This is a genomic window from Hydrogenophaga sp. RAC07, from assembly GCF_001713375.1.
Taxonomy (GTDB): Bacteria; Pseudomonadota; Gammaproteobacteria; order Burkholderiales; family Burkholderiaceae_C; genus Hydrogenophaga.
Genome location: NZ_CP016449.1, coordinates 2,757,023 through 2,810,729, shown reverse-complemented (window position 1 = coordinate 2,810,729; position 53,707 = coordinate 2,757,023). Strand labels below are relative to the sequence as shown.

At 67.2% G+C, this 53,707-nt stretch carries 59 protein-coding genes, 3 tRNA genes and 2 riboswitches (2 of these 64 cut by a window edge); of the genes, 31 read left to right on the top strand and 31 right to left on the bottom strand.

The features are described 5' to 3' along the window. Both BSY239_RS13095 and BSY239_RS13090 read right to left on the bottom strand, forming a co-directional pair. Positions 1-122, bottom strand: the 5' portion of a protein-coding gene (locus BSY239_RS13095) for a tripartite tricarboxylate transporter substrate binding protein (RefSeq protein ID WP_069047242.1). The gene continues 847 nt to the left of window position 1, outside the view; only the first 122 of its 969 coding nucleotides appear in the window; its start codon is at positions 120-122; the stop codon falls past the left edge of the window. A 79-nt stretch (positions 123-201) separates the two neighbouring features. Continuing rightward, a complete protein-coding gene (locus BSY239_RS13090) occupies positions 202-600 on the bottom strand; it encodes a hypothetical protein (RefSeq protein ID WP_156775477.1) in 399 nt (132 codons plus the stop codon). Between the two features lie 290 nt (positions 601-890). Between BSY239_RS13090 and BSY239_RS13085 the strand changes: the two genes are divergently transcribed. Then, entirely contained in the window at positions 891-1,364 is a 474-nt protein-coding gene (locus tag BSY239_RS13085; protein WP_069048981.1) for a helix-turn-helix domain-containing protein, read from the top strand. A 10-nt stretch (positions 1,365-1,374) separates the two neighbouring features. Here the strand turns inward: BSY239_RS13085 and thiC are convergent, their stop codons facing one another. The 3 genes from thiC to BSY239_RS13070 form a co-directional block, all read right to left on the bottom strand. After that, positions 1,375-3,282, bottom strand: a complete 1,908-nt coding sequence (gene thiC, locus BSY239_RS13080; protein ID WP_069047241.1) for a phosphomethylpyrimidine synthase ThiC — start codon at positions 3,280-3,282, stop codon at positions 1,375-1,377. A 121-nt stretch (positions 3,283-3,403) separates the two neighbouring features. Further along, positions 3,404-3,518: riboswitch (TPP riboswitch) on the bottom strand. 47 nt (positions 3,519-3,565) lie between these two features. After that, positions 3,566-5,593, bottom strand: a complete 2,028-nt coding sequence (locus BSY239_RS13075) for a spermidine synthase (protein WP_069047240.1) — start codon at positions 5,591-5,593, stop codon at positions 3,566-3,568. A 69-nt stretch (positions 5,594-5,662) separates the two neighbouring features. Further along, a complete protein-coding gene (locus BSY239_RS13070; protein WP_069048980.1) occupies positions 5,663-6,463 on the bottom strand; it encodes an alpha/beta fold hydrolase in 801 nt (266 codons plus the stop codon). Between the two features lie 209 nt (positions 6,464-6,672). Here BSY239_RS13070 and BSY239_RS13065 point away from each other — a divergent pair, with 209 nt between their 5' ends. After that, positions 6,673-6,999 (top strand): hypothetical protein, encoded by a 327-nt coding sequence (locus tag BSY239_RS13065; protein ID WP_069048979.1) that lies wholly within the window; start codon positions 6,673-6,675, stop codon positions 6,997-6,999. Between the two features lie 6 nt (positions 7,000-7,005). Here the strand turns inward: BSY239_RS13065 and BSY239_RS13060 are convergent, their stop codons facing one another. The 14 genes from BSY239_RS13060 to BSY239_RS12995 all read right to left on the bottom strand — a co-directional run bounded on the left by BSY239_RS13060 (position 7,006) and on the right by BSY239_RS12995 (position 18,651). Continuing rightward, positions 7,006-7,791, bottom strand: a complete 786-nt coding sequence (locus tag BSY239_RS13060) for an amino acid ABC transporter ATP-binding protein (RefSeq protein WP_069047239.1) — start codon at positions 7,789-7,791, stop codon at positions 7,006-7,008. Positions 7,792-7,810: 19 nt separating this feature from the next. Next, on the bottom strand, positions 7,811-8,467 hold the full coding sequence (locus tag BSY239_RS13055) for an amino acid ABC transporter permease (RefSeq protein WP_069047238.1): 657 nt from the start codon (positions 8,465-8,467) through the stop codon (positions 7,811-7,813). Beyond that, complete coding sequence (locus tag BSY239_RS13050; protein ID WP_069047237.1) at positions 8,464-9,111, bottom strand: amino acid ABC transporter permease; 648 nt, start codon at positions 9,109-9,111, stop codon at positions 8,464-8,466. The genes BSY239_RS13055 and BSY239_RS13050 overlap by 4 nt, the downstream gene beginning before the upstream one ends. A gap of 13 nt (positions 9,112-9,124) precedes the next feature. Next, entirely contained in the window at positions 9,125-9,961 is an 837-nt protein-coding gene (locus tag BSY239_RS13045) for a transporter substrate-binding domain-containing protein (protein WP_069047236.1), read from the bottom strand. A 172-nt stretch (positions 9,962-10,133) separates the two neighbouring features. Next, entirely contained in the window at positions 10,134-10,880 is a 747-nt protein-coding gene (locus BSY239_RS13040) for a hypothetical protein (protein ID WP_069047235.1), read from the bottom strand. After that, entirely contained in the window at positions 10,877-11,683 is an 807-nt protein-coding gene (locus BSY239_RS13035) for an N-acyl homoserine lactonase family protein (RefSeq protein ID WP_069047234.1), read from the bottom strand. The genes BSY239_RS13040 and BSY239_RS13035 overlap by 4 nt, the downstream gene beginning before the upstream one ends. A 4-nt stretch (positions 11,684-11,687) precedes the next feature. Next, on the bottom strand, positions 11,688-12,389 hold the full coding sequence (locus tag BSY239_RS13030) for a cysteine hydrolase family protein (RefSeq protein ID WP_069047233.1): 702 nt from the start codon (positions 12,387-12,389) through the stop codon (positions 11,688-11,690). Between the two features lie 2 nt (positions 12,390-12,391). Further along, positions 12,392-13,183 carry a creatininase gene (locus BSY239_RS13025; RefSeq protein ID WP_069047232.1) on the bottom strand — a complete coding sequence of 264 codons (792 nt, stop codon included), beginning with the start codon at positions 13,181-13,183 and terminating at the stop codon, positions 12,392-12,394. Then, on the bottom strand, positions 13,184-14,083 hold the full coding sequence (locus tag BSY239_RS13020; protein WP_069047231.1) for a DMT family transporter: 900 nt from the start codon (positions 14,081-14,083) through the stop codon (positions 13,184-13,186). A 10-nt stretch (positions 14,084-14,093) separates the two neighbouring features. After that, positions 14,094-14,855, bottom strand: coding sequence for an SDR family NAD(P)-dependent oxidoreductase (locus tag BSY239_RS13015; RefSeq protein WP_069047230.1), 762 nt, complete (start codon positions 14,853-14,855; stop codon positions 14,094-14,096). 61 nt (positions 14,856-14,916) lie between these two features. Continuing rightward, positions 14,917-15,693: an SDR family NAD(P)-dependent oxidoreductase gene (locus BSY239_RS13010; protein WP_069047229.1), complete on the bottom strand. Its 777-nt coding sequence runs from the start codon at positions 15,691-15,693 to the stop codon at positions 14,917-14,919. A gap of 1 nt (position 15,694) precedes the next feature. Then, on the bottom strand, positions 15,695-16,705 hold the full coding sequence (locus tag BSY239_RS13005) for a fatty acid desaturase family protein (RefSeq protein ID WP_069047228.1): 1,011 nt from the start codon (positions 16,703-16,705) through the stop codon (positions 15,695-15,697). Between the two features lie 77 nt (positions 16,706-16,782). Beyond that, entirely contained in the window at positions 16,783-17,799 is a 1,017-nt protein-coding gene (locus BSY239_RS13000; protein ID WP_156775475.1) for an ABC transporter substrate-binding protein, read from the bottom strand. A 52-nt stretch (positions 17,800-17,851) separates the two neighbouring features. Next, positions 17,852-17,952: riboswitch (guanidine-I (ykkC/yxkD leader) on the bottom strand. A gap of 138 nt (positions 17,953-18,090) precedes the next feature. Continuing rightward, on the bottom strand, positions 18,091-18,651 hold the full coding sequence (locus tag BSY239_RS12995; RefSeq protein WP_069047227.1) for a MarR family winged helix-turn-helix transcriptional regulator: 561 nt from the start codon (positions 18,649-18,651) through the stop codon (positions 18,091-18,093). An 88-nt stretch (positions 18,652-18,739) separates the two neighbouring features. On the opposite strand from BSY239_RS12995, the gene BSY239_RS12990 reads away from it, so the two are divergent. The 3 genes from BSY239_RS12990 (at position 18,740) to BSY239_RS12980 (ending at position 23,235) form a co-directional block, all read left to right on the top strand. Next, the gene (locus BSY239_RS12990; RefSeq protein WP_069047226.1) at positions 18,740-19,678 is read left to right on the top strand and encodes a tripartite tricarboxylate transporter substrate binding protein; all 939 of its coding nucleotides are present in this window, start codon (positions 18,740-18,742) and stop codon (positions 19,676-19,678) included. A gap of 47 nt (positions 19,679-19,725) precedes the next feature. Continuing rightward, entirely contained in the window at positions 19,726-20,970 is a 1,245-nt protein-coding gene (locus BSY239_RS12985; RefSeq protein ID WP_069047225.1) for a flavin-dependent oxidoreductase, read from the top strand. A gap of 147 nt (positions 20,971-21,117) precedes the next feature. Then, positions 21,118-23,235, top strand: coding sequence for a transporter substrate-binding domain-containing protein (locus tag BSY239_RS12980; RefSeq protein ID WP_172823109.1), 2,118 nt, complete (start codon positions 21,118-21,120; stop codon positions 23,233-23,235). A gap of 18 nt (positions 23,236-23,253) precedes the next feature. Here BSY239_RS12980 and BSY239_RS12975 read toward each other — a convergent pair whose 3' ends face one another. Then, entirely contained in the window at positions 23,254-24,240 is a 987-nt protein-coding gene (locus tag BSY239_RS12975; RefSeq protein ID WP_069048977.1) for an AraC family transcriptional regulator, read from the bottom strand. Positions 24,241-24,385: 145 nt separating this feature from the next. On the opposite strand from BSY239_RS12975, the gene BSY239_RS12970 reads away from it, so the two are divergent. The 4 genes from BSY239_RS12970 (at position 24,386) to BSY239_RS12955 (ending at position 28,781) form a co-directional block, all read left to right on the top strand. Continuing rightward, on the top strand, positions 24,386-25,735 hold the full coding sequence (locus BSY239_RS12970; protein ID WP_069047223.1) for a tetratricopeptide repeat protein: 1,350 nt from the start codon (positions 24,386-24,388) through the stop codon (positions 25,733-25,735). 141 nt (positions 25,736-25,876) lie between these two features. Continuing rightward, the gene (locus BSY239_RS12965; protein ID WP_069047222.1) at positions 25,877-26,605 is read left to right on the top strand and encodes an endonuclease/exonuclease/phosphatase family protein; all 729 of its coding nucleotides are present in this window, start codon (positions 25,877-25,879) and stop codon (positions 26,603-26,605) included. Beyond that, complete coding sequence (gene clsB / locus BSY239_RS12960) at positions 26,602-27,810, top strand: cardiolipin synthase ClsB (protein ID WP_083239964.1); 1,209 nt, start codon at positions 26,602-26,604, stop codon at positions 27,808-27,810. The genes BSY239_RS12965 and clsB overlap by 4 nt, the downstream gene beginning before the upstream one ends. Next, positions 27,807-28,781 carry a lysylphosphatidylglycerol synthase domain-containing protein gene (locus BSY239_RS12955; protein ID WP_069047220.1) on the top strand — a complete coding sequence of 325 codons (975 nt, stop codon included), beginning with the start codon at positions 27,807-27,809 and terminating at the stop codon, positions 28,779-28,781. The genes clsB and BSY239_RS12955 overlap by 4 nt, the downstream gene beginning before the upstream one ends. Here the strand turns inward: BSY239_RS12955 and BSY239_RS12950 are convergent. Genes BSY239_RS12950 through BSY239_RS12940 form a run of 3 tightly spaced genes read right to left on the bottom strand, consistent with a single transcriptional unit; the run spans position 28,754 to position 31,252 of the window. Continuing rightward, positions 28,754-29,518, bottom strand: a complete 765-nt coding sequence (locus BSY239_RS12950; RefSeq protein WP_069047219.1) for an SDR family oxidoreductase — start codon at positions 29,516-29,518, stop codon at positions 28,754-28,756. The two genes, BSY239_RS12955 and BSY239_RS12950, sit on opposite strands and share 28 nt — an antisense overlap. A 31-nt stretch (positions 29,519-29,549) precedes the next feature. Next, positions 29,550-30,449 (bottom strand): NAD(P)-dependent oxidoreductase, encoded by a 900-nt coding sequence (locus tag BSY239_RS12945; RefSeq protein ID WP_083239963.1) that lies wholly within the window; start codon positions 30,447-30,449, stop codon positions 29,550-29,552. A 53-nt stretch (positions 30,450-30,502) separates the two neighbouring features. Next, the gene (locus BSY239_RS12940; protein WP_069047218.1) at positions 30,503-31,252 is read right to left on the bottom strand and encodes a GntR family transcriptional regulator; all 750 of its coding nucleotides are present in this window, start codon (positions 31,250-31,252) and stop codon (positions 30,503-30,505) included. Positions 31,253-31,347: 95 nt separating this feature from the next. Here BSY239_RS12940 and BSY239_RS12935 point away from each other — a divergent pair, with 95 nt between their 5' ends. Next, positions 31,348-32,232 carry an alpha/beta hydrolase gene (locus tag BSY239_RS12935; protein WP_236944065.1) on the top strand — a complete coding sequence of 295 codons (885 nt, stop codon included), beginning with the start codon at positions 31,348-31,350 and terminating at the stop codon, positions 32,230-32,232. Positions 32,233-32,266: 34 nt separating this feature from the next. Here the strand turns inward: BSY239_RS12935 and argG are convergent, their stop codons facing one another. The 3 genes from argG to BSY239_RS12920 form a co-directional block, all read right to left on the bottom strand. Next, positions 32,267-33,598, bottom strand: a complete 1,332-nt coding sequence (gene argG / locus BSY239_RS12930; RefSeq protein ID WP_069047216.1) for an argininosuccinate synthase — start codon at positions 33,596-33,598, stop codon at positions 32,267-32,269. 17 nt (positions 33,599-33,615) lie between these two features. After that, on the bottom strand, positions 33,616-33,933 hold the full coding sequence (gene ppnP / locus BSY239_RS12925) for a pyrimidine/purine nucleoside phosphorylase (protein ID WP_069047215.1): 318 nt from the start codon (positions 33,931-33,933) through the stop codon (positions 33,616-33,618). Positions 33,934-33,997: 64 nt separating this feature from the next. Continuing rightward, entirely contained in the window at positions 33,998-34,342 is a 345-nt protein-coding gene (locus BSY239_RS12920) for an ArsC family reductase (RefSeq protein WP_069047214.1), read from the bottom strand. A 58-nt stretch (positions 34,343-34,400) separates the two neighbouring features. Between BSY239_RS12920 and folC the strand changes: the two genes are divergently transcribed. The 9 genes from folC (at position 34,401) to BSY239_RS12875 (ending at position 41,679) form a co-directional block, all read left to right on the top strand. Then, the gene (folC, locus tag BSY239_RS12915) at positions 34,401-35,750 is read left to right on the top strand and encodes a bifunctional tetrahydrofolate synthase/dihydrofolate synthase (protein WP_069047213.1); all 1,350 of its coding nucleotides are present in this window, start codon (positions 34,401-34,403) and stop codon (positions 35,748-35,750) included. Between the two features lie 79 nt (positions 35,751-35,829). Beyond that, positions 35,830-36,537: an SPOR domain-containing protein gene (locus tag BSY239_RS12910; RefSeq protein ID WP_069047212.1), complete on the top strand. Its 708-nt coding sequence runs from the start codon at positions 35,830-35,832 to the stop codon at positions 36,535-36,537. A gap of 22 nt (positions 36,538-36,559) precedes the next feature. Further along, on the top strand, positions 36,560-37,045 hold the full coding sequence (locus BSY239_RS12905) for a CvpA family protein (protein ID WP_069047211.1): 486 nt from the start codon (positions 36,560-36,562) through the stop codon (positions 37,043-37,045). 31 nt (positions 37,046-37,076) lie between these two features. After that, entirely contained in the window at positions 37,077-38,582 is a 1,506-nt protein-coding gene (gene purF / locus BSY239_RS12900) for an amidophosphoribosyltransferase (RefSeq protein WP_069047210.1), read from the top strand. Positions 38,583-38,594: 12 nt separating this feature from the next. Then, positions 38,595-39,800, top strand: coding sequence for an O-succinylhomoserine sulfhydrylase (locus BSY239_RS12895; RefSeq protein ID WP_069047209.1), 1,206 nt, complete (start codon positions 38,595-38,597; stop codon positions 39,798-39,800). A gap of 1 nt (position 39,801) precedes the next feature. Beyond that, the gene (gltX, locus tag BSY239_RS12890; RefSeq protein WP_069047208.1) at positions 39,802-41,190 is read left to right on the top strand and encodes a glutamate--tRNA ligase; all 1,389 of its coding nucleotides are present in this window, start codon (positions 39,802-39,804) and stop codon (positions 41,188-41,190) included. Between the two features lie 76 nt (positions 41,191-41,266). Continuing rightward, a tRNA-Ala gene (locus BSY239_RS12885) sits at positions 41,267-41,342 on the top strand. A gap of 114 nt (positions 41,343-41,456) precedes the next feature. Beyond that, positions 41,457-41,532 (top strand) — tRNA-Glu (locus BSY239_RS12880). A 70-nt stretch (positions 41,533-41,602) separates the two neighbouring features. Then, a tRNA-Asp gene (locus BSY239_RS12875) sits at positions 41,603-41,679 on the top strand. Positions 41,680-42,027: 348 nt separating this feature from the next. Here BSY239_RS12875 and BSY239_RS12870 read toward each other — a convergent pair. Then, entirely contained in the window at positions 42,028-42,495 is a 468-nt protein-coding gene (locus BSY239_RS12870; protein ID WP_156775474.1) for a host attachment protein, read from the bottom strand. A gap of 122 nt (positions 42,496-42,617) precedes the next feature. Here BSY239_RS12870 and BSY239_RS12865 point away from each other — a divergent pair, with 122 nt between their 5' ends. The 5 genes from BSY239_RS12865 to BSY239_RS12845 all read left to right on the top strand — a co-directional run bounded on the left by BSY239_RS12865 (position 42,618) and on the right by BSY239_RS12845 (position 45,571). Further along, complete coding sequence (locus tag BSY239_RS12865; protein ID WP_069048975.1) at positions 42,618-42,866, top strand: lipoyl domain-containing protein; 249 nt, start codon at positions 42,618-42,620, stop codon at positions 42,864-42,866. Between the two features lie 104 nt (positions 42,867-42,970). Further along, positions 42,971-43,435, top strand: coding sequence for a hypothetical protein (locus tag BSY239_RS12860; protein ID WP_156775473.1), 465 nt, complete (start codon positions 42,971-42,973; stop codon positions 43,433-43,435). 16 nt (positions 43,436-43,451) lie between these two features. Further along, positions 43,452-43,877 (top strand): universal stress protein, encoded by a 426-nt coding sequence (locus tag BSY239_RS12855; RefSeq protein WP_069047205.1) that lies wholly within the window; start codon positions 43,452-43,454, stop codon positions 43,875-43,877. Positions 43,878-43,903: 26 nt separating this feature from the next. After that, positions 43,904-44,428, top strand: coding sequence for a flavodoxin family protein (locus BSY239_RS12850; protein ID WP_069047204.1), 525 nt, complete (start codon positions 43,904-43,906; stop codon positions 44,426-44,428). A 6-nt stretch (positions 44,429-44,434) separates the two neighbouring features. After that, complete coding sequence (locus BSY239_RS12845; RefSeq protein WP_069047203.1) at positions 44,435-45,571, top strand: polymer-forming cytoskeletal protein; 1,137 nt, start codon at positions 44,435-44,437, stop codon at positions 45,569-45,571. A gap of 64 nt (positions 45,572-45,635) precedes the next feature. On the opposite strand, the gene BSY239_RS12840 is transcribed toward BSY239_RS12845, so the two are convergent. Genes BSY239_RS12840 through BSY239_RS12830 form a run of 3 tightly spaced genes read right to left on the bottom strand, consistent with a single transcriptional unit; the run spans position 45,636 to position 47,113 of the window. Further along, entirely contained in the window at positions 45,636-46,094 is a 459-nt protein-coding gene (locus tag BSY239_RS12840) for a pyridoxamine 5'-phosphate oxidase family protein (protein ID WP_069047202.1), read from the bottom strand. Positions 46,095-46,116: 22 nt separating this feature from the next. Next, a complete protein-coding gene (locus tag BSY239_RS12835; protein ID WP_069047201.1) occupies positions 46,117-46,458 on the bottom strand; it encodes a nitroreductase family protein in 342 nt (113 codons plus the stop codon). Position 46,459: 1 nt separating this feature from the next. Then, entirely contained in the window at positions 46,460-47,113 is a 654-nt protein-coding gene (locus BSY239_RS12830; protein WP_069048974.1) for a BON domain-containing protein, read from the bottom strand. A gap of 221 nt (positions 47,114-47,334) precedes the next feature. On the opposite strand from BSY239_RS12830, the gene groL reads away from it, so the two are divergent. The 7 genes from groL to BSY239_RS12795 all read left to right on the top strand — a co-directional run bounded on the left by groL (position 47,335) and on the right by BSY239_RS12795 (position 53,030). Next, the gene (gene groL, locus BSY239_RS12825; RefSeq protein WP_069047200.1) at positions 47,335-48,969 is read left to right on the top strand and encodes a chaperonin GroEL; all 1,635 of its coding nucleotides are present in this window, start codon (positions 47,335-47,337) and stop codon (positions 48,967-48,969) included. A 288-nt stretch (positions 48,970-49,257) separates the two neighbouring features. Next, entirely contained in the window at positions 49,258-49,911 is a 654-nt protein-coding gene (locus BSY239_RS12820) for a BON domain-containing protein (protein WP_069047199.1), read from the top strand. A 47-nt stretch (positions 49,912-49,958) separates the two neighbouring features. Then, positions 49,959-50,420: a CBS domain-containing protein gene (locus tag BSY239_RS12815; protein ID WP_083239959.1), complete on the top strand. Its 462-nt coding sequence runs from the start codon at positions 49,959-49,961 to the stop codon at positions 50,418-50,420. 148 nt (positions 50,421-50,568) lie between these two features. Continuing rightward, a complete protein-coding gene (locus BSY239_RS12810) occupies positions 50,569-50,997 on the top strand; it encodes an Hsp20/alpha crystallin family protein (protein ID WP_069047198.1) in 429 nt (142 codons plus the stop codon). Positions 50,998-51,001: 4 nt separating this feature from the next. Next, entirely contained in the window at positions 51,002-51,481 is a 480-nt protein-coding gene (locus tag BSY239_RS12805) for an Hsp20/alpha crystallin family protein (protein WP_069047197.1), read from the top strand. 23 nt (positions 51,482-51,504) lie between these two features. Further along, a complete protein-coding gene (locus BSY239_RS12800) occupies positions 51,505-51,927 on the top strand; it encodes a c-type cytochrome (protein ID WP_069047196.1) in 423 nt (140 codons plus the stop codon). A 26-nt stretch (positions 51,928-51,953) separates the two neighbouring features. After that, on the top strand, positions 51,954-53,030 hold the full coding sequence (locus BSY239_RS12795) for a hypothetical protein (protein WP_083239958.1): 1,077 nt from the start codon (positions 51,954-51,956) through the stop codon (positions 53,028-53,030). Here BSY239_RS12795 and BSY239_RS12790 read toward each other — a convergent pair. Then, on the bottom strand, positions 52,984-53,707 hold the 3' portion of the coding sequence (locus tag BSY239_RS12790; protein ID WP_069047195.1) for a ribose-phosphate diphosphokinase. The gene runs 251 nt beyond the window's last position; only the last 724 of its 975 coding nucleotides appear in the window; its start codon lies beyond the right edge, outside the window; the stop codon is at positions 52,984-52,986. The two genes, BSY239_RS12795 and BSY239_RS12790, sit on opposite strands and share 47 nt — an antisense overlap.

The following is a 53,707-nucleotide window of genomic DNA, read 5'->3' as shown; positions in this document are numbered from 1 at the left end:
GGCGGAAACACAGCGATCACGCGCACCGGTTTGGCCGCCGGCCACTCCTGCGCGAACGCCACCGAGGCCGAGGTCGCCACCACCGTGGACACGAGGGCGCCCACCACGAGTTTTTTCAACATGTCTTGTCTCCGTCGGGTTGTTGTGACCCGATGGTAAGCATGCACACCCAAGCGTCGAGAGATCGATAACCCTAGTGATTCAGACCTGCACGATCAGCCCGGCCCGCAGCTCGCGGATGCGTTGGTCGATGTAATAACCGCCGTACTCGGTGTAGCGCAGAAACGGGAAGCCGCAGGCTTTGCAGGCCCACACCTCGCAGCGGTTGCAGGGATGGTGGGCGAGCGAAATCGGCGCATCGGGCGACCACGCATCCACGCCGACCGGGCGGTGTTCTTCCAGTGTGGGCTCGTCGTCGCCCGGCAGCCAGAGCGCACCCAGCGGCTGCAGCGCGGCGCCGTCTTGCGAGGCGGGGAAGGACTCCCAGCCCGGGCTGGCGTAGGGCCGGCAGGTGGGGCAGGGGGCGGGGGCGGTGTGCGCCCGGGCGATGGCGGTCACCGCATCAGGGCTCAGGCGTTCAAGGTCGGGTGGGGTGGGCATGCGGCGATGCTACTGGAGCGGAGTGGGTGTCGGCCAGTGTGCTGGCGCTGAAAGACATCACGAACAGGGTGCATGCAATACAAAGTTTCATGGGTGGTTTCTCTGGCAACAACATGTCGTGCGCTCGTTCACTTGTGCGAGCTGGTTGGCGCCACGGCAGGCCACCCATGGCAGTGGCTCTGCGGGTTCTGTGTGGGTAGGCGCGGAGCGCATGACCGGCCGCGGTCTTTTGCCAACAGCCTGCCATTCAAACTTTTTGCCTCCAGTGTTCGATGGCGTACCATGTTGCCATGACCACCTTTGCCGATTCCCTCAAGAAAGAGATCGCCCGCGTGGCGCGCAAGGAACTGCGCGACGAACTCGGGGCTTTGCGCAAGACCTCCTTGCAGCAGCGCTCCGAGATCGCGGCCCTGAAGAAGCAGCTCAAGGCCCTGCAGACCCAGACCAACCAGCTGGGCAGGACGCGGGCCGAGCCGGCGCGCAGCGCGCCACCGGCCAGCGCGGCAGGTGCCGGGGCGCCCCGGGGCAAGCCCGGGCGCAAAGTGGTGTTCACCGCAGAACGCTTGAAAACGCAGCGGGCCCGGCTGGGCCTCACGCAGGAACAGGCGGCCCGGCTGTTGGGTGTGTCGTCGCTCTCGATCTGGAAGTGGGAGTCCGGTGGCGCCGTGCCACGCGCCTCGCGCGTGCCCAAGATCCTGGAGCGCCTGGCCTTGGGCAAACGCGAAGCACTGGCACTGGTGACACCTGAAGCGCCGCCAACCTAGCCAGCGGGCGTCAGGCCTTGCGGGCCAAGGTCTCCACCGGGACATAGAACGACCCGCCCGCGGCTTTGAACTCGGCCGACTTGGCGGCCATGCCACGCGCCAGCGCGTCGGCCTCGCTCAAACCCTGTTTCTCTGCGAAATCGCGCACGTCCTGCGTGATCTTCATCGAGCAGAACTTCGGCCCGCACATGCTGCAGAAGTGCGCCTCCTTGCTGCTGTCCTTGGGCAAGGTCTCGTCGTGGAAGTCGCGCGCGGTGTCGGGGTCCAGGCCCAGGTTGAACTGGTCGTGCCAGCGGAACTCGAAACGCGCCTTGCTCATGGCGTCGTCGCGCGCGCGGGCACCCGGATGGCCCTTGGCGATATCGGCTGCGTGGGCGGCGATCTTGTAGGCGATCAGGCCCTGCTTCACGTCGTCGCGGTCGGGCAGGCCCAGGTGTTCCTTGGGCGTCACGTAGCACAGCATGGCCGTGCCCATCCAGCCGATCATGGCCGCGCCGATCGCCGAGGCGATGTGGTCGTAGCCCGGTGCGATGTCGATGGTCAGCGGCCCCAGCGTGTAGAACGGCGCCTCGTGGCAGTGCTTCAACTGCTCGTCCATGTTGGCTTGGATCAGGTGCATGGGCACATGGCCCGGCCCTTCGATCATCGTTTGCACGTCGTGTTGCCACGCGGTCTGCGTGAGCTCACCCAGCGTCTTGAGTTCGGCAAACTGCGCCTCGTCGTTGGCGTCCGCCGCGCTGCCAGGGCGCAGGCCGTCGCCGAGCGAGAAGCTCACGTCGTAGGCCTTCATGATCTCGCAGATCTCGTCGAAGTGCTCATACAGAAAACTCTCGCGGTGGTGTGTGATGCACCACTTGGCCATGATCGAGCCGCCGCGCGAAACGATGCCCGTGCGCCGGTTCGCGGTGAGGTGGATGAAGGGCAGGCGCACACCGGCGTGGATGGTGAAGTAGTCCACCCCCTGCTCGGCCTGCTCGATCAGCGTGTCGCGGTAGATCGCCCAGGTGAGGTCTTCGGCCACGCCGCCCACCTTCTCCAGCGCCTGGTAGATCGGCACCGTGCCGATGGGCACCGGCGAGTTGCGCACGATCCAGTCGCGCGTGGTGTGGATGTTGCGGCCGGTGGAGAGGTCCATCACGTTGTCCGCGCCCCAGCGGATCGCCCAGACCAGCTTGTCCACCTCTTCCTCGATGCTGGAGGTCACCGCCGAATTGCCGATGTTGGCGTTGACCTTGACGAGGAAGTTGCGGCCAATGGCCATCGGTTCCACTTCGGGGTGGTTGATGTTGGCCGGGATGATGGCGCGGCCGCGCGCCACCTCGTCGCGCACGAACTCGGGCGTGATCACGTCCGGGATGCGCGCGCCCATGGGGTTGCCGCGCAGACGCGACTCGCGGGCAGCGTCGCCCAGGTACCCGGCCATCCATTCGCGTTGGCCGTTTTCGCGCACGGCAACAAATTCCATCTCGGGCGTGACGATGCCGCGGCGCGCGTAGTGCAGCTGCGTCACGTTCATGCCGCTCCTGGCGCGGCGCGGCGTTCGCTGCAGGCCTGCGGCCTGGGCACGCAGCGCTTCGATGCGTTCGATGGTGGTGTCGTTCTGGCGGGCCTCGTTCTTCACACCGTCGTCCAGCACCTGGCGGGCGCGGCCGGCATAGGTCTCGGTGTCTCCGCGCGCGGCGATCCACGCACCGCGCACGTCGGGCAGACCGCGCGTCACGTCGATGGCGGCCGCAGGCTCCGAGTACGGGCCCGACGTGTCGTACACCACGACCCGTTCGCCGTTGGTGAGCGCGATCTCGCGCATGGGAACGCGCACACCCGGCAACTGGCCGGGGACGTGGAGTTTGCGGGAGGCGGGGAAGGGTTCGCGGCTGAGGGCGAACGGGGTGGCGGGCAACTTGTCGGACGCATGCATGGTGGCGGTCTCCGGTTCCGGTGGATGGGCAGTGAATGCTCCGGAGGACCGCCCCAGGGACCGCGACGGCGGGTGAGCCACCTCCGCCATGAAAAACGGAGGAGGGGGACACCCACATGCCGCGTGGGGCATGCGCTCTTCTTTCGCCGGTACTAACCGGATCAAGTTCACGGGTTTGGCTGGTCAGCCATCTCAGCGCCCGACCCTTTCAGATCGGTGCACCCCGGAGCAAGGAGGAGTGTATGCGCGCCGGGCGCTTGTGGGCCCGCCTGCTGCCGCGGGTTCAGATCAGGATGTCGAACAGGTTCGAGAACGTGTCCGTCCACGGCCGGAACCCGGGCCGTGGCTCCAGCACCCGGGCGTCTTGCAGCGTTGGCGGCAGCGCAGCGGCCTGGGCGGCGCTCACGAACACCACCCAGGTGGAACGCCGGCAGAACGGATCGCCGTGGCCACCCGGCAATTCGAGCAGCAACGCCACCTTGCCCACGTGTTGTGCGGCCGAGGCCATGACCGGGCGCAGGTCGAGGTAGGTGTTGGTGATGTGCACGGCGAGCAGGCCGTCGGGGCGCATGTGGCGCATGTAGGCGTCGAACGCCTCCAGCGTGAGCAGGTGGGTGGGAATGGAGTCGCCCGAGAAGGCGTCCATGGCGAGCAGGTCAAAAGCTTGCGGGGGTTCGCGCTCCAGCATCAGGCGGCCGTCGCCCAGCACCGGCACGATGTTCGCCGCGCTGTCCGCCAGGTAGCTGAAGTGTTTGCGCGCGAGGTCGAGCACCTGGTCGTTGATCTCGTACATGCGCATCTGATCGCCCGCGCGGCCGTACACCGCCAGCGTGCCCGCGCCCAGGCCCACCACACCGAGTTGGCGCGGACGGTCGGTGGGCAGGCTTTGCAGCGCGCGGCCGATGCCGGTGCGTTCGCAGTAGTAGGCGGTGGCGCGCTTCGGATGGTTCAGGTACTGCTCGCCGTGGGTGATGCTGCCGTGCACCATGCTGCGCATGGGGCCCAGGCCGTCTTCGTCCACGCCCTCTTCAATGCGCGTCTGGCTGTAGAAGTTGCGCACCACCTCGGTGTAGCCCTGCACATAGTCCAGCGAGATGCTGGACAGGCGCGCGCCGTAGAGCAACAGCGCCAGCAGCAAGGCACCACGCAGCCAGTGTGGCCGCTGGTCGCGCAGCTCGGGCCAGAGCACCAGCACCACCAGCAGCGCACACAGAAACAGGCCCAGCGGCAACTCGAAGTAGGCATTGAAGATCACCGGCGCCACCAACCCCACGAACAGGCCACCCAGCGCGCCGCCCACCGAGAGCATCAGATAGAACAGCGTGAGGTGGCGCACGGGCGGGCGCCGGCGCACCAGCTCGCCGTGGCAGACCATGCAGAACACGAACACCGCCGCGCACAGCAAGGCCACGAGCACCGGCACGTCCAGGCCCTGATTCATGGCGAGATCCAGCGCCACGAAGGCCAGCGGCAAGGCCACCCACAGGAAGAACGGGCGCACGTAATAGCGCGGTGCGTCGAAACACAGGATGAAGCTCAGCAGGTACAACGCCAGCGGCAGCACCCAGAGAAAGGGCACGGGCGCCACGTCTTGTGTGAGGTGGCGCGTGATGGCCAGCAGCAGCATCGAAGCGGTGGCTGCCAGGCCCACCCACATGAGGCACTCGCGCCAGCCGGGGCGGGGTGTGTCGTCCAGCGGCGGGGCGGCGGTGGCCGCGTCGTTCTGCCGCCGCACGGTGTAGGCCGCGGTGGCCACGCACACCAGCACAAACAGCGCGTAGCCGGTCGACCACACCCAGGCCTGCGGCTTCACCGCCAGCATCGGCTCCACCAGCACCGGGTACGAGAGCAGCGCCAGCATCGACGCCAGGTTGGACAGCGCATACAGCCGGTAGGGCTGCACACCCTGGCTCACAAAGCTGCGCGCGTACCAGGCCTGCATGAGCGGGCCGGTGGTCGAGAGCAGCAGGTAGGGCACGCCCACCGTGGTGGCCAGCACGCCGAGCACGCTCCAGGTCGGGTAGGCCTGGGCATCGAGCTTCCACGACGGGTCGGCCACCACCGGCAGCGTGGCCAGGCTCAGCAGCAGCAGCGCGCCGTGCACCCAGGGCTGGCGCCCGGCGCTGATCTTTTCGTGCAGCAGGTGCACGTAGGCGTAGCCCAGCAGCAGCTCCACCTGGAAGAACACCATGCACAGCGTCCACACCGACGACGAGCCGCCGAACCACGGCAGGATCATCTTGGCCACGACGGGCTGGATCTGGAACAGCAGGAAGGCGGAGAGAAAGACCGTGGCGGCGAAGAGCGGCATGGGTGTGCGTGGCGAGCCTGAGGTGCTGAAGTATGGCTGCGCGGCTGAACCGCCCGCCGTCTCGCGCGTTCAGGTGTGGCGCTGCAGAAACACGTCGATCGCTTCGTTCACAGGCTCCGGATGCGTGATCGGTCCCATGTGGCCAAGCTGCTCGAACACCACATGCTCGGCGCGAGGCAGAACACCCAGCAAACGCCGGGCGACGCCGTGGGCCGACACTGTGGAGCGAGCGCCCGTCATGAGCAGCACCGGAATCTCGATGTCGGCAAAACGGGCCAGGGGTGTGGGCTCGGTCATCAGGGCGTGGGCCCAGCGGCGCACGTTCGCCGTCGAGTTCGAAATCGCGGGTTGGCGCTCGGGTGGCGTGGCGTCCCAGCTGCCCGGGCCCATCCAGTAGTCAATGAAACATTGGGCGGCCAGCGGCTTGTCGCCCGCATCCAGCGCCGCCGCCGCGGCGGCGACGGCGTTGCGGATGCCGTCGGCTTCGTTGGGCGACGGGCCGTCGGCTTCGATCAGCGAGAACAGCGTGGGCTCGTACAACACCAGCGCACGCACGCGCTGCGGATGCTGCAGCGCCGCGATCAGCGCGACCGCCGCCCCATACGAATGGCCCACGAGGCTGAAGGCATCGCCGGCCCGGGCCAGCACCGGGTCGAGGAACGCCACTTCGTCGGCCAGTGCGATGCGGCGGTCTGACGGCCACTCGGGGCTGGCACCCGAGCCATAGGAATCGGGCACCAACACGCGGTGGCGCGGAGCCAGCCGCGCCATGAGGGCACGCCACTGGCCGCCGTGGCTCGCGTTGGAGTGCAGGCAGATCACGGTCGGGCCGGCACCGGCTTCGCGGGTGTGGGGTTGGACATCGGGCATGGGGTGCTCCATGGAGGGTGCTGGGCGTGCAATGCCCGTTCGGGTGCCGCTGCCATTTGACACGGCAACCGGGGTGTCCGTCGACACCCGGCGTTGTGATCGGCTTCGGGTTGAGCGCGATCAACGGGAACTGGCACCGCTCAGGACACCATGGGCGGCCCTGTCCCATGGCCTGTGCCATGGGACTTCACACCTTGATGGAGCCCTTCATGAAACCCGGAATGCTTGCCGCAGCGTTGTTTTTCACCGCCATCTCGGGAGTTGCCATGGCGCAACCGGCGGTTCCCGGCCCTCTGGCTGCGGATGAGGCGCCGATTTATGGCGCACAACTCATGACCCAGCAGGAGCGGCTGGAATACCGCGACCGGATGCGCGCGGCCCGCACACTGGAAGAACGTGAGCAGCTCCGCGTGCAACACCATGAGCAGATGCAGGCGCGGGCGAAGGAGCGTGGTGCCACGCTGCCCGAGTTGCCGCCGGTGCGCGGCGGCATGGGACCGGGTGGGGGCCAGGGTCCCGGCATGCCCAAGCGCTGAAACGCATCAGGCGGCCAGAGCGGCCCGCCCGTTCGAGAAACGTTGCAGGAACTGCCGTCCCCGTTCGGTGGACGGCGCATTGAAAAAAGCCTCGGGCGAGCCCGTCTCCACCACCACGCCGTGGTCCATGAACACCACGCGGTGGGCCGCCTCGCGGGCGAAGGCCATTTCGTGGGTCACCACCAGCATGGTCATGCCCTCGGCGGCCAGGTCGCGCATCACGGCCAGCACCTCCCCCACCAGTTCGGGGTCGAGCGCGCTGGTGGGCTCGTCGAACAGCATGAGCGCGGGCTTCATGGCCAGCGCGCGCGCAATGCCCACACGCTGCTTCTGACCACCCGACAGGCGCGCGGGGAACACATCGCGTTTGTCGAACAGTCCCACGCGCGTCAGCAGCGCTTCGGCCTCGGCGCGCACGTCGTCCCTGGGTCGGCGTTGCACATGCACCGGTGCCTCCATCACGTTTTGCAACACGGTGAGGTGGGGCCACAGCGCGAGCTGCTGGAACACCATGCCGATGCGCGTGCGCACCTGCGCGAGCTGCTGGTCGTTCATGACCACGCCGCCACTGGTGACTCCGATGGGTTGGCTGTCGATGAGGATGCGGCCGCTGTCGGGGCGCTCCAGCCAGTTGATGCAGCGAAGCAGCGTGGACTTGCCCGAGCCCGAAGGCCCGAGCAGGCACACCGTTTCGCCCGGCGCCACGGTGAACGAGATGTCGTCGAGCACACGCAGGTTGCCGTAGCTTTTGCGCAGCGACTGGACACTGAGGAGGGGGATGCGTGTGGGCATGGTGGGCTCGGTTGGGAGGTCAGCGCCGCGCTTCGGCCAAACGCCCCACGGCGGCCACGCCGGCCTCCACCACCAGGCAAAGCGCCCAGTAGAGCAGCACGGCGGTGAGGAAGGCGGCGAACGGGATGAAGTGGCGCGACTGGATGGAGCTCACCGCGTGGGTGAGTTCGGGCAGCGTGATGATGGTGAGGAAGGCGCTGTCCTTGATGATCTGGATCAGCTGGTTGCCCAGCACCGGCGCGCTCGAGAGCGCCAGCGGCGGCAGCACGATGCGCCGGAACAGGCCCAGGCCGCTGTAGCCGAACGCCACGCCGGCTTCGATGGGTGCGCGCGGCTGCGCCGCCCAGGCGGCGCGCAGGATCTCGGCCATGTAGGCCGCGTGGTACGCGGTGAGGGCGAACAGGCCCGCGCTCCAGGCGTCGAACTGCAGACCCAGCGACGGCAGGCCGTAGTAGACGATGTAGGCGAACAGCAGAAACGGTGTGCAGCGCGCCAGGTCCACCAGCGCCTTGGCCGGCAACAACAGCATGCGCTTCGGCGACATGAGAAGCATCGACAACAAGGCACCGAGCAGCAGCGCCGCCACACCCGCCAGCACCGAGAGCAGCACGGTGTTGCCCAGGCCCGAGAACAGCAAGCCGCGCTCCGACCACACGGTGGCGAAGTCGCGCATCATGCGGTGGCCTCGCGCTGCACGGTGCGCCGCTCCACCCAGCGCTGCACGCTCACCAGCGCATAGACGATGGGGATGTAGATGGCCAGAGCCACCAGAAAGGGTGGCAGCGGTTCGTAGGTCTGCGCGCCGATGCGCACGGCCGCGCGTGTGATGTCGACCACGCCCACCACCGCGAGCACGGGGGTGAGTTTGACCAGCTGCGACATCTCGTTGATGAGTCCGGGCAGCGCCGTGCGCCACACCTGCGGCAGCACGATGCGCCGAAAGCGCAGCACCCGGCCCATGCCGACCGATTGCGCCGCTTCGATCTGGTCTCTGGGCAGGTCGAGCAGGGCGGCGCGCCACACCTCGCAGTTGAAGGCGGCGGTGTTGAGCACGAGCGCGATCAGCCCGGCGGTCACCGGGCCCACCGACACACCCGCCGTGGGCAAGGCAAAAAAGATCAGCAGCACCAGCGTGATGAGCGGCGTGGCGCGCAGCAGGCTCACGTACACCGCCACCACGGGGTTGAGCAGCGGCACCTTGGCCCAGCGCGCCAGTGCCAGGCCCAGACCGAACGGAAGGCCCAGCGCGATGCCGGCGATGGACAGCAGCAGCGTGGTCAGCGCGCCGCTGAAGATCGACAGGACATCGGCGTGGGTCATGCGCTGAAAGGCTTCACTGCTCGGGCGTGTAGCTCACCGGCAGCGTGAACGCTTCACCGAACCACTTCTTCTGCAGCGCCGGCATGACTCCGTTGGCCTTCTGCGCGGCAATGAATTCGTTCATGAACTTCTGCAGATCGGTGTTGCCCTTCTTCACCGCCCAGGCGGGGTACGAGCTGCCCGAGACCGGCTGACCGAGTTCGAACACGTTCGGACGCTCCGCCACCAGCGCCTTGAGGTTGATGACGGTGTTGACCACGAAGTCGGTGCGCTTGAGCGCGAGGTCCTGGTAGGCCTCGGGGTAGGACGCGTACTCCACGACCTTGCCGAGCTTGCCGCCCTCCTTGGCCAGCATGGCCTGGAGCTCGGGCAGGCGGCTCAGGAACGCGCTGCCGGTCTGCACGCCCACGGTCTTGCCGTTGAGGTCCTTGATGCTCTTGATGCTGCTGTCGTCCTTGCGCTTGACGTAGTAGTGCGTGGCATCGGCAATGGGGCTGGTGAAGTCCAGCGAGAGCGTGCGTTCCTTGGTCATGAGCACGGCGGTGATGGCGATGTCGTACTTGCCGGTCGCCACGCCCGCGAGGATGCCGGGCCAGGGCAGGATCTCCTGGCGGATTTCAAACGGCGCGTACTTGCGCAGCGCATCCACCATCTCGTTGTTGAACCCGGTGGGCTTGCCGTCCTTGACAAATTCAAACGGGCGGAAGTCGTCTTCGGTGACCACGGTCATGTAGCCGCGCTTCTTGATCTCGTCGAGGTTGGCGGCGTGTGCGGTGGTGGCCCACAGTGCGAGCGGCAGCAGCAGGGCGGCGAGCACGCCGCGGCGGGAGAACGGGAGGGTGGCTGGCATGGTGAAGCTCCTGGGAGTGGAAGGGACGTGGGGTGAATCGCTTCACCTTCAGCGCAAGTTGCATGCCCATCCAAAAGCCGAGGAGGTCCGGTTGTGCAGACGCGTCCCCACCACCCGCTGCGAAGCCGGTGCATGTGCCGTCGGGTGCACGGCAGCGGTGCGTGGGCACGCTTCAGTCGGGTGCGTGCCACTCCAGCACCTGCCAATGCACCGGCAGAAGAGGGCTCTTCACCGTGGCCTCCGACTGGCTCGTGCGCTGCAGGGCACAGGTGTGCGCGCGGCCTTCCCGTTCGGGCACAGTGGCGCGCTCGATGGTCCACACGCCGTGTTCCAGCGTGCCGAAGCCGATGTCGAAGTCCAGCAGGTCCTCGGCTGCTTGCGGGTGGCGCGCCACCACCTCGGCCAGGGTGTCGTCGGGCGCGGTGTCGGCCGGCCAGGCGGTGCTGCGCGGGCGCAGGTGCATGAGGTACCGCCCGGCCACCAGCAGGCGCTCCGCCGTGGGTGCGCCGGTGTCGTCGAGCGCGGCCAGTGCGATGCGTTTGCCCAGCGAGCCCGGCAGGCGTTCCCACACTTCGAAGTAGGTGCCGTGGATGCCGGTCTCGTGCACACAGTCGGCTGACTCGAACACCATGTGGCCCGCGTCGGGTGTGCTGCGCGGCGGCTGCAGGTCGATGTGCCGCTGCCAGGTGCAGACGTCGGGTTGGTGCGGGTCGGGCTGCGTGATGAGCGTGGTGCCGCCGAAGCCCTGCAGTTGGGCGCGGCCGGCCGAGGTGGCGCGGTTGGCCGTGGCGGGCACGCGCAGGTCACCGTGCCACAGGCCTGCCTGCAGCCAGCGCACCCAGGTGGTGGTGTCGCGCTCGGTGGGCGTTTCCAGCAGGGTGCGCTGCCACACGCCGTGATAACGATCGGGGATGGTCATGTGACGGCGTTCGGGAAGACGGGCAGCTGTCGGTAGAAGGCCATGTCGTGGTTGGGCCAGAGCTGCGCGCCGGTATCAAAGGCGAGTGCCTTGAGTTTGCGAATGCTCTCCACAGCCTGCTGCTCGCGGCCCTGCCACAGCGTGCCGGGTGCCACCTCGTCGTCGATGTTTTCCTGCAGGTCGGCCGCGTCGCCGGCCAGCAGCACCGGCGCACCGGTGGGCAGTTCGATCAGCATCGACATGTGGCCGGCGGTGTGGCCGGGCGTGGCCACGGCGTGCACGCCGGGCAACACGCTGTACTCGCCGTGCTTCAGGCAGAACGGGAGGGCCCGTCCCTCGTCGTCGAGCAGGTCGTCTTCGAACACCGCGCCGTCCAGTCCGCTGCAGGCGGCATTCCACTCGTCGCGCTGCAGGTGGACCTCGGCGCCGCAGCCGCAGCGTTTGAGCTCCTTCAAGCCACCCGCGTGGTCGAAGTGCAGGTGGCCGATGAAGATCACGTCCACATCCTTCGCTCCCAGCCCCAGGCGCGCCAGGTGGTTCGGGATGCGGTGTTCCTCCCGCATGTCGGGCGCGCCCATCTCGAAGGTGGCAGGGTTGTAGTAGCGGTCCCGCAGCGTGGGCGTGTGGATCTTGGCGTGGTCACAACCGACGTCGTAGAGGATCCGGCCGTTTTTCGTTTCGATCAGGTAGGCCAGGATGGGCGCTTCAATGGTCTGGCCATGGCCCCGGTTGAAGGTGGAGATGGTCTTGTCGTAGCGGTGGGTCGCGGTGAGCAGCGGCCAGAGGCGCAAGGCTTGGGTCATGGGGTCAGGCTCCGGTGAAGGATTGCACCCAGGTGTTCACCCTGTCGGGAACGGCGGCTCGCACCCCCTGCAACGAGGCCACCACCTCGTCGGTGCTGCGCACGCGCCCGAAGATGCCGCCCTCCACCGCGATCATGGCCAGGGCAGGTGCCTGCAGCGCCGGATTGCTGGCGGCGGTCGCGTCACCCACGGTGGTGCAGGCAAAGCCCCGGTCCACCGCTTCGCGCAGCGTGGAATGCACACAGACCTCGGTGGTCACGCCGCAGATGATGAGCGCCTCGATGTCGTGCGCGGCCAGCACCTGCGCCAGCCGCGTGCGGTGAAAGGCGCCATAGCCGGGCTTGTCGATCACCTCTTCGCCAGTCACCGGTCGCACCGCGTCCACGAAGTCGTGGCCTTGTTCACCGCGCACCAGCAGGCGGCCCAGCGGCCCCAGGCTGCCGATGGGTGCGCCCGCGTCCACGCTGCGCTGCAGTTTGGTGGCGGGACAGTCGCTCAGGTCGCTCAGATGGCCTTCGCGCGTGTGCACCACCAGCAGGCCCGCCGCACGCGCGGCCTGCAGCAGCCGCACGGTGTTGGCCACCACCGCCTGCATGGGGCCGATGTCGATGCCGGCCTGGTGGGCGTAGCCGCCCGGGCTGCAGAAGTCGCGCTGCAGGTCGATCACGACCAGTGCGGTGTGGGTGGGGTCGAACGCGGTGTCCATGCTCAGACGACCTTGGGTCGGGTGAAGCCGTTGGTGATGGCTTCGGCCATGCGGCGGGCCACTTCAACCGCGAGCAAGCGGCCCTTGACGGCGTCCGATCCCTTGGCCGATGACAGCACGCCCGAGGCCGGCACCCAGTCGGTGCGCGGCGGGTACATGTCGTACGGCGGGAAGTCGGCCGGGCCGTCGTCGGGCAGCAGGTCCATGCGCACCAGATGCGGGTGGTAGTGCAGCATCATGGACGTTTCCAGCACCGCGGCATGCTCCAGCGCAAAGCCCGGAAAACCGTCGGGGAACACATCGCCCAGGGTCTCGGGCGTCATGAAGTCCCAGTACTCCAGGCGCATCACCTGCAACTGGTTGGCCGGGTCGGCGGCCTTGGCGTCGCGCAGGCCGAGGTCGATGCCTTCGATCAGGAACCACTGGTTTTCGTAGTGGCCGTTCACGATCACGAGCTTCGCCAAGCCGTGTCGTGCGAACTCGCGCACCGCGTCCCGCACCTGGCCGACCAGCGTGGCCGCGTCCACACTCGTGGTGCCGCAGAAGTGCTGGCCGCCACCGCACTTGGGCTGCGACTTGTAGCCGTACGACAGCGTGGGCGCCACCAGGCCACCCACGAGCGCTGCGGCGTCGGCCGCCACCGCGCTGGACAGCAGACCGTCGGTGCCCAACGGCAAGTGTGGGCCGTGCTGTTCGAGTGCGCCCACGGGCAGCAGCACCGGCGGCTGGTCGCGTTGCACGCGCGACTGGTAGTCCACCCACGAGAGTTCGTTCATCCACACGGTGGGGTTCATTCAGGCTCCTTGGGGTTTGGGATCGGGCGAGGTGTCGAGCGCTTCGGCGAACGCGGCCATGGCGATCAGCGCGCCGCCGGCCCACTCCAGGCCGGTCATGGATTCGTCGCCGAACCACAGCGCGCTCATCACCGCGACCACCAGCTCGGCCAGCAGGATCACGCCGGCCTTGCTGCTCTCGATGTGCGTCACACCGAACTGCCAGGTGGCGGTGGCCAGCAGCAGCCACACAAATCCGTAGGCCAGCACGGCCAGCCACACGCCGATGCCCATGCCGCTGGGCACGCTGTGGCCCAGTGCGCTGGTGGCCAACAACGAAATGACACCGCAGCCCGCGAACACCGCGAAGGTCTTGCTCACCATGGGCACCTGCTGCGCGGCGCGGGCGATCACGTTGTTGGCCGCAAAGCAGAAGCCGGCGGAGAGCGCGAGGAAATCGACGAAGGTGAAGGTGAAACCGAGCCCACCCGGGCCGCCCAGGAACAGCCACAGCCCCAGCAGCGCCACCACCACCGCCGCCCAGCGCAGCGGCGGAATGCGCTCCTTCAGGAACAGCCAGCCACCCAGCACGGACCACACCGGCGAGAGGTAGAATAGGAACATGACCCGCACCACGTCGCCCAGCATGAGCGCGTTGACGAACGAGGTGTTGGCCCAGCCACCCACCACGGCCAGGGCCAGCAGCAGACCCCACTGCACCCGCCACGCGGCGCGCTGGCGCCAGATGAAAACGCAGCTGAACAGGCCCACCACGCCGTAAGAGAGCAGCGACACCATGGGACCGGTGAGACCCTGCGCGATGAACCACTTGAGCGGCATCCACGACAGGCCCCACAGCGATGCCGAGAACAGCAACACGCCGGTGGCGACGCGGTTGGACGGGTGGGTGAGCACGGACATGGGGGGCCGATCAGGGCATCACCGAGCCGCCGTTGGGACCGAGTACCTGGCCGCAGTAAAAGCGGGACATGTCGGAGGCCAGGAACAGCGCCGTGGCCGCGATCTCTTCGGCCTCGGCCACGCGGTGCTGCGGAATGGCGAGTTCCTTCTCGATCCACTCGGGGCTCATGTGTTCGAGCGAGACCATGGCGGTGTTCACCGGGCCGGGCGCAATGGCATTGACGCGGATGCCGTGGGGCGCGAACTCACGCGCCAGCGAACGCGTGAGGCCGATCACACCGGCCTTGGCCGCGCAGTAGGGCGCGTAGTTCTCGCGGCCCAGGATGCCGAGGTCGGACGCGAGGTTGACGATGACGCCACCGCCGCGCGCCACCATGCCGGGCAGCACCGCGCGCGCCATGAGGAAGACCGACTTGAGGTCGGTGTTCAACATGCGGTCCCAGTCGGCTTCGGAGGTGTCCAGGAAAGGCTTTTCCTGGATGATGCCGGCGTTGTTGACGAGGATGTGCAGGTCGCCCATGGTGTGCAAGGCTTCCTCCACCAGGCGCTGCACAGCCGCGCTGTCGCTCACGTCGGCGTTGATGGCCACAGCGTGTCCGCCCGCGCCCTTGATGGCCTGCACCAGCGTGGCGGCATCCTGTGGCTGGTTCAGGTGGTTGATGACCACGCGCGCACCGGCTTGCGAGAGCTTCAGCGCGATCGCGCGGCCGATGCCGGTGGCCGCACCGGTGATGAGGGCCGTCTGCCCCGAGAGTGAAAGAGAAACGCTCATGGGGTACCTTCGCCCTGCGGGCTGCGGTGCGAGCTTGCTTGGGAACGGCCCGGCGCGGCGCTCATGCCATCACCTCGCCGTGGCTGGCCACCAGGCACTGGCCGGTGAGCGAACGCGATTCGGTGCTGGCCAGAAACAGGAACACGCCGGCGATGTCGGCCGGTGTGAGCATCTCGGGCACGGCCTGGCGCGCCAGGATCTCGCGCTCCACCTCGGCTTCGCTGCGGCCTTGCTCATGTGCCATGGCGGTGAGCGATCGCATCGCGGCCTCGGTGCGGATCCAGCCGGGGCAGACCGCATTCACGCGGATGCCGCGCGGCCCGAGCTCCAGCGCGAGCGAGCGCGTGAGACCGATCACCGCGTGTTTGCTCGCCGCGTAGGCCGAGAAGCCCGCCACGCCGATGCGGCCCCAGATGGACGACTGGTTGATGACACTCGCGCCGCGCGGCAGCAAGGGCAGCAGGGCCTGCATGAGCCGCACCATGGAGGTGACGTTGTTGTCCAGCAGGCCGGCCCAGCGGGTCATGGCATCGGGTGCGGCGTCGTCCAGCGGCGTGGGGTACTCGGTGCCGGCGTTGTTGACCAGCACGTCGAGCTGGCCCCAGGCGTCGCGCACCTGGTCGGCCACGGCGGCCACCTGTTGGGTATCGCCGAGGTCGCACTCGACCGCTGTGGCACCCAGCTCGCTGGCCACTAAGGACAAACCGGTGCCCGTGCGGTCCAGCAACATCAGCCGCACGCCTTGCGCCGCAAAGGCCCGCGCCAGCGCCTGGCCGATGCCGCCAGCCGCGCCGGTGATCAGCACGGTCTTGCCCTCCAGGCCGTGGTCGACGGCCATGTCAGACGGCGGTGAGGAAAGACACGCCCACGGCGCCCAGGAAACCGTCGGCGCGGCCCGGCGTGCCGGGCGGTTGCACCACGCCGTAGTTGCTTGCCAGCACGCGTTTGACGCGGTTGATGTGGAAGCTCTTGAGCAGTTCACCCACGGTGATCACCTGCGGGTAGCTGTCGGCGTAGAGCTCGCGGTGGAAGGCGGGCAGGCGGTACCAGGGCGCGGTGGGGCGTTCGTGGTGCGCGTTGTGGAAACCGAAGTTCAGCCAGATCAGGTTGAACCACTTCGCGTCCAGGCTCACCACGTCGCTGTAGGTGTTGGCCTGCTCGTAGGCGCGGTCGCGCAGCTTGTCGGCGGGGATCGGTGTGTCGTCCAGGATGGGGTAGGCGTCGTAGGTGTGCTGGAAGCAGTCCGCAAAGCGCAGCACCGTGATGAAGATGAGGAAGGCCACGAAGTACAGGGCGAGGGCCTTGAGCGACCACCAGCCAAGCAGGGCGAGTGCAGCGACGCGCACCAGTGCCACGCCGATCACGCGGGCACGCGCGGCTTTTTTCTTCTCGCCCATGAAGGGCATGGCGATCACATAGCCGCGCATCACAAACTCGACCGCCGGGATGTAGGCCCACTCCAGCGCCAGCACCACGCGGCGCACGGCGGGGTGGGCGCGCAGGAAGGCCTGCGCGTCGAACGTGAGGACGTCGGCGCGCTCCACGTGGTGGCGCATGTGTTTGCGGCGCATGTCGGCGAAGCTGGCGTAGCAGCTGCCGTTGATCCAGCTCATCAGCGTGCCCCAGCGCTCGTTGGCCTGCGCGGTGCGAAAGATGGCGTTGTGCGCGAACTCGTGGATGAAGTAGGCCGACCACACCAGCGTTTGCGCCACCAGCAGCACGCCCAGTGCATTCAACAGCCAGCTGGCCTGCCCCAGCAGGGCAATGCCCACCGGCCATCCCAGCACGATGAAGCCGATGGCGGCGACATTCGGCCACACGCCATCCTCGTATCGGAAAACCGGTTTCATGGCAATGCCTTCAATGGGTCAACGCAGTCGTCACCGCACCGGTGCCCGAGCGGGCACCGGTGCAGCCAACCATGGGATTACTTCAGGCCCTTGACCAGGCTGGCGTCGAAGGTGGCTTCGATCGCCGGGATGGTGGTGATCTGGCCTTTGGCCTTGAGCAGCTCGCCGATGATTTCGCCGCTGGCGTAGTACGAGGTGGTTTCCTTGGCCTTCATGAAGGCCTTGGGCATTTCGGCCACGGGGATGTTGTAGACGCCGGTGAGTTGCTCTTTCACCTCGGCGGCCGACACGCCCATGAACTTGCCGATGATCTTGTGCGCTTCGGCCGGCTTGGCTTTCATGTAGGCCAGACCGTCCAGATACGCCTGCATCACGCCGGTGATCTGCGCCGGCTTGGCCTTGATGACCTTGTCGTCGAACACCAGCACGTCGGCGATCAGGCCGGGCGCGTTCTTCGAGGAGAACACCACCTTGAACTTCTTGCCGCCGCCCTGGCCCAGGATCTGCGACAGGCTGGGCTCGTAGGTCACGCCGATCGGCAACTGGCCGGAGGCCATGGCGGCCGGCACGGCTTCGGGCGTCATGCTCACCGGGGTGATGTCCTTCTCGGTCAGGTTCACCGTCTTGAGCGCGTACGACAGCAGGAAGTCGCTCGGCGAGAGCGGGTTGTAGCCGATCTTCTTGCCTTTGAAATCGGCCACCTTGGTGATGCTGCCGTCGGCCACGATGGCGTCGCCACCGTTGGAGTAGTCGATGGGCATGACCACCTTCATGTTGCGGCCCGCGGCCACCTGGCCCACCACCTGGTCGTAGGTCAACATGCCGCCGTCGACCGCGCCCGAGGCGATGGCCGCGGGGATCAGTGCCGGGTCGTTGAAGACCTGCAGCGAGACCTTGAGGTTGTACTTTTTGTAGAGGTCCAGTGCCTCGGCCACGTAGAACGGGCCGTAGCCGATCCACACCACGGTGGCGATCTTCATCTGGGCGGGCGCCTGCGCGAACGAGGAGAAAGCGGCGAGCGACAGCGCCAGGCCCAGGGCCGGCTTGAAGAAGTGGTTGCGCCGGCTGGACAGGGTGGGGGCAGAGGTTTTCATCAGGGGCTCCATGGGTTGAAAGGACGCGCAGGAAGAAGCGATCAACTGATCGTTCTCCCGGGCTTTTGTCCCTCCGTGGAGCCTGCGATGAGGCCGGCACACTCTCGGACCAGACACCACGCGAACGCGGTCGGAACCCTAGTGCACCTGAGTGCTGAGCGGATGGTCGGGCAGATCCCGGATCGCTCTTCTTGCGAGGTGGTGTTCAGCAGAAAGCGTGCCAGGCTTCCAGCCGCCGTGCACCCTCTCCGAAGCGCCGTCTTGCACCAAAAGCAGAAGCTGTGCGCCTGTTCAGCGGGGCCGCGTCGCTTTGACTTGCCCCGTGTTGGTGCGCCTGGCACGGGCCTTGGGTGCTGCGGTGGGTTCCGCCGCTGGCTCGGTGGTTGCTGGCGGCAGCAAGGGCACGAAGGGTGCGCGGGCCTCGTCGGCCAGTCCCTGGGTGAGCGTTTCCAGGATCTCGATCAGCTGCTGGCGCTGCGTGAGCGTCAAGGGCGAGAGCAGGCGCTGGTAGGCCTGTTCGGCCGGGCCGCGCGCTTGCTGCAGCAGCTTCTTGCCGGCGGGGGTGAGCACCACGGCCATCTGGCGGCGGCTGTGCTCGGCGATGCGCCGCTCGATCAGCCCGCGTTCTTCGAGCCCCTTGCACACCCGCATGACCGTGACCTTGTCGAAGGCCAGCGCGCGAGCGAGCCGGGTCTGGTCCAGGCCGGGTTCGCTGGACAGCACGGTGAGCACGCCGTACTGTGCCGGCGTCAGACCCACACTGGCGCAGGCGTTCTCGAACACCGCCGCCGAAATCTGGTGGGTGCGGCGCAGCAGGAAGCCCGGGCGCTGGTAAAGGTCTTTCAGGGTCATAAGTGGCTCGGAAACTCGGGATTCTACGAATGCGGCCCACCGGGGGGACTTTCATAAGGGTTCGCATGCTAACGATAGGAGACATTGGATGACACGCTCGCACACCCTCACCAGCCGCGTCTGGCGCAGCCTGCTCGCCCTGGCGGTGCTCGCCGGCACCGGTTGGGCCCAGGCCCAGACGACCGATGCGCCGCTGCGCCTGATCGTGCCGTTCACGCCCGGCACCGGCATCGACCTGATCGCGCGCACCATCGGCCCCAAGCTCTCCGAGCGGCTGAAACGTCCGGTGGTGGTGGACAACCGCGCGGGCGCCTCCGGCAACATCGGCACCGAAGCCGTGGTGCGCGCCGCGCCCGACGGCAACACCCTGCTGGTGAGTGTGAACACCCTGGTGATGAACCGCAGCCTGTACCCCGCCGCCACCTTCGACCCGCTGCGCGACCTCACCCCGGTGAGCCTGACCAGCTGGGGCCAGCTGATGCTGGTGACCCACCCCCGGAGTGGCTTCAAGACCGCCGCCGATCTGGTGGAGGCCGCGCGCAAGGCCCCCGGCAAACTCAACTACGCCTCGCCGGGCGTGGGCACGCCGCACCACCTGTCCATGGAGCTGTTCAAGAACACCAGCAAGAGCTTCATCACCCACATCCCCTACCGCGGCACCGGCCCGGCCCTCACCGACATGATCGGCGGGCAGGTGGATGCGATGTTCCTGCCGATCCACGTCGCGTTGCCGCAGGTGCGCAGCGGGCGCCTGGTGGCGCTGGCCATCGGCAGCGACAAACGCCACCCTTTGTTGCCGGATGTGCCCACGCTCACCGAGTCGCGCACCGGCGATGTGAACGTGGACATGTGGTACGGCGTGTTTGCGCCCAAGGGCATGGCCCCGGCCATGGTGGCCACCCTCAACCGCGAGATCAACGACATCCTGGGCAGCGACGAGGTGAAAAAGGCGTTCTCGGGGCAGGGCATGGACCCGAGCACCGGCACGCCCGAGGCGTTCGGTCAGCTGGTGCAGAAGGATGCCTAGCGCTGGGCTGCTCTCATCAAGGCGCAAAACATCAAAGCGGAGTGAACATGAGCGAGCAACCCGCAATCGCGGTGGTGGGTGGCGGCATCGCCGGCCTGGCGTTTGCGCTGGGGCTGCACCAGCGCGGCATCGCCTGCGATGTGTTTGAGGCCGTGGCCGATGTCAAGGAGCTGGGTGTGGGCATCACACTGCTGCCGCACGCCGTGCAGGAGCTCACGGCGCTGGGCCTGCTGCCGCAGCTGGAAGCGGTGGGGATCGAAAACCGCGAGAGTGTGTTCTTCAACCGGTTTGGCCAGCGTGTCTACGGTGAGGCGCGCGGCCGCCATGCCGGCTATGCCTTGCCGGAGATCGGCATCCACCGCGGCAAGCTGCACCGCATCCTGTTCGAGGCGGCACTGCAGCGCCTGGGAGCGCAGCACGTGCACACCGGCTTTCGCTGCACCGGGCTGGCGCAGGACGACCGTGGTGTCACGCTCTCCTTTGCCGACAACGCGCAGGGTCCGGTGCCACCGGTGCGCGCGCCGTGGGTCGTGGCCTGCGACGGGGTGAACTCGGCGATTCGAAAACACTTCCATCCGAACGACCAGGTCTGCTACGGCGGCATCAACACCTGGCGCGGCACCTCGGTGCACAAACCCATTCTGGGCGGCAAGACCTACATGCGCATCGGCTCCATCGACACCGGCAAGATGGTGATCTACCCCATCGCGGACAACGTGGATGGTCAGGGCAACCAGCTCATCAACTGGGTGGCCGAGATCCGCGACGACCAGGCGCCCATGAACGACTGGAACCGGCCGGGCCGCGTGGAGGACTTTCTGCCCACCTTTGCCGACTGGCGCTTCGACTGGCTGGACGTGCCCGCGCTCATCACTTCCGCGAACAACCTTTTCGAGTACCCCATGGTCGACAAGGACGCGCTGCCGCGCTGGAGCTTCGACCGTGTCACGCTCATGGGTGACGCCGCCCACCCCATGTACCCGCGCGGCTCCAACGGCTCGGCACAGGCCCTGATCGACGCCCGCACGCTGGCCGACGAGTTGGCCAGCGAGCTCGACGCCGGGGGTGACTTGCGAGCCGCCTTGCAGCGCTACCAGGATACCCGCCTGCCGGCCACGGCGCGCGTGGTGGAAACCAACCGCACCCTGCCACCGGACTTCATCATCATGAAGGCCGACGAACTCAGCGGTGGCAAGCCGTTCAACAACATCGACGAGCTGATCAGCCAGGACGAACTGCGTGCCATTTCGGACAACTACAAGCAGATCGCGGGCTTTGCGTTGAAGGCCTGATGGCGCGCCCGGGTGCGGTGGTGTGGGTGGTATCCGACAAATGGGATGCCTTGCCGCGCCGCTGACACCTGTTGGGTGCTGTTTTGTGGCACTGTAAGCAAAGGTGTCGTCCGATGGGGACGGGGCACCCACCCTGTGCACCCCAGCATGCTGCGATCCACACGACAGACCCGAATCCGGACAGGAGAGGACCCTTGGCTCGGCAGCCCTGCCGGGCGCTGGTTGTTCGCGCTGGCCATGGCCTGGGGCGTGATCTGCACAGGGGTGCAGGCGCAAACCCCGCTGCGCTACGGCGGCGACATCGGGTTCGCACCCTTCGAGTCGCTCGATGCCAACGGTCAGCCCGAGGGATTTCAGGTCGAGTTGATGCAGGCCGTGGGGCGCGAGCTCGGTGTGCCGGTGTCGATCAACCTGCAAAAATGGCCGGCCACGGTGGAGGCCTTCAAGGCCGGGCGGGTGGACGTGATTGCGATGGTGGAGACCACCGAGCGGCGCGCCTATGCGCACTTTCTCAAGGGCCACGCCGCGCCCGCGTTTGCGGTGTACCTGCCGCCCGGCCAACCCGCGCCGCGCGCGCTGCAGGATCTGCAAGGCGCCCGCATCGCCGTGCTGGACCACGAACCCATGCGCGAGAGCCTGAGCAAGTGGCTCTCGGGCATCAGCGGGCCCTATGTGCGCACGCCCGACGCGCTGGCTGCGCTGCAGTCGGTGCAACTCGGCTTTGCCGACATGGCCTTGTTGCCCCGCGCCTACGCCGACCCCTTGATTGCATCGGGGCAGGTGTCCGGTCTGGTGCGTTCGCTGAGCGATTTGCGCTTGCAGACCTACTCGCTGGCGGTGGTGCGCGACAACGAAGCGCTGCGCGATCGCCTGCAAGGGGCTCTCAACCGCCTGGAGGCCAATGGCACCTTGCCCGCACTGCGCGAGCGCTGGCTCAACGACGAACCCGCCAGCGCCGAACAGCAGGCGATGGAGCGCGACCTGCAACAGCAGCGCCAATGGACCTGGCGGATTGCGGTGGGCGGCTCGCTGCTGCTGTTGCTGGCCGGTTTCGCCTTGCGCCAGCGCGGGCGCACGGTGGCCCAGGAGCGCGCACGACGTGAAGACGCCGAGCGTTCCCTGCGCCGGTCCGAGGAATTGCTGGAGCGCACCTTCCAGCGCAACCCCGAGCCCATGCTGGTGGTCGACCACCACAGCGGCCTGGTGCAGGACGCCAACCCGGCGGTGGCCGCCTTGCTCGGATTGGTGGAGTCCCAGGTGGTGGGTCAGCCGCTGCGTTCGCTGGCGCACCACATCGGCCTGGACACGCTCAAACGCCTGGCGCGCGCCATCGACTTGGACGGCTTGCTGGACGCGCTGCCGGTGAACGTGACCCGTGCCGACGGCCAGCAGCGTGCCTGCCTGGTCAGCGCCGACAAGCTGCGGGTGGGTGAGCTCACGGTGGTGCTGTGCATCGTGCGCGACGTGACCGAGCGCCTGGCGCAGGACCCGGTGTTTCGCCAGGGCTACCTGACCCTGCACGAGGAGATCGAGCAGGCTCAGCGCGATGCCCCCGACACGGTGCCGCCAAGCGAAGCCGGTGAACCCGGTGATGCCCGCCTGCGCGAATTCACCCGCGCGGTGGCGCACGACCTGCGCGCGCCGCTGCTGGCCATCCAGGGTTTCATGGGGCTGATGCGCGAGCGCCTGAAGCTGGGCCATACCGACGAGGCGCTGGAGTACAGCGAACAGGTGGACAAGGCCACGCGGCGCATGAACGCGATGATCGAGGCCTTGTGCAACCTGGCGCAGATCGACCAGCACGCCCTGCAGCGGCGCAGCATCGACATGCAGGCCCTGGCGGAAGACACCTGGGCCCTGGTGCGCAGCGGTGGCACCGATCGCAACATCGAGATCCAGTTCGATCCCTTGCCGGCTGCCATGGGTGACGCCGATCTGGTCGCGCAGGTCTGGCAGAACCTGCTGCACAACGCCTGGAAGTACACCGAGCGCCTGGCGCTGGCGCGCATCCGGGTCGACAGCTTTCAGGCGGGCCGGCGCACCTGGTACCGCGTCACGGACAACGGCGCGGGCTTCGACATGGCCCACGCACGCGCGCTGTTCCAGCCGTTTCGCCGCATGCACGCGGCCTCGCAGTTCGAGGGCAGCGGCATCGGCCTGAGCATGGTGCAGCGCATCGTGCAGCACCACGGCGGCGAGGTCCGTGTGCGCAGCCAGGTGGGCGTGGGCACGGTGGCCGAATTCACGCTCGATCCGTCGGGCTGAGCTTCGCCGCCCACGGGTTCAAGGCGCCGTGGCCGCGTGCTGCTTGCGCCAGGCCGCCGGGGCCATCTGATGCGCGCGCTTGAACGCGCGGTGAAAGGCCGGTTCCGACCCGTAGCCCGCCGCTTCGGCAATGCGAGCGATCGACTCGTTGCTCTCGGCCAGCCGCTGCGCCGCGTACCGCATGCGTTGGCGCGCCATGTAGCGCATGGGGGGCTCGCCCATGAGGTCGCTGAAACGGTCGGCAAATGCCGAGCGGGACAGGCCCACCTCACGCGCCAGGTCTTCGGTGGTCCAGGCGCGCTGGCGGTCGCTGTGCAGCAAGGCCAGCGCGCGGCCCACCTTGGCGTCGCCCAGCCCCGCCAGCCAGCCGGTGCTGCCGGCGGGTTGTTGGGCCAGGTAGTGGCGCACGGCCTCGGCGAACAGCAGCTCGGCCAGCCGGCCCAGCAGGTTGGGAGACGCACCCAGCGCGGTGCCGGCGGGTTGTGAGGCGAAGCGCAGTGAGCTCTCGACCCACTGCGCGGTGGCCGGGTCGCGCAGGCTCAGGTGCAGCACCCGGGGCAGGGCATTGATGAGTGGGTCGTTGACGTTGTCGTGACCGAGGTAGCCGCAGAAAAAACGCGTGACCTGCCCCTGACCTTTGTGCCGCAGGCGCAGCAGGCCGCTGTCACCGGGCTGGTGTTCGAGCTGCTCCACGTCCATGGGCGGCACGTCGAGATTGCTGCCCAGCAGGTGGCGGTCGTTGCGCGGCAGGATCACCAGCTCGCCCGCGCGCACGCAGACCGCGCTTGCATCGCCCTGCACCTGCAGACTCATCTCGCCCTCGCACACGAAGTGGTAGGCGATCACCTCGCGTGGCGCCGGCTTGAACTCCACGCAGTCGTCCGGCCCGACCTGGGAGAACACGCTCCAGGGTGCGCCGATCTCGGCCTCGACGAAAACCCCGCCGCGCAGCCGCAGCGCTTGCAGCACATCGCTCAATGCATCGATGGGGGAGGGTGTGGTCATGGCTGGCGTTTCGGCAACAAAAGCCGGCGCCGCGGGCATGGTGCGCGCGGCCTTCGAAACGTAGATTAATCCCACCGGCGCCATCGAGGCAACGCCCTTTGTCCCTTCATCGAGCGCCGGCCACGCAAACCAGGAGCACTTTTCCATGATCACCGACGCACAGGGTCACACCCTCACTGGCGCCACCACCGAGGCCGCCGCCCACTACGAGCAGGCCGTCACCGCCTTCAACCTTTACCGCGGCGACCCCATGGCCGCGCTGGAACGCGCCACCGCCGCCGCGCCCGGCTTCGCCATGGCCCACCTGCTCAAGGCCCACCTGCTGGCGGTGGCCACCGAGCCCGCCGCCGCCAGCGCAGCGCGCGAGCTGCTGCAGGCGGTGGCCGACCTGCCCATGAACGATCGCGAGCGATCGCACCGCGCGGCCATCGAGCTGATCCTGCGCGGGGAGTGGTCGGCGGCGGCCCTCGCGCTGGACCACCACCACACGCGCCACCCGTTCGACATCGTGGCGCTGCAGGTGGGCCACCTGTGCGATTTCTTTCGCGCCAGCGCCCGCAGCCTGCGCGACCGCATCGCGCGCACGCTGCCGCACTGGAGCGCCGACATGCCGGGCCACTCCATCGTGCTGGGCATGTACGCCTTTGGTCTGGAGGAGGCCGGCCAGTACGCGCAGGCCGAAGACACAGGGCGCAGCGCGCTCGATGCGCAGCCGCTGGATTGCTGGGCCCACCACGCGGTGGCCCACGTGATGGAGATGCAGGCGCGCCACCAGGACGGCATCGGCTGGATGATCGCGCGCGAACCTTTCTGGTCGGGCGACGACAACTTTTTCCAGGTCCACAACTGGTGGCACCGCGCGCTGTGTCATCTGGAACTCGGGCAGGCCGATCAGGCGCTGGCGCTGTTTGATGGCCCCATCCGCAGCGGGCGCAGCGCGGTGGCGGTGGACATGATCGACGCTTCGGCCCTGCTCTGGCGCCTGTCCATGAGCGGCGTGGAGGTGGGCGATCGCTGGGACGAGCTGGCCATCGCCTGGGACGCACACGCCGACGGTGCGCTCTACCCGTTCAACGACTGGCACGCGGTCATGGCCTGGCTGGGTGCGGGCCGCGAAGCCGACGTCAACCGTTTGCTGGAGTCGCTGCGCGCCGCCCCGCGCGACCGCGAAGCCTCCCGCTGGGCGGTCGACACCGGAGCCGATCTGGTGGCGGGTTTTGCAGCCTTCTGGCGGGGTGACCATGAGGTGGCCGTCCAACACCTGCACCGGGCCCGTGCGATCGCCAACAGTTTCGGTGGCAGCCACGCGCAGCGCGACGTGATCGACTGGACCCTGACCGAAGCCGCGCTGCGCGCACGCCGCTTCGACCTGGCCGAGGCCCTGGCGCACGAGCGCCTGGCCCTGCGCCCGCACAGCCCGGTCAACCGCGGCTTCCTGCGGCGTGCCGCGGCCCGCGGGCTGGCCAGTGCTGCGGGTGCGATGGCCACCGCCTGAAGGGCCGTTGCCCCGCTCCGTGGTCCAGACAACAGACAACGGCCGCCGATCCGTGCAGGATGGCGGGATGTATCCATTGTTCTTTGCGCTTGCGCGCCGCGTCGACGTTTGAGCGCACCACACCACCCTGGATGCCTGCGCATGTTGACGGTCAACATCCACAAGGGCTTTGACGTGCTCAACAGCCGTTTCGTGCTGCACGGGCTGCGCGAGGCGGTGCGCGCCGTGCAGAGCGATGTGGTGTTCCTGCAAGAGGTGGACGGCGGCTCCGGCGCGCGCCGCGCGGCGGCGCTCGGTGCGCAGTACGAGTACCTGGCCGACGAGATCTGGCCCGATCACGCCTATGGCCGCAACGCGGTGGCCGAGGGCATGGACCACGGCAACGCCGTGCTGTCCCGCTTCCCGGTGTTGCGCAGCCACAACCACGACATCTCGTTGCCGGCTGTGGAGCCGCGGGGTCTGCTGCACTGCGAACTGGCCTTGCCCGAAGGTTTGCCCACGTTGCACGTGATGTGTGTGCACCTGGGGCTGCGCGAGTCGCACCGCCGGCACCAGCTCGCGCGTGTGTGCGAGACCGTGCAGCACGAAGTCCCGGCGGATGCGCCGCTGGTGGTGGCGGGAGACTTCAACGACTGGCGCGGACGAGCCGACGAGCAGCTTGCAACCGCCGGGCTGCGCGAGGTGTTCATGCAGGCCCACGGGCACCACGCACGCAGCTTCCCCGCGCGCTGGCCGCTGTTGCGGCTGGACCGCATCTACGTGCGCGGCATGGTGTCTGCGTTGCCGGTGCCCATGCCCCGGCGGCCATGGGCGCAGCTGTCCGACCACGCGCCGGTGGCGGCCGAGATCGAGGTGGGGAGAAACCCATGAGTTCGCGCTGGGTACCGGGCAACCGCATCACGCTGTTGGAGAACGGCGAGGCTTACTACCCGCGCGTGTTCGAGGTGATCGCTGCGGCCGAGCGCGAGGTGTTGCTGGAGACCTTCATCCTGTTCGACGACAAGGTGGGGCAGCAACTGCAGCAGGCCCTGCTGGCGGCTGCCGCGCGCGGCGCCGAGGTGCATGTGCTGGTTGACGGTTGGGGTTCGCCCGACCTGCCGGCGTCGTTCACCCAGCCCCTGATGGACGCCGGCGTGCGCCTGCGCAGCTTCGAGCCGGCGCGCTGGTTGTTCGGCGCGCGCGTCAACCTGCTGCGCCGCATGCACCACAAGCTGGTGGTGGTGGACGGCCAGCGCGCTTTTGTGGGCGGTATCAATTATTCGATCGATCACCTCAGGGAGTTCGGGCCCTTGGCCAAGCAGGACTACGCGGTCGAACTTGAAGGCCCGCTGGTGGGTCAGATCCAGGCGTTTTGCCGCGCCAATGTGCTGGCGCCACAGCCCGCGCGCAGCCAGTGGCTCCAGCGCTGGCGCGCGGGCCTGGCACGCGGCGGCGTGACCGACACGCAAGACGGCGGCGCGGTGGCCGCATTCGTCACGCGCGACAACCACCTGCACCGCACCGACATCGAGCGCCACTACCGCGCCGCGGTGCGCAACGCGCGCCAGCGTGTGCTGATCGCCAACGCCTACTTCTTTCCCGGCTACCGCCTGCTGCGCGATCTGCGCCGCGCGGCCCGGCGCGGCGTGCAGGTCGATCTGATCGTGCAGGGCCACCCGGACCAGCCCTGGGTGAAGCGCGCCACCGAACTGCTCTACCGGCACCTGCTGCGCGCGGGTGTCAACTTGTTCGAGTACAACGATCGCCCGCTGCACGGCAAGGTGGCGGTGGTGGACGACAACTGGGCCACCGTGGGGTCGAGCAACCTCGATCCGACCAGCCTCAGTCTGAATCTCGAAGCCAACGTGGTGGTGCGCGACCCGGCTTTTGCCCGGCACCTGCGCGAGCGCATCGACCACCTGCTGGAAGAGAGTTGTGAACGGGTGGAGCGACCGGCCACGGGGCGGCTGCGGTCGGCCTGGATCGCCGTGCGCAGCATGGTGGTGTTCCATGCCTTGCGGCGCTTCCCGGTCTGGGCCTCCCGGGCCTCGGTGCGGCAGCCGAAGGTGGTGCCCATGGGCAGCGAGGGCCCATGAAACCCGCCACCCAACAAGCCTGGGCGTGGTTCAAGCGCATCGCGCCATGGGCACTCGCCGCTCTGGTGCTGACCCTGGTGGCCCGCCAGGCGCGCACGGTGGAGTGGCCCGAGGTGTGGCGGGCACTGCAAACGCTCTCGCTCGTGCAGGTGCTCACGGCGGCGGGCCTGGCCTTGCTGAGTTACGCCCTGGTCGCCAGCTTCGACCTGGTCGGCCGCCGCCTCACCGCCCACACGTTGTCTGCCCCGCGCACGCTCGGCATCGCCGGCATCTGCTACGCGTTCAACCTCAACTTCGGCGCGCTGGTGGGTGGCTTCGGCCTGCGGCTGCGGCTGTACATGCGCGGGGGTCTGTCGGCCCCGACGGTGGCGCAGGTGATCACGCACAGCATGGTGACCAACTGGCTGGGCTACTTGTGGGTGGCGGGCGCGGTGTTGTTGATCGCGCCGCCGCGCCTGCCCGAATCGTGGGCGCTCAGCGCGCTGTGGCTGCGAGCCATCGGCGGCTTGATGGTCGCGCTGGCGCTGGGCTACCTCGCCCTGTGCACGTGGTCGCGCCAGCGTGAGCTGGGCTGGCGTGGGCACACACTGGCCTTGCCCGGCGCGCGGCTGGCCGGGCTGCAGGCGTTGCTCGGTGGCGCGAGCTGGATGCTGATCGGCGCCATTGTGTGGAGCCTGTTCGGCGGGCGCGTGGACTACCCCACCGTGCTCGGCGCGCTGTTGCTCGCCGCGGTGGCCGGTGTGCTCACCCACGTGCCGGCCGGTCTGGGTGTGCTGGAGGCGGTGTTTGTGGCCACGCTGGCCCACGCCTTGCCGGCCACCGAGGTGCTGGCCACGGTGCTGGCCTACCGTGCCGCCTACTACCTGTTGCCGCTGGCGCTGGCGCTGCCGGCGTACGCCTGGAGCGAGGCGGGTGCTGCGCCGCGCGTTGCCAGCAACAAGGCTCAGCCCCGGCCCACGAACGGCATCTGACTGGCCATCACGGTCATGTTGAGCACGTTGGTGGACAGCGGCAGGCTGGCCATGTAACGCACCGCCTGTGCCACGTGCTGCACGTCCATCATGGGTTCGGTGGCCAGCGTGCCGTTGGCCTGGCGCACCCCCTGGGTCATGCGCGCGGAGAGTTCGGTCAGGGCGTTGCCGATGTCGATCTGGCTGCACACGATGTTGTAGTCGCGTCCATCCAGGGCAATGGTCTTGGTCAGGCCCAGCACCGCGTGTTTGCTGGCGGTGTAGGGGCTGCTGAACGGGCGGGGCGCGTGCGCCGAGATCGAACCGTTGTTGATGATGCGTCCGCCCTGAGGGGTCTGGCGGCGCATCAGGCCGAAGGCGGCGCGCGCGCAGAGAAACACACCCGTGATGTTGGTGTCGATCACGTCCCTCCAGCGCTCCACCGGCAACTCGTCCATGGGCACGGCCGGGGCGTTGACGCCGGCGTTGTTGAACAGCACGTCCAGGCGACCGTGGCGCTGTTCAATCGTGTCAAACAGGGCCTGCACGCTGTGTTCGTCGCGCACATCGGCGGGAAGCACCAGCGCGTGCTGGCCGGCGGCCTCGGCGATGGCGGCCACCTCGGCCAGCGGCTCGGGCCGGCGCCCGCTGAGCACCACATGAAATCCGTCCTGCAGCAGGCCCAGGGCCACGGCGCGGCCGATGCCGCTGCCCGCGCCGGTGACCAGGGCGATGCGTTGGGAAGTGTTCGATGCCATGGGTTGCCTTGTGTGCTGGGGTGCCAGAAATTCAGGCCATGCCGTTGCGGCTGGCCAGCTCGACGAACAGGGCCGAGTGGTCGAGATCGGCCAGGCCGTGGTCGACCGACTGGGCGTAGAGCTGTTCGAACAGCGCGGTGATGGGCGCCTCGAAGCCGATCTCGCTCGCGGTGGCCAGCGCGTTGCGCATGTCCTTGAGCTGCACCGCCACCGCGCCGCGTTTGGTGAAGTCGCGCTCGATCATGCGCTGGCCGTGCACCTGCAGGATGCGGCTGTCGGCAAAGCCACCGGTGATGGCCTGCTTGACCTTGGCCATGTCGGCGCCGCCCTTCTCGCACAGCAGCAGGGCTTCGGCCACGGCTCCGATGGTGATGCCCACGATCATCTGGTTGGCGAGTTTGGCCAGCTGGCCCGCGCCATGCGAGCCCACGTGCACCGGGCGGCCCAGCAGCTCGAACACCGGGCGCACACGCTCGAATTCGGCCGGCTTGCCGCCCACCATGATGGCCAGCGTGCCGGCCTCGGCGCCCACCGTGCCGCCCGACACCGGCGCGTCCAGGTGGTGCACACCGGCGGCCGCCAGGCGGGCGGCGTGGTCGCGCGCCTGCCGCGGCTGAATGGACGACATGTCCACCACCACACTGCCCGGGCGAAGCCCCCTGAGCGTGCCCTGGCGGAACAACACGTCTTCCACCACGTCGCCGTTGTCCAGCAGCGTGATCACGAAATCGGCGTTGGCCACGGCATCGGCGGGCGTGTCGGCGACGCGCGCACCCATGTCCTGCAGGCGCTCGGCCTTGCTGCGCGAGCGGTTCCAGACGCTGACGGTACAGCCGGCTTCGCACAGGCGGCGGGCCATGGGAAAACCCATCATGCCGATGCCGAGCACGGCGACTTGGAGGGCGGGGGTGGGAGGTGTTGAGGTGTTCACGTGTGGGGCAAAAAAAGGCGGTTCCCGGGCAGGCCGGGAACCGCTGAAGTGGCTCAGCCAGCCTGGCTGTCGAGAACCACGGAGTTGTCGGGGGTGGGCCGCCGTTTGCGGGTCGTGGCTGCGGACCCGGCTGGTGCGCGGGCGTTGAACTGGGTGCTGGCGTGGCCGCTGTGCTCTTGCATCAGGCGCTCGGCCAGTTTCACGTCGCCGCGCTCCACGGCGCGGGCAATGGCTTCGTGTTCGTCCCACACCGGCTCGCGCAACATCGCCGACTGCAGGGCTTCGCCCATGGCGCGGCGGATGTGGTGCCAGTGCAGCAGGGCGCTTTGTTCGATCAGCGGGTTTTGCGCAGCGCGGTACAGCGCGGTGTGAAACGCCAGATCGGCGTCGATCATGGCCTTGATGTCGCCGCGCTTCACAGCGGCCCGGCCCATGGCCAGCAAAGCCGGGTCCAGGGGCGTGCGGCGCTGGGCGGCCAGCCGGACGGCCAGCGCGTCGAGCGCGCCGCGCACCTCGTACACCTGCTCGATCCACTGCGCGTCGATGGGCGTGACCTGCAGTCCGCGGCAGCGCCCGGCGGGGCCGTTGCAGACCGGCGCGTCCTGCACGAAGCCGTCTTTCTTGAGCAGGCGCAGCGCCTGCATGACGGGTTGACGCGACACCGCGAGTTGTTCGGCCAGCTCTTCCTGCGTGATGCGCTGGCCCGGTTTGAGCGTGCCGGCGCTGATTGCGTCGAGCAGCGCGCGGTACACCTGCTCGACCAGGTCGGGCGCGGATTCCAGCTTGATCAAATGGGCGGGCATGGTGGCTTGAAGCAAAGTCTGTATACAGAATACACAACTTCTGCAAAGCCGTCACAACCACGCTGAAAACAACCCCCATGACACAATGCGCGACCATGGAAAAAACACCTTCGACCGACCCCGCCTGGCTGGACCGTGAGTACAACAACCGGGCCCTGGTGCCCGAACACGCCGCGCACTTCGAGCGTTGGGCAACGACCTCTGCGCAGGCACGCCAAACCAGCCGCCCGCTGCTGGACGTGAGCTACGGACACGGTCCCGGCGAGACGCTGGACATCTTTCCCGCAACGCGCAAACCCGGCACGCCGCTGGCGCCGGTGATGGTGTTCATCCACGGTGGGTATTGGCGCAGCCTGGACAAATCCGACCACTCGTTTATCGCCCCGGCGTTCACGAAACACGGTGCCTGCGTGGTGGTGCCCAACTACGCGCTGTGTCCGGCGGTCACCATCCCGGACATCGTCCTGCAGATGGTGAATGCCCTGGCCTGGACGCATCGCCACATCGCCGCGCACGGCGGCGACCCGCACCGCATGACGGTGGTGGGCCATTCGGCCGGTGGACACCTGGCCACCATGATGCTGGCCTGCGAGTGGGCGCGGGTGGGGGACGACCTGCCCGACGCTCTGGTGAAGAACGCACTGTCGATCTCCGGCCTGTACGACCTGGAGCCGGTGCGGCTCACGCCGTTTGTGCAGCCGTCCTTGAATTTGACGCCGGCCCAGGTGCAGAAGGCCAGCCCGGCGCTGCTGCCGGCGCCGCCCGTGCGTGACGGCCGTGGTCAATTGGTGGCGGTGGCGGGTGGTGACGAGAGCAGCGAGTTCCTGCGCCACAACCGCCTCATCCAGCAGGCCTGGGGGCCGGAGGTGGTGCCCGTGTGCGAGGCCTTGCCGGGACTCAACCACTTCAGCGTTGTTGACGCCTTGGCGCAGCCCGGGCACCGGTTGAATGGGTTGGCGCGGGGGCTGCTCGGGGTCTGACGCGTTTCGCTCCGAGCGTTCCGGTCCTCGATCTTTACTCGCCTTCCAGCTTCAACATGCTGGCCCCGTCGCCCAAGGACAGCAACCCGGCCTTGGCGTAGATGCCCAGCTTGGCGCGTGTGTCGGTGATGTCGAGGTTGCGCATGGTCAGTTGGCCGATGCGGTCCAGCGGCGTGAACGGCGCGTCTTCCACTTTTTCCATGCTCAGGCGTTCGGGTGCGTACGTGAGGTTGGCGCTCTCGGTGTTCATGATCGAGTAGTCGTTGCCGCGACGCAGTTCGATGGTGACTTCACCCGTGATGGCGCGCGCCACCCAGCGCTGCGCCGTCTCGCGCAGCATGATGGCTTGCGGATCGAACCAGCGGCCCTGGTAGAGCAGACGGCCGAGCTTCAGACCGTTGACGCGGTACTGCTCGATCGTGTCTTCGTTGTGGATGCCGGTCACCAGGCGCTCGTAGGCAATGAACAGAAGCGCCAGGCCGGGGGCTTCGTAGATGCCACGGCTCTTGGCCTCGATGATGCGGTTCTCGATCTGGTCGCTCATGCCCAGGCCGTGGCGGCCACCGATCTCGTTGGCCTTCAGGATCAGGTCCACCGGGCTGGCGAAGGTCTCGCCGTTGAGCGCCACGGGCTGGCCTTCTTCAAAGCGCACCGTCACGGTTTCGCGCTTGACCACGACCTCGTCTTTCCAGAACGCCACACCCATGATGGGGTTCACGATCGAGATGCCGCTGTTCAGATGTTCGAGGTCTTTTGCTTCGTGCGTGGCGCCGAGCATGTTGCTGTCGGTGCTGTAGGCCTTCTCGGCGCTCATCTTGTAGCCGAAGCCGTTGGCCGTCATGAAGGCGCTCATCTCGGCGCGGCCACCCAGCTCGTCGATGAACAGCTGGTCCAACCACGGCTTGTAGATCTTCAGGCTGGGGTTGGTCAGCAGGCCATAGCGGTAGAAGCGCTCGATGTCGTTGCCCTTGTAAGTGCTGCCATCGCCCCAGATGTTGACGTCGTCTTCCTTCATGGCGGCCACCAGCATGGTGCCGGTGACGGCACGGCCCAGTGGCGTGGTGTTGAAGTAGGTCACGCCCGCGGTGCTGATGTGGAAGGCGCCGCACTGCAGCGCGGCAATGCCTTCGTGCGCGAGTTGCGTGCGGCAGTCGATCAGGCGCGCCTTCTCGGCACCGTACTGCATGGCCTTGCGCGGAATCTCCTCATAGTCCGGCTCGTCGGGCTGGCCGAGGTTGGCGGTGTAGGCGTAGGGAATCGCGCCCTTCTGTTTCATCCACAGCAGCGCTGCCGAGGTGTCGAGGCCGCCGGAGAAGGCGATGCCGACTTTTTGTTGCGCGGGGAGGTTTTGAAGAATGGTGGCCATGGCTGTTGCTCAGTGGTTCAGCCGAAGTGGCAGATGTAGTGGTAGGGCTCCGTCACGCGGATGTCGAAGCTGCTGTTGCCGGGCACGCTGAACTTGTCGCCAGGGCCGGACTTGATCCAGGCCTCGGTGCCGGCCAGTTTGTATTCACAACCGCCGGCCACGCATTCCATGATCTCGGGTGCGCCGGTGTTGAACGTGAGCGTGGCGGGCAGCACCACGCCGACCGATTTTTTCGTGCCGTCGGCGAAGGTGATGCCGTGGCTGACGCACTTGCCGTCGAAGTACACGCTGGCCTGGGTGTTGACGGTGACGCCGTCGAAGTGGGTGGTGCTCATGGTGCTGGGGTGTGAAAAACGAAACCGCGATTTTAGGCCGCGGGGTCTGTGGGTTCGCCGGGAGTCAGAGGCGGGCTTGCCAGGCAGCGGCATCAAAACCCACCGTGATGCCGTCGGTCCATTGCACCACCGGGCGCTTGATCACGCTCGGATTCGCCAGTGCCACCGCCCGTGCGCTGGCCGCATCGGACACGCCGGCCCGCACGGTTTCGTCCAGCTGGCGCCAGGTCGTGCCCTTGCGGTTGATGACGGTTTCCCAGCCCACGGCGGCCAGCCAGCGGTCGAGCTCGACCTCGGGAACGCCCTGTTTCTTGAAATCGTGAAAGTGATGTTCAACACCCTGGTCGGTCAACCAGGCGCGGGCCTTTTTGACGGTGTCGCAGTTGGGGATGCCGTAGACAGTGATCATGGAACGGGATTGTCGGTGATGGCGCCGAGGGTCGTGAACCCGATGGGACAATCCACCCATGCTCAACATCGCACTGCCTCCCCACCCCACCACACTGCCCGAGTGGCTGGCCCACGCCGAACGCCTGCACCCGGTCACCATCGACATGGGGCTGGAGCGCGTGCAGCGCGTGGCGCAGCGCATGGGGCTGGCGCTCACCTGCCCGGTGATCACCGTGGCCGGCACCAACGGCAAGGGCAGCACCTGCGCCATGCTGGAGGCCGTGTACACCCAGTCGGGTTACCGCACCGGCGTCTACACCTCGCCGCATCTGGTGCACTTTGAAGAGCGCTGCCGCATCGCCGGTGAACCCGTGGCCACCGACGACCTGCTGCCGGCGTTCGCCGAGGTGGAAGAAGCGCGCAAGGGGCAGGGCGGGGAAGACGAAATCAGCCTGAGCTACTTTGAATTCACCACGCTGGCCATCCTGCGCACGCTGTCGCGCGCCGGCCTGGACGTGGCGATTCTGGAGGTGGGCCTGGGGGGGCGGCTGGACGCGGTGAACATCATCGACACCGATTGCGCCGTCATCACCTGCATCGCGCTGGACCACATGGCCCTGCTGGGCAACGACCGCGAAGCCATCGGCTACGAGAAGGCCGGCATCATGCGCACCGGCCGCCCGGTGGTGGTGAGCGACCCGGTGCCGCCGCAAAGTGTGCTGGACCGTGCGCTGGAAATCGGCGCCGATCTCTGGCGCATCGGCAAGGATTTCCATTTTGCTGGCGACCAGCAGCAATGGGGCTGGGCGATGCATCCTTCGCACGGCGGGCGGCGATACGCCGGGCTGGCTTACCCGGCGCTGCGCGGCGCCAACCAGCTGGTGAACGCCTCGGGCGTGCTGGGAGCGGTGGAGGCCTTGCGGTCGAAACTGCCCGTGACGGCCCAGGCGGTGCGCAACGGCCTGGCGCTGGTGGAGCTGCCCGGGCGCTTCCAGATCGTGCCCGGCACCCCCACCCTGGTGCTCGATGTGGCACACAACCCGCATTCGGTGGCCGCACTCACCGAAAACCTTGATGCCATGGGCTACTACCCCACCACCCACGCGGTGTTCGGTGCCATGGCCGACAAGGACCTGGGCGCCATGCTCGAGCGCATCGCGCCACTCATCGACCGCTGGCACCTGACCGACCTGCCGTTGCCCCGCGCCAGCACCGCCGCCGCCCTGGCCGAGACCCTCAAAGTCCACCCTGCCACGGCCAAAAGCACGGTGGCCGGCTGCCACACCAGCCCCATGGAGGCGCTGCACGCAGCGGTCTCCCACGCGGACCCCGCTGATAGAATCGTGGTCTTCGGATCGTTCTTCACCGTGGGGGGTGTTCTGCAGGACGGTGTGCCCCGCTTGTCTGCCAAACACCTGCCCTCCTGACCCTTCCTCCGAGCTTTCCCGACCGCTCCCGTGTCGCGCCCCTCGCCAGGCCTCCTTTGGCGCCATGGTTCCCACCCGAATGTTCAAATCCCGTTCAGGCTCACAGGGCAATCCATCGACACCGCCGCCGCAAAGCATTGACGCCGTGCGCCGGCGTGCGCGCCACCGCCTGATCGGCGCCAGTGTTCTGGTGCTGCTGGGTGTGGTGGGCTTCCCCCTGTTGTTCGACACACAGCCGCGCCCGATTTCGGTCGACATTCCGATCGAGATTCCGGCCAAGAGCACGCCCGCGCCCGCTGTGAAGCCGCCGGCCAAGGCCGCCGCAGCGGCGCCTGCCACGGCCAAGCCACCGGCACCCAGCGTTGAAGCCCGCGAAACCCTGAGTGCGCGCGAAGAGGTGGTGGAAGCCGCTGCACCGCCCAAACCCGCAGCCGAGCCCGCCAAGGTCGCTCCTGCCCCCGCACCGGCCGACGCCGACCGCGCCCGCGCCTTGCTCGAAGGCAAAACCGCCACCCCACCCGCTGCCACGGCCGCCGCACCAGCCGCCGCCGCAGCCGCCGAGCGCCTGGTCGTGCAGGTGGGGGCGTTCTCCGAAGAAGCGGGTGCCCGCACGGTGCGCCAGAAACTCGAAGCCGCCGGGCTCAAGACCTACACCCATGTGGCCGAAACGTCGGAAGGTCGCCGCATCCGCGTGCGCCTGGGGCCGTACAACAGCCGCGCCGAGGCCGACAAGGCTGCGGCCCGCGTGAAGGCCCTGGGCTTGCCCGCGGCCGTGCTCACGCTGTGATGCGCCCACGGACGATGGCTGCATGGGGTTGACGGATGGTTTGCTGCTGACGGTGTTGTTGCTGTCGGTGTTGCTCGGCGCGTGGCGTGGCCTGGTGTACGAGGTGCTCTCGGTGGCCAGCTGGGTGGCGGCCTTTGTGCTCGCGCAGGCCTATGCCGATGAGGTTGCGCTGGTGTTGCCGCTGGACGGTTTGTCGCCTCCGCTGCAACTGGCCGCGGGATTTCTGGTGGTGTTCATCGCGGTGGCGTTCGCAGGCGGATTGCTCGCGTGGTTGGTCAAGAAGCTGGTGGCGTCGGTCGGTCTGCGGCCGGTGGACCGGGTTCTGGGGAGCGCCTTCGGGCTGGCGCGCGGTGTGGTGATGCTGCTGGCGTTCGCGGTGGTGGTGAGCATGTCGCCGCTGCGCGATGCCCCCTGGTGGCAGGACTCGGCGGTGGCCGACACGCTGGTGGCCACCTTGCACGCGATCAAGCCCTTGTTGCCCGAGCCGGTGGCCCGATATATCGCCTAGCAGAGTTTGAGTTTTTTCAGAGGATCGAAACATGTGTGGAATCGTGGGCGTGGTCAGCAAAACGCCAGTCAACCAGCTGATTTACGACGCCTTGCTGCTGTTGCAGCACCGCGGCCAGGATGCGGCCGGCATCGTCACCCAGCAGGGCCGCAAGTTCTTCATGCACAAGGCCAAGGGCATGGTGCGCGACGTGTTTCGCACCCGCAACATGCGCGCGTTGCCGGGCCTCTGCGGCCTGGGCCAGGTGCGTTACCCCACGGCGGGCAATGCCTTCAGCGAGGAAGAGGCGCAGCCCTTCTACGTGAACGCGCCGTTCGGCCTGGTGCTGGTGCACAACGGCAACCTGACCAACGCCAAAGCGCTGGCCCAGGAACTCTTTCAGACCGATCACCGCCATGTCAACACCGACAGCGACTCCGAGGTCTTGCTCAACGTGCTGGCCCACGAGCTGGAAAAAGTCACGCGCGGCATCACCCTGAAGCCGGCCGACGTGTTCGCTGCCGTGCGCGGCGTGCACCAGCGCGTCAAGGGTTCGTATGCGGTGGTGGCGCTGATCGCCGGTCACGGCTTGCTCGCGTTCCGTGATCCGTTCGGCATCCGTCCGCTGTGCGTGGGCCACAACGACCAGGGTGGCGTGATGGTCGCCAGCGAGTCGGTGGCGCTGGAGGGCAATGGCTTCGAACTGGACCGCGACGTGCTGCCCGGTGAAGCGGTGTTCGTCGACCTGGACGGCAAGATGCAGTTCGAGCAGTGCGCCGAGAAGACCAGCCACAACCCCTGCATCTTTGAGTACGTCTACCTGGCCCGGCCCGACTCGGTGCTGGACGGCATCTCGGTCTACCAGGCCCGCCTCAACATGGGCGTGACCCTGGCCAAGCGCGTGGTCTCGACCGTGCCGCCGAACGAGATCGATGTGGTCATTCCCATCCCCGAGTCGTCGCGCCCCAGTGCCATGGAGCTGGCCCAGTTGCTGGGCCTGCCGTATCGCGAAGGTTTTGTGAAGAACCGCTACGTGGGCCGGACCTTCATCATGCCGGGGCAGGGCGTGCGCAAGAAGTCGGTGCGCCAGAAGCTCAACGTGATCGGCAGTGAGTTCAAGGGCCGCAACGTGCTGCTGGTGGACGACTCCATCGTGCGCGGCACCACCAGCCGCGAGATCGTGCAGATGGCGCGCGACGCCGGCGCCCGCAAGGTGTACCTGGCCAGCGCCGCGCCCCCGGTGCGTTACCCCAACGTCTATGGCATCGACATGCCCACGCCCGATGAGCTGGTGGCGCACAACCGCACGGTGGAAGAGGTGCGCGAGAGCATCGGCTGCGACGCGCTGATCTACCAGGACGTGGACGCGATGAAGCAGGCCATCGGGTCGCTCAATCCCAAGCTGGCCGGTTTTGACGCCTCGTGTTTCGACGGCGTTTACGTCACCGGCGACATCACGCTGGCCGACATCGCGCGCCTGAACGCGGGCCGCGACCAGAGCGAAGAGGGCGAAGAAGACACCTCGCGCCTGGCCCTGCCCAACGCACAGGTCGCCTGAAAGCCCCGGCCCATGACGCAGAAGAACACCGACCTGCACCGCGACACGCTGGCCGTGCGCGAGGCCGTGGAACGCAGCCAGTACGGCGAAAACTCCGAGGCCCTGTACCTCACGAGCGGCTACGTGCAACCCAGCGCCGAGGCCGCAGCGCGCCGGTTTGCCGGCGACGAAGAAGGCTTCACCTACGGCCGCTACGGCAACCCCACGGTGGCCAGCTTCGAGCAGCGCCTGGCCGCGCTCGAAGGCGCCGAGGCCTGCATCTCCACCGCCTCGGGCATGTCCGCCATCCTCATGATGTGCATGGGCCTGCTCAAGGCCGGCGACCACGTGGTGTGTTCGCACTCCATGTTCGGCTCCACCATCAAACTCATCGGCACAGACCTGGCCAAGTTCGGCGTGGAGTCCACCTTCGTCTCGCAGACCGATGTGGCCGCGTGGCAGGCGGCTGTTCGGCCGACCACCAAGCTGCTGTTTGCCGAGACGCCGACCAACCCGCTCACCGAGGTGTGCGACATCCGCGCGTTGGCCGACATTGCGCACAACGCCGGCGCGCTGCTCTGCGTGGACAACTGCTTCGCCACACCCGCGCTGCAATTGCCCATGAAGCTGGGTGCCGACATCGTCATGCACTCGGGCACCAAGTACCTGGATGGCCAGGGCCGTGTGATGGCCGGTGCGCTGTGCGCCAGCCAGGAACTCGTGACCAAGACGTTTTTGCCGGTGCTCAAGAGCGCCGGCATGACGCTTGCGCCGTTCAATGCCTGGGTCGTGCTCAAGGGCCTGGAGACGCTGGACATCCGCATGCAGGCGCAATCGGCCCGCGCGCTCCAGCTGGCCCAGTGGCTGCAGGACCACCCAGCCGTGGCCCGCGTGCATTACCCCGGGCTTGCCAGCCACCCGCAGCATGCGCTCGCCATGGCGCAGCAGTCCGGTTGCGGTGGTGCCGTGCTCTCGTTCGAGGTCAGGGCGTCCGACGCGGATCAGGCTCGCCAACGCGCCTTCCACGTGCTGGACTCGCTGCAGGTCATGTCGCTCTCCACCAACCTGGGCGACACCAAGACCTTGATGGCGCACCCCGCCAGCACCTCCCACGGCCGCCTGACCGAAGCACAGCGCCAGACCGCCGGCGTGGTGCAGGGCCTGATCCGCGTGGCGGTCGGGCTCGAACATCTCCAAGACATCCAGACCGACCTTGACCGCGGACTCCTCACCCTCTGACATGACCACCACCGTCCGCACCCGCTTTGCCCCATCGCCCACCGGCTTCATCCACCTCGGCAACATCCGCTCAGCGCTCTACCCGTGGGCGTTTGCGCGCTCCACCGGCGGGGTCTTCATCTTGCGCATCGAAGACACGGATCTCGAGCGCTCCTCGCAAGCCGCGGTGGACGTGATCATCGAAGGCATGAAGTGGCTTGGCCTCGACCACGACGAAGGCCCGTTCTACCAAATGCAGCGCATGGACCGCTACAAGGCCGTGCTCGCCGAGATGGTGAGCGCCGGCCTCGTGTACCCCTGCTACATGAGCGTGGCCGAGCTCGACGCGCTGCGCGAAGCGCAGATGGCGGCCAAGGAGAAACCACGCTACGACGGCACTTGGCGGCCCGAGCCCGGCAAGGTGCTGCCCGCCGTGCCCGAAGGTGTGAAGCCCGTGCTGCGCTTCAAGAACCCGCAGGGTGGCGTGGTGGCCTGGGACGACAAGGTCAAGGGCCGCATCGAGATCAGCAACGACGAACTCGACGACCTCGTGATAGCACGCCCCGACGGCACACCCACCTACAACTTCTGCGTGGTGGTCGACGACATCGACATGGCCATCACCCACGTGATCCGTGGTGACGACCACGTGAACAACACGCCGCGCCAGATCAACATCTTTCGTGCGCTGGGCAAAGAGCCACCGGTCTACGCCCACCTGCCCACCGTGCTCAACGAGCAGGGCGAGAAGATGAGCAAGCGCAACGGCGCCAAGCCCGTCACGCAGTACCGCGACGAAGGCTACCTGCCCGACGCGATGGTGAACTACCTTGCGCGTCTGGGTTGGAGCCACGGCGACGACGAGATCTTCAGCCGCGCGCAGTTCCTGGAGTGGTTCAACCTCGATCACCTGGGCCGCAGCGCGGCGCAGTTCGACGACGCCAAACTGCGCTGGGTCAACGCACAACACCTCAAGGCGATGGCCGACGATGCGCTGGCACCGCTCGTGGCCGAACACCTCAAGTGGCAAGGCATCACGGTGGACGACCGCCTGCCGCGCATCTGCGGCTTGTTCAAGGACCGCTGCGACACCACGGTGGTGCTGGCCCAATGGGCCCAGGCTTTCTATGCCGACATCACGCCCAACGCGGACGAGCTCTCGCAGCACGTGACCGACGCGGTGCGACCCGCATTGGCTACGCTGGCGGGCAAGCTCGGCGATGTGGCTTGGGACAAAGCCAGTATCTCGGCAGCCATCAAGGAAGTGCTCACGGCGCACGGTCTGAAGATGCCGCAGATCGCCATGCCGGTGCGTGTGTTGGTGATGGGCACGGCCCAGACGCCGTCGCTCGATGCCGTGCTCGAATTGCAGAACCGTCAAACAGTCCTGGACCGTTTGCAGAAGGCCTGAAAAAATCGCCTATAATTTGAGGCTTGCTGAAACGCAGCGCTGAATCAAACCAGCGAAGCAGATCGGCAAACCCTGTGGGGGTATAGCTCAGCTGGGAGAGCGCTTGCATGGCATGCAAGAGGTCAGCGGTTCGATCCCGCTTACCTCCACCAAATATCAGGAGCCGCGAGGCGCAGTTGAAGAAGGAACACCACCTTCCAATGCTACAATTCGAGGCTTCCAAAAACGCGATGAAGAGAGTCGCGTTTCGGTTAGTCCAAGGTTTTGACCCTATCGTCTAGAGGCCTAGGACATCACCCTTTCACGGTGAGTACCGGGGTTCGAATCCCCGTAGGGTCGCCAGAATTTGCCGCAAGGCAACTCAGGCACAAGTGGTTGGCACTTGGTTCGCAAGAACGAAAGCCATCTACCAGGAGTGGTAGTTCAGTTGGTTAGAATACCGGCCTGTCACGCCGGGGGTCGCGGGTTCGAGCCCCGTCCACTCCGCCACAATGTCGTTGTAAATCAACAGCTTGGATAAAGCCCGATGCGAAAGCAGCGGGCTTTTTTCTTGCCTGAATGGAAATCGTCCCCGTTTTGTCCCGGCGTTGGCCCCATCCGTGACCGGCAGGCGTCGCAGCGCGCCAGTTCGGAGCGTGCCAGCGTGGCAAACGTTGGTCGAGAAAAGTGGGTGCCGGATTTTTGGGGTCTCTCACAGCGGCTTCTGCGACAAGGTTTGATGGGCTGGGCAAACCGTCCCGGAAACTGAGGGACGCCCACCTGGGCGTTTGGTCTGAACTGAATACGGGGACTCATGCGGCAGCCCTCTGGCGGGTTTCGGCCGCAGTGGTCTCTCCGCTAGTGCGCAGGCACGCCCATTTCACGCGGCTCCCGGACTTCGCGCAGGCGATGTTCGAGCTGTCCCACGTCCAGCGCGGTGAAATCCGCGTCGTGCGTCCACTTCAACCGGTAAGACACACCCCGGTTCAGACAGCCCTTGATGGCGCTCAGCAGCGGGCTCGGGGCGATCAGCCAGAAGGTCTCGCACTCGCCATCGACCAGACCTTCCTCCAGCCGCTGTGCCAGTTTGCGGGCGAACTGGTGCAACAGATGCTGGCGACTGCCGGCTTGCGGTTCGAAGTGCTCGTCGACGCTACGGCTGTCGCTGCGCTCAAGATGGTGGGAGTCCCGTTCGCTTTCGATGTCCTTGAAACCGCCTGCGGGAAAGTCCATGGTCTCCAGCGCCATCAGCGGGGCGTTCACATCGGCGCGGCTGAAGAATCGGGCGACGGAGCCGTTGGCCACCAGAATCCAATGCGTTCTCATGAAAAGTCCTTCCGTGTTCGAGGGCACCCAATCTAGGACCGCCGGCAGCACCCACCGTTGCGTTCAATCAATGTCGGTGTACCCGACCGCGCAGCAAGATGGCGCCCTGGCTGGAGTGCTGCATGAACGATGTGACCCTCGACCCTCATCTGTGGCTGACGCTGGAGGCCGGCGATCAGGCGCGCCTGGAACGCTGGTTGGTGAGCGAGGGCGACGTGGTTCATGCGGGTGAGTTGCTGGCCCGGGCCCGGCTGGTGCAGCAGACGGTGGACATCGCGGCGCCCCACGGCGGCGTGATCGAGTCCATCCTGGTCCCGGCGGGTGAGCTTTTTGCGCGCGGTGCGGTGCTGGTCCGCGTCATCCCCTTGTGAAGGTCCAGTTGGGCCGGCATTGAGCCTGCTCAAGCCGGCTGCCGGTTGCACCGCAGAGACTGAGGTCTCCACTGCACGCAACCACATTGCCGGACCCCTTCGCCATGAAGACATGCTTTCTGAAACCTTCGTTGCCCTTTGTGTTGTCCGCCTTTGCGTTGGGCGCCTGCCAGGCCCCCGTGACCCAGGAGCAAAGCGGCATGGTGATCGGCGGTCTGCTGGGTGGGGCGGTGGGCTCCCAGTTTGGCCAGGGCAGTGGCCGCACGGCCGCCGTCATCCTGGGCACGCTCGCGGGCGTGGCCGTGGGCGGCAGCGTCGGCCGCTCGATGGCCGAACGCGACAAATACATGACCGCACAGACCCTGGAGACCGTGCGCACCGGCGTGCCCAGCCAGTGGGTCAATCCGGACACTGGCTACCAATACACCGTGGTGCCCACACGCACCTACCCCCGCGACGAAGGCCCCTGCCGCGAATACCGGGTCAGCGCCGTGATCGGCGGGCGTGTGGAACAGATGTGGGGCACCGCCTGCCGGCAACCCGACGGCAGCTGGCTCGCCCAACCGTGATGACCGGGAGCGCACCATGTTCAAGGTATTGGTTGCGATCGATGGTTCTGAACACGCCAACAACGCCATTGAGGCGGTCGCGCGCTTGCCGCGCGAAGCCGATGGCATGACCGTGGTGCTCGTGAATGTGAGCAACTCGGTGTACTACGGCGAACTCCCGGCCTCGGCCCTGGAGGAGGTCGAGACAGCCCGACGCACGCAGCAGGAGCGTCTGCTGGACGAGGCAGCCCAACTGGCGCGATCCCGAGGCCTCACGGTGCGCGGCACACACGGCACCAGTGGGCCTGTGGCCATGGAGATCGTGGGGCTGGCGCGCGAAACAGGTGCCGATCAGATCGCCATGGGCACGCGCGGCATGGGTGCGGTGGGCAGCCTGTTCCTGGGCTCGGTGGCCTTGGGTGTGGTGCACCGTTCCGCCGTGCCCGTGCTGCTGGTCAAGTGAACTTGCCGTGTGAAAGGAGCACCGACGTGAGCCGCATCCTCGTGGTCTATTACTCCCGCAGCGGGCACACCGAGTTCGTGGCCCGTCAGATCGCATCCCGCTGTCACGCGGACCTGGAGCGCATCCATGACCGCAACCCACGCCAGGGCATGGTGGGGTATCTGCGCTCATCGCTCGAAGCCATGCTGGGCCTGCGTCCGGCCATCGAGCGAGGCCGCCGCCGCCCGGGCGACTACGACCTCGTGATCCTGGGCACGCCGGTGTGGTTCTGGGGCGTGGCCAGCCCGGTGCGTACCTGGGTGCTGCGACACCGCGCAGCCCTGGACAACGTGGCGCTGTTCTGCACTTGCGGCGGCTCCGGGCACGCCAGGGCGCTGGACGATCTGGAACGCCTGTGTGGCCACCCGGCGCTGGCACGGCTGGCCCTGACCGAACGCGCGGTGCCGCAATGCCAGCGCGACCCTGCGCTGCGCCGCTTTCTGCTCGAACTCAAGCGCGTGCCCGCGATTTCCGTGTTGCTTCCACCGACGCAGGAGCAGGCGCCAGCCTGACGCACCATGCGCACCGTGTTGCTGCTCTTGGGGCTGTCGATGGCCGGTGCATTCGCCCAACCGGTGGTGGTCGAGCGGAACGTGCAGGCGTTCGGATCCTCGGTGCGCAACGCTTCCGCCGTGAAGGGCGACTTCATGGCCATGGGCGGGCGTGTGGTGGTGGACCAGGCGGTCGCCGACGACGCCTTGCTGATGGGCGGAACCGTCGATGTGCGCGCCCCGGTGGGCGATGACGTGCGCGCAGCCGGCGGTGACGTTTCGCTGGAGAGCTCGGTTGGTGGCGACCTGATGGCTGCGGGCGGCAACCTGCAACTGAACGAGGCCGCGCAGGTGGCGGGCCGCGCCGAGCTGGCCGGTGGCGAAGTGCGGGTGGACGGCCGTGTGGACGGACCGCTCAATGTGCGCGCGCGCCGCCTGGTGATCAACGGCCCGGTGGGCGGCAGCGTGCAAGCCGCCGTGGAGGTGCTCGAACTCGGGCCACGGGCCCGCGTGGGCAGTGGCTTGCGTCACAGCGCGACCACCCTCACGCAAGACCCGGCCGCGGTGGTGATCGGTGCGGTGGAGCGCGTTGACCGGCTGTTTGATGAAGACCGGCGTTGGGGCGACAGGCATCCCATGCACGAGGACGGCTGGCCCGCCATGGGGGGCTGGTGGTTGTTGATGCCGCTGTCCATGGGCCTGCTCGGTGTGCTGGCCCTGGCCGGCGTGGTGCTGTTCGTGTTTTCCCGTTTCGCGGGCCAGGCGGCGCATCAGATCGAGGCCCAGCCCTGGCGCGCCCTGGGCGTGGGTGTGGGGCTTCTGGTGGCCCTGCCGGTGCTGGCTGTCCTGCTCTTCTTCACCTTGCTGGGCATTCCGCTGGGCCTGGTGGTCATGGCGCTGTACCCACCGCTGCTGCTGTTGGGCTGGTTGATCGGCGCCTTGTTTGCTGCGCGCTGGCTGGCGACGCACGCCTCACCCGCGCAAGCCACGGGTGCGGTCGTGCCTTACGGCTGGATGGTTGTGGCCGTGATCGCGCTGCTGGTCGTGGGCGCGGTGCCTGTGGTGGGGCCGCTGCTGGTGAGCGTCACCATGGCCGCCGGGCTGGGGGCCTGTGTGCTGGAGTGGCGCCGTCGCCTGGCCAACCGACCCGGCGGCGCAACCTGAGCAAGGGCACCACCGCAGCCCTGGCGGTGGCGAACAGGGGCAAGCCCCTCAGTTCACAGCCTGCTCAGCAGACCACCAGGTCGGTGTGGCCAAAACCCTGGGTGTAGTCCAGCACGGAGATGACGACCGGCGTCACGCGGAAGATGCGGATATCGTCCGGCGTCGGCATCTTGAAGGGCAGTGGCTGTGCCTGCGCCTGTGGGTACTTCAAGGGCATCAGCCGCAAGACTTCCTCGGCCTCCGCCCGGTCGTGCACCACCTGGGCGCGCGCGGCCATGGACAGGCCCGTGATCTCCATCAGCTCGGGGGTGTCGTGGTCGATCGTCAGCGAGAGCCGGTCATCCTGCGCCAGATTGCTGGCCTTCTGGCTCTCCGGGCCGCAGAGGAAGTACAGCGTCAGGTCCTTGTTCACGTAGCCCACCGTGGTGGCCTGGGGCCAACCATCGGGGCGCAACGTGGCCACCGTCATGATCCGGTGCTGGTCCAGCAACTGCAGGATTTTTTGTCGTATCGCGATGTCCATGGCAGCCTTCCTCGCGGTGGATTCAGTCGGCGGGCCAACCCACTGTCTGGGTCAGAACGATGCGCTGTGTGGGGCGCAAACCCATGTCGTGAGCAAGTCGCCGGCGGTCCACCAGGCCACGCACCACGGGGGCCAGGTTGATCGGTGCATCGGCCACAAAGTCTTGCGTTCCGGTGGAGGCCCGGTTGATGCCGAAGGCGGCCCAGAGCAAGGCAGAGAGTGTCTCCGCCGACAAGGCTTCGAGTGAAAACGCGCGGACCGAACGCCGCTGACGCAGCGCTTCGGCCAGCGAGATCTGTGGCGCCACCACGGGCGCGGGCAGAACGAACAGGTCGGACTGCAGGTCGAGTGCGATCTGGCCCATCTCAGCCAGTCACTCTCAGTTCGTTGATAACGCTGCTGATGCCCGGCGCCGAGAAGGCTGCACCTTGCGCCGCATTGCGCTCCGCCCACGAATGCACCTGGCCGCGCAGCGTGGCTGTGGTGCCGCTCACGATGACCTCGATGGCTTTGGCCTCGCGCGCGGCCTGGCGGCTGAGCGCCTGCTCGATGCGTTCGGTGATGTTGGTGGGTGTCGATGTCGTCTTGAGCGTGATGCTGTTGGTGACGCCCCGCACGCCGGTGATGGGTCGTACGGTCTGCTCGGCGATGCGTCGCTGGTAGTCCCAGTTGACTTCCCCGGTGAGCGTGACCCAGCCCTGCTCCACCTTGACCTGGATACGGTCGCCCGGAATCAGCGTGTGCCATGAGAAGGCACTTTCAATGGCTTGTGCGATGTCGGAGTCGCTGCGCACATGGCCTCGGGCCAGCTTCACGTCGATCTCTTCGGCGATCGCACGCACACCGGCCACGCGCCGCACGGCGCGCTCGGCCACGTACTTCTCGGCAAACGTCTCCAGGTGGCCGGTGAGCGTGACCACGCCGTCTTTCACCGCCACACCGATGTGAGCGGCGTCCACCGCCGGTTCCCAGTCGAGTTCGGCCTCGACATCCTTCTTGAGTTGCGCGTCGGTCTTCATGGCATGCGTCTCCTTGGACGAGCCATTGTTGATGACCTGTTCACCGTTGCATTGAGTCTGCGCAATGCATGGGCGGGCGCCGCCTGCCGGTCCTTCCTGGATGTTGAGCACGCTCAACGTCCGCCGGCCTGCCTGACTTAGGCTGTGATCGTTCGTCGACCAGGCTCCTGGCCGGGACCTGGGTGCACGACCTCCCCCATTCTTGAAGGACAGGATCGATCATGACCGCTCGACAGCTGCTGTTCAGGGACGATGCGCGCGCCCGCATCCGCCGGGGTGTGGACGCCCTGGCCGATGCCGTGAGGGTGACGCTGGGGCCGCGTGGCCGTACGGTGATTCTCGAACGGGATTTTGGTCCGCCGCAGATCGTCAACTCGGGCGTCATCGTGGCCAAATCGGTCGAGCTGGAGGACCGGTTCGAAAACATGGGCGCCCAGCTGCTGCGCGAGGTGGCGTCTCGCACCAGCGACATGGCCGGCGACGGAACCACCACCGCCACCGTGCTGGCCCACGCCATGATCCAGCACGGCTTGCGCTACCTCTCGGGCGGCATGAACGCGATGGAACTCAAGCGCGGCATGGAGCAGGCCATCGACGCGGTGGTGGTCGAGCTGCGCGGCATGGCCCGGCCCTGCGCCGACTCCCAGGAGATCGCGCACGTGGCCTCCATCTCGGCCAACAACGACCGCTCCATCGGCGAACTGCTGGCCCAGGCCATCGACAAGGTCGGGCGCGAAGGTGCGATCTCCATCGAGGACGGATCCGGTCTGAGCAGCGAGCTCGAAGCGGTGGAGGGCCTGCAGTTCGACCGCGGATTTCTCTCGCCCTATTTCATCAACAACCCCGAACGCCAGACCGCCTTGCTCGACGGCGTGCTGATCCTGCTGTGCGACAAGCGCCTGTCTTCCCTGAAGGATCTGTTGCCCTTGCTGGAAGAGGTGGTCAAGAGCGGGCAGCCGCTGCTGGTGATCGCCGAAGACATCGACAGTGACGCACTGGCCACGCTGGTCATCAACACCATGCGCGGCACGATCAAGACCTGTGCGGTGAAGGCTCCCGGTTTCGGCGATCGGCGCAAAGCGATGTTGCAGGACATTGCCGTGCTCACCGGTGGCACGGTCGTCAGCGATGAGCTGGGCCTGTCGCTGGCCAAAGTCAAACTTGCTGACCTGGGCCGTGCCAAGCGGGTGGAGGTGGCCAAGGACGAGACCACGCTCATCGGCGGCGCCGGCAACCCGCAGACCATTGCCGAGCGTGTGGCCAACCTGCGCAAGGAACGCACCGCCACCACCTCCGACTACGACCGCGAGAAGCTGGATGAACGCATCGCCAAACTCTCGGGCGGCGTGGCGTTGATCAAGGTGGGCGCGGCCACCGAGACCGAACTGAAGGAGCGCAAGATTCGCGTGGAAGATGCACTGCACGCCACGCGCGCCGCGATCGAGGAGGGTGTGGTGCCCGGCGGTGGCGTGGCGCTGCTGCGGGCCCGCCGCGTGTTGCAGGCGCTGCGTGGACCGACGCTGGACCACGACTCGGGCATCCGCCTGGTCGAACAGGCCTTGCAGGAGCCGCTGCGCTGCATCGCGGCCAACGCCGGCGTGGAACCCTCGGTGGTGGTGCAACGGGTGGACGACGCCACCGACCGCAACCACGGCTACAACGCAGCCACACTGGCCTACGGCGACATGCTGCAGATGGGCGTGATCGACCCCGCCAAGGTGACGCGGCTGGCGCTGCAGAACGCAGGCTCGATTGCCGCACTGGTGCTGACCACCGACTGCATGATCGCCAACGCGCCCAAACCAAAAGGACGTGCCGACTCCGGAGGCCTCGAAGCGGCCCTGCCGGAGTTCTGAGCGTCTGCATGACCTGAGGCTTTGTTGAGCGTGCTCAACGACCCGCTGCGGGGTCCGCGCACACTGCAGTTGCCGATGTTCCTCCGACAACAGAGGCGAGATGAGGATTCCCCCCGACGGGGGCGTTTCCATGGTGTGTTTCCCACACCATGGATGGATGAAGGCAACCTCAGACCGGCTCGACCCGAGAGGGCAGGGTCGGGGACCTTCACCATGGCCCGCCATTCGAAAGGATGGCGGGCCATCTTGTTTCCGAAGCACGCGGGCGATGCCGCAGAAAGGTCAAACATGAAATCCGATGCGCAACTCAAGAAGGACGTGGAAGCCGAGCTGGAATGGGACCCCTCGATCAATGCCACGCAGGTCGGCGTGGCCGTCAAGGACGGGGTGGTGACGCTCTCCGGCCACCTGGACACCTTCGTCGAGAAATACGAGGTGGAGAAAGTGGTGCAGCGCGTGGCGGGCGTGCGCGCGGTGGCGATCGAGATCGACGTCAAGCTGACGGCCGGCAGCGCGCGCAGCGACTCGGAGATCGCGCATGCGGTGGAGACCGCCTTCCAATGGCACAGCTCGGTGCCGGCTGAGCGCATTCAGGTGAAGGTTGAGAAAGGCTGGGTCACCCTCAGTGGAGAAGTCGACTGGGAATTCCAGCGCGCGGCCGCCGCCAACCTGGTGCGGCCATTGGTGGGTGTGGTGGGAGTCAACAACGGCATCGTGCTCAAACCCCGTACCACCCCGGACAACATCGGCAAACGCATCCGGGACGCCCTGACCCGCCAGGCCGAGCGCGAGGCCAAAGGCATCGAAGTGCACGTCAACGGCTCCACGGCGGTGCTCCGGGGCTCGGTGCATTCGCTGGCCGAGCGGGTGGCGGCGCAAGGCGCGGCCTGGTCGGCGCCGGGCATCACGCGGGTCGACAACGAGCTGCGCATCAGTCCTTGAGGGTCTGTCCGCGCTGCGTTGCACACCAACCCAGGCAGGAGAACAACATGCGTGAAAAGATGCTCGCAGGCGATATCTGCAACCGCATCGTGGTGATTGCCGAGCGCGACCTGTCGCTGGCAAAGGCGGCACAGCTCATGCGGCAGCGCCACGTGGGCTGCCTGGTGGTGGTCGACGAGACCGGTGCGGGCCGTCTGGTGGTGGGCATGCTCACCGACCGCGACATCGTGACCGCCGTGGTCGCACGGGAGCTTGACGCCACCCAACTCACCGTGGGCGACGTCATGAGCCGCGAACTGATCAGCGTCCTGGAAGACGACTCGATCAAGGACATGCTCGTGACCATGCGGCGCAAGGGCATCCGACGCCTTCCGGTGGTCAAGGCGCACGGCGTGCTGGTGGGGCTGGTGACGCTGGATGATGTGCTCGCCCTGATGGCTGAGCAGTTGCGCGAGATGGCGTCTGTCTTCGAGACCGAAGCCCTGCGCGAGCGGCGCGAGCGGCCCTGACGCACCGTTCGTCGTCGGGCAGACCTGCATTGCGTTGGCTCAATGGCGAGTGCACTCCACCGTCGCACCATGTCCTTTGCGTCGACACCGTGTTGACCCGGCAAAGCCCATCCGGGCATTCCCCTCATTGTTCTGAAGGAGCATCACCATGAACGAACTTCGCACCATTGATCCGTTTGCCCTCGACCCCTTTGACGATGCGTTCCGCTCGCTCACGCGCCCGTGGCGCTTCGAGATGCCCGAAGCAGCCCCGCGCATCAAGCTCGACCTGATGGAGCAGAACGGCAGCTACGCCGTCAAGGCCGAGATCCCCGGCGTGAAGAAGGACGACATTGACGTGCGCATCGACGGCAACATGGTCACCATCAGCGCCGAGGTGAAGACTGAAAAGGATGAAAAGACCGATGGTGGCCGCATCCTGCGGCAGGAACGCCAGGAGGGATACGCCAGCCGCACTTTCAGCCTCGCCTGTCCGGTGGACGAGGCCAAGGTGCAGGCCAGGTACAAGGACGGCATCCTCGAGTTGACCCTGCCCAAAAAGGCAGATACCTCCAGCAAACGCATCGCGATCCACTGATGTCATGAACACGCTCACAGCACCTTGGCAGAAGGGCGCACAACAAGCATGGGCTTCGCTGACGCAGGGATGGCGCGACCTGCGCAGGCGCGCTGGCGGAGCGCTCACACGTTTTCGCCAGGGGGGTTCACCTGACCGCGCGGCCGGTGCTGCCTGGGGACTGGTGTCTGCCGACCTGCGGGTGGAAGACGACCGCATCGTTGTGCGCATGGAGCTGCCCGGCATGGACCGCGAAGACCTGCAGATCGACATCGACGGTGACCGGCTCAGCGTGTCCGGTGAAAAGCGCATCGAGCAAGACAGTGGCGACGGTGGTTACCGCTTGATGCAGTGTGTCTACGGCAGCTTCCGGCGCGACGTGAGCCTGCCGTACAGGGTCGATCCGCAGGGTACCCAGGCCCGCTACCGCAACGGCGTGTTGCACATCGACATGCCGCGTGTGGACCGCGACCGGGGCCGGCGCATTCCCGTGCACGGCGCCTGAGTGGTCCGGGCCAGGAGAAGAACATGAAGAGCATGAGCGTTGGCTGGATCGTGCCGGCCTTGCTGTTGGTGCTGGTGGCATCCGCCCAGGCCCAGCCCCGGGGCGGCCCGGGACGCTGGGACTACCAGAACAGCTGCGCCAGTTGCCACGGGACCAGCGGACGAGGGGACGGACCGCTGGTGCGCCACCTTGTGACGCCGCCCTCCGATCTGTCCCGCCTGGCGCAGCGCAACGGCGGGGTGTTTCCGCGCGATCGGCTGATCGGCCTCATCGACGGGCGCTCCGCCACCGACATCGGGCCTCACGGCTCGCGCGAGATGCCGATCTGGGGCAGCACCTACGTGGAGCGCTACACGCAGGCGGGTGGCAACCCGCAGCTGGCAGAGGAGGCTGCACACAGGCGCATCCTGGATCTGGTGAACCATCTCGAACGGCTCCAGCAGTAACCCGGCGGACTGCGAGACGGCATGCCATGACCGATTCCACAGGCCTTGCCGGCGCTGTTTCCAGCCATGAGCTGGCCCTGGCCGCGCTGCGGGCGAGTGCTGCGCCGGGTGAGTTGGAGGTGATCGAAACCCACATGTCGTGGGTGTACCTGTGGGGAGAGCAGGTGCTCAAGCTCAAGAAGCCTGTGCGCCATCCCTTTCTGGATTTCACCCGACTCGACGATCGTGAAGCTTTTTGCCGCGAAGAGCTGCGCCTCAATGCCCGTCTCGCGCCAGGTATCTACCAGGGCCTGGTGGCCTTGGTGCTCATCGATGGACGACCCATGCTGGTCGACGAGCCGCAGGTGCCGCGGCGCGGTGATGTGGTGGACTGGCTGGTTCACATGAAACGGCTGCCCAGGGCCCGCATGCTGGACGAAGCCATGGCCCACCGCGCGGTGTTGGCCGGCGATGTGGATGCCCTGGTGCGGGTGTTGACCGACTTCTATCGCGCCGCGCAACCGGCCAACATCTCACCCATGCACTATGTCGATCGCCTGCAGCAGGACTTGCGCCTCAGCAGAAGTGCCCTGCTGGACCCGCGCTGGGTGATCCCGGGCGCAGCACAGGCCATCCAACAACTGAGGGCAGGACTCACGCAGCACCAGGCCGACCTGGGGAGGCGTGTCTTGTCGGGGCGCATCGTGGATGGGCATGGTGATCTTCGGCCTGAACATGTGTGTCTGTTGCATCCGCCCGTGATCATCGACTGCGTCGAATTCAGCGCATCGCTTCGACAGGTCGATCCGTTCGACGAGTTGGCCTTCCTCGCGCTCGAGTGCCGCATGGCCGGTGCCGGCTGGATCGGCGAGCGCGTGATGGGGGCGTGCGCTCGAGCACTGGGCGACAGGCCTTCCCGCAGGGTGCTGCAGCTGTACACCGCACACCGCGCCCTGTTGCGAGCGCGTCTGTCGTTGGCACATCTCCTGGACCCCGAGCCACGCACGCCCGAGCGGTGGATGCCGCAAGCAAAACGCTATGTCGCTCACGCACAGATGGCCCTGGACACCCTGTCGCTCAACGAAGCGGTGGAGTCGCCGGAAGTGACGCGCAGCGCTGGCTGATGGCCAGTGAGAACAGCGCGGCGGTCGACACGACCACCAGCTTGCCCGCCAGGGCCGAATCCGCCGGCACGCGAAACGACGGCACGCTGTTGGTCACCACCACCCGGCTGATGGCCGGGTCGCCGAGCAAACGACAGGCTTCACCGGTGAACAGGCCATGGGCCGCGAATGCCACCACATCGCGCGCGCCGGCCAGGCGCAAGGCGGTGGCGGCCCGCACCATGGTCTCGCCACTGGCGATGAGATCGTCGAGCAGCAGCACGGTGGTGCCCTCGACATCGCCGGCCACCAGGTGCTGACTGGACACCCGGCCTGCTCTGCGCCGCTTGTCCACCATGGCAAAACCCAGCGGTTGCGACAACTCTGTCTCGAGTGCTTCCCGCCACAGCTGTGCTCGCTTCACCCCACCAGGGTCGGGTGACGCGACCGCGCAAGGTCCACGTTCGGCAATGGCCCGGGCCACGGTGTGAAAAGCCTGGTGGGCCTCCAGCTGCTGGGTCGGCAAACGGAATGCGTTTTGCAGGGCCGCCGGGTTGTGCGCTTCGAGCACCACGAGGTCGTCGGTGCCGACCGCTTCGAACAGCTGGGCCACATACCGCAGTGCCAGCGGATCGAAGGGCTGGGTCCGGCGATCCTTGCGCGCGTACGCGAGGTAAGGCACCAGGGCGGTGATGCGT

Bases quoted from the DNA above. Each gene is read 5' to 3' on its own strand.
- BSY239_RS12820 (WP_069047199.1), top strand. From the start codon at position 49,258: ATGAAATCCGATGCGCAACTCAAGAAGGACGTGGAAGCCGAGCTGGAA.
- BSY239_RS13085 (WP_069048981.1), top strand. From the start codon at position 891: ATGACCACCTTTGCCGATTCCCTCAAGAAAGAGATCGCCCGCGTGGCG.
- BSY239_RS12870 (WP_156775474.1), bottom strand. From the start codon at position 42,495: ATGAGAACGCATTGGATTCTGGTGGCCAACGGCTCCGTCGCCCGATTC.
- BSY239_RS13025 (WP_069047232.1), bottom strand. From the start codon at position 13,183: ATGAACCCCACCGTGTGGATGAACGAACTCTCGTGGGTGGACTACCAG.
- purF (WP_069047210.1), top strand. From the start codon at position 37,077: ATGTGTGGAATCGTGGGCGTGGTCAGCAAAACGCCAGTCAACCAGCTG.
- clsB (WP_083239964.1), top strand. From the start codon at position 26,602: ATGAGTTCGCGCTGGGTACCGGGCAACCGCATCACGCTGTTGGAGAAC.
- BSY239_RS12835 (WP_069047201.1), bottom strand. From the start codon at position 46,458: ATGGGCCAGATCGCACTCGACCTGCAGTCCGACCTGTTCGTTCTGCCC.
- BSY239_RS12970 (WP_069047223.1), top strand. From the start codon at position 24,386: ATGATCACCGACGCACAGGGTCACACCCTCACTGGCGCCACCACCGAG.
- BSY239_RS12895 (WP_069047209.1), top strand. From the start codon at position 38,595: ATGACGCAGAAGAACACCGACCTGCACCGCGACACGCTGGCCGTGCGC.
- BSY239_RS13050 (WP_069047237.1), bottom strand. From the start codon at position 9,111: ATGACCCACGCCGATGTCCTGTCGATCTTCAGCGGCGCGCTGACCACG.
- groL (WP_069047200.1), top strand. From the start codon at position 47,335: ATGACCGCTCGACAGCTGCTGTTCAGGGACGATGCGCGCGCCCGCATC.
- ppnP (WP_069047215.1), bottom strand. From the start codon at position 33,933: ATGAGCACCACCCACTTCGACGGCGTCACCGTCAACACCCAGGCCAGC.
- BSY239_RS12910 (WP_069047212.1), top strand. From the start codon at position 35,830: ATGTTCAAATCCCGTTCAGGCTCACAGGGCAATCCATCGACACCGCCG.
- BSY239_RS13010 (WP_069047229.1), bottom strand. From the start codon at position 15,693: ATGGCCGTCGACCACGGCCTGGAGGGCAAGACCGTGCTGATCACCGGC.
- thiC (WP_069047241.1), bottom strand. From the start codon at position 3,282: ATGCATGCGTCCGACAAGTTGCCCGCCACCCCGTTCGCCCTCAGCCGC.
- BSY239_RS12830 (WP_069048974.1), bottom strand. From the start codon at position 47,113: ATGAAGACCGACGCGCAACTCAAGAAGGATGTCGAGGCCGAACTCGAC.
- BSY239_RS13060 (WP_069047239.1), bottom strand. From the start codon at position 7,791: ATGCCCACACGCATCCCCCTCCTCAGTGTCCAGTCGCTGCGCAAAAGC.
- BSY239_RS12965 (WP_069047222.1), top strand. From the start codon at position 25,877: ATGTTGACGGTCAACATCCACAAGGGCTTTGACGTGCTCAACAGCCGT.
- BSY239_RS12935 (WP_236944065.1), top strand. From the start codon at position 31,348: ATGGAAAAAACACCTTCGACCGACCCCGCCTGGCTGGACCGTGAGTAC.
- BSY239_RS13070 (WP_069048980.1), bottom strand. From the start codon at position 6,463: ATGCCCGATGTCCAACCCCACACCCGCGAAGCCGGTGCCGGCCCGACC.
- BSY239_RS13035 (WP_069047234.1), bottom strand. From the start codon at position 11,683: ATGACCCAAGCCTTGCGCCTCTGGCCGCTGCTCACCGCGACCCACCGC.
- folC (WP_069047213.1), top strand. From the start codon at position 34,401: ATGCTCAACATCGCACTGCCTCCCCACCCCACCACACTGCCCGAGTGG.
- BSY239_RS12950 (WP_069047219.1), bottom strand. From the start codon at position 29,518: ATGGCATCGAACACTTCCCAACGCATCGCCCTGGTCACCGGCGCGGGC.
- BSY239_RS13065 (WP_069048979.1), top strand. From the start codon at position 6,673: ATGAAACCCGGAATGCTTGCCGCAGCGTTGTTTTTCACCGCCATCTCG.
- BSY239_RS12840 (WP_069047202.1), bottom strand. From the start codon at position 46,094: ATGGACATCGCGATACGACAAAAAATCCTGCAGTTGCTGGACCAGCAC.
- BSY239_RS12865 (WP_069048975.1), top strand. From the start codon at position 42,618: ATGAACGATGTGACCCTCGACCCTCATCTGTGGCTGACGCTGGAGGCC.
- BSY239_RS12800 (WP_069047196.1), top strand. From the start codon at position 51,505: ATGAAGAGCATGAGCGTTGGCTGGATCGTGCCGGCCTTGCTGTTGGTG.
- BSY239_RS13030 (WP_069047233.1), bottom strand. From the start codon at position 12,389: ATGGACACCGCGTTCGACCCCACCCACACCGCACTGGTCGTGATCGAC.
- BSY239_RS12815 (WP_083239959.1), top strand. From the start codon at position 49,959: ATGCGTGAAAAGATGCTCGCAGGCGATATCTGCAACCGCATCGTGGTG.
- BSY239_RS12905 (WP_069047211.1), top strand. From the start codon at position 36,560: ATGGGGTTGACGGATGGTTTGCTGCTGACGGTGTTGTTGCTGTCGGTG.
- BSY239_RS13045 (WP_069047236.1), bottom strand. From the start codon at position 9,961: ATGCCAGCCACCCTCCCGTTCTCCCGCCGCGGCGTGCTCGCCGCCCTG.
- BSY239_RS13090 (WP_156775477.1), bottom strand. From the start codon at position 600: ATGCCCACCCCACCCGACCTTGAACGCCTGAGCCCTGATGCGGTGACC.
- BSY239_RS12955 (WP_069047220.1), top strand. From the start codon at position 27,807: ATGAAACCCGCCACCCAACAAGCCTGGGCGTGGTTCAAGCGCATCGCG.
- BSY239_RS12995 (WP_069047227.1), bottom strand. From the start codon at position 18,651: ATGACCCTGAAAGACCTTTACCAGCGCCCGGGCTTCCTGCTGCGCCGC.
- gltX (WP_069047208.1), top strand. From the start codon at position 39,802: ATGACCACCACCGTCCGCACCCGCTTTGCCCCATCGCCCACCGGCTTC.
- BSY239_RS12805 (WP_069047197.1), top strand. From the start codon at position 51,002: ATGAACACGCTCACAGCACCTTGGCAGAAGGGCGCACAACAAGCATGG.
- BSY239_RS12810 (WP_069047198.1), top strand. From the start codon at position 50,569: ATGAACGAACTTCGCACCATTGATCCGTTTGCCCTCGACCCCTTTGAC.
- BSY239_RS12855 (WP_069047205.1), top strand. From the start codon at position 43,452: ATGTTCAAGGTATTGGTTGCGATCGATGGTTCTGAACACGCCAACAAC.
- BSY239_RS13055 (WP_069047238.1), bottom strand. From the start codon at position 8,467: ATGATGCGCGACTTCGCCACCGTGTGGTCGGAGCGCGGCTTGCTGTTC.
- BSY239_RS13015 (WP_069047230.1), bottom strand. From the start codon at position 14,855: ATGAGCGTTTCTCTTTCACTCTCGGGGCAGACGGCCCTCATCACCGGT.
- BSY239_RS12860 (WP_156775473.1), top strand. From the start codon at position 42,971: ATGAAGACATGCTTTCTGAAACCTTCGTTGCCCTTTGTGTTGTCCGCC.
- BSY239_RS12920 (WP_069047214.1), bottom strand. From the start codon at position 34,342: ATGATCACTGTCTACGGCATCCCCAACTGCGACACCGTCAAAAAGGCC.
- BSY239_RS13000 (WP_156775475.1), bottom strand. From the start codon at position 17,799: ATGAAAACCTCTGCCCCCACCCTGTCCAGCCGGCGCAACCACTTCTTC.
- BSY239_RS12795 (WP_083239958.1), top strand. From the start codon at position 51,954: ATGACCGATTCCACAGGCCTTGCCGGCGCTGTTTCCAGCCATGAGCTG.
- BSY239_RS12845 (WP_069047203.1), top strand. From the start codon at position 44,435: ATGCGCACCGTGTTGCTGCTCTTGGGGCTGTCGATGGCCGGTGCATTC.
- BSY239_RS12975 (WP_069048977.1), bottom strand. From the start codon at position 24,240: ATGACCACACCCTCCCCCATCGATGCATTGAGCGATGTGCTGCAAGCG.
- BSY239_RS13075 (WP_069047240.1), bottom strand. From the start codon at position 5,593: ATGCCGCTCTTCGCCGCCACGGTCTTTCTCTCCGCCTTCCTGCTGTTC.
- BSY239_RS12985 (WP_069047225.1), top strand. From the start codon at position 19,726: ATGAGCGAGCAACCCGCAATCGCGGTGGTGGGTGGCGGCATCGCCGGC.
- argG (WP_069047216.1), bottom strand. From the start codon at position 33,598: ATGGCCACCATTCTTCAAAACCTCCCCGCGCAACAAAAAGTCGGCATC.
- BSY239_RS12940 (WP_069047218.1), bottom strand. From the start codon at position 31,252: ATGCCCGCCCATTTGATCAAGCTGGAATCCGCGCCCGACCTGGTCGAG.
- BSY239_RS13005 (WP_069047228.1), bottom strand. From the start codon at position 16,705: ATGAAACCGGTTTTCCGATACGAGGATGGCGTGTGGCCGAATGTCGCC.
- BSY239_RS12980 (WP_172823109.1), top strand. From the start codon at position 21,118: ATGCTGCGATCCACACGACAGACCCGAATCCGGACAGGAGAGGACCCT.
- BSY239_RS12990 (WP_069047226.1), top strand. From the start codon at position 18,740: ATGACACGCTCGCACACCCTCACCAGCCGCGTCTGGCGCAGCCTGCTC.
- BSY239_RS13020 (WP_069047231.1), bottom strand. From the start codon at position 14,083: ATGTCCGTGCTCACCCACCCGTCCAACCGCGTCGCCACCGGCGTGTTG.
- BSY239_RS13040 (WP_069047235.1), bottom strand. From the start codon at position 10,880: ATGACCATCCCCGATCGTTATCACGGCGTGTGGCAGCGCACCCTGCTG.